This is a genomic window from Pseudomonas frederiksbergensis (assembly GCF_001874645.1).
GTDB classification, from domain to species: Bacteria; Pseudomonadota; Gammaproteobacteria; order Pseudomonadales; family Pseudomonadaceae; genus Aquipseudomonas; species Aquipseudomonas frederiksbergensis_B.
Window position 1 is genome coordinate 227466 of the sequence record NZ_CP017887.1, and the last position, 57671, is coordinate 285136.

At 58.3% G+C, this 57671-nt stretch carries 41 protein-coding genes and 8 pseudogenes (1 of these 49 only partly in view); 9 read left to right on the forward strand and 40 right to left on the reverse strand.

The genetic code is table 11. The features are described from left to right. Positions 1-140: 140 nt before the first annotated feature. Positions 141-221 (reverse strand): annotated as a pseudogene (locus tag BLL42_RS30675) (hypothetical protein); the annotation flags it as partial. A gap of 22 nt (positions 222-243) precedes the next feature. On the opposite strand from BLL42_RS30675, the pseudogene BLL42_RS30680 reads away from it, so the two are divergent. Next, a pseudogene (locus BLL42_RS30680) lies at positions 244-435 on the forward strand (carboxymuconolactone decarboxylase family protein); the annotation flags it as partial. A 94-nt stretch (positions 436-529) separates the two neighbouring features. On the opposite strand, the gene BLL42_RS28565 reads toward BLL42_RS30680, so the two are convergent. The 36 genes and pseudogenes from BLL42_RS28565 to BLL42_RS28750 form a co-directional block, all read right to left on the reverse strand. Next, the gene (locus BLL42_RS28565; RefSeq protein WP_071556051.1) at positions 530-1960 is read right to left on the reverse strand and encodes a short-chain fatty acid transporter; all 1431 of its coding nucleotides are present in this window, start codon (positions 1958-1960) and stop codon (positions 530-532) included. A gap of 103 nt (positions 1961-2063) precedes the next feature. Further along, positions 2064-3332 carry an OprD family porin gene (locus tag BLL42_RS28570; protein WP_071556052.1) on the reverse strand — a complete coding sequence of 423 codons (1269 nt, stop codon included), beginning with the start codon at positions 3330-3332 and terminating at the stop codon, positions 2064-2066. Positions 3333-3402: 70 nt separating this feature from the next. Continuing rightward, positions 3403-3660: pseudogene (locus tag BLL42_RS28575) on the reverse strand (branched-chain amino acid ABC transporter permease); the annotation flags it as partial. 896 nt (positions 3661-4556) lie between these two features. Next, the gene (locus BLL42_RS28580; protein WP_071556053.1) at positions 4557-5537 is read right to left on the reverse strand and encodes a serine/threonine-protein kinase; all 981 of its coding nucleotides are present in this window, start codon (positions 5535-5537) and stop codon (positions 4557-4559) included. Then, positions 5534-6262 carry a PP2C family protein-serine/threonine phosphatase gene (locus tag BLL42_RS28585; protein WP_071556054.1) on the reverse strand — a complete coding sequence of 243 codons (729 nt, stop codon included), beginning with the start codon at positions 6260-6262 and terminating at the stop codon, positions 5534-5536. The genes BLL42_RS28580 and BLL42_RS28585 overlap by 4 nt, the downstream gene beginning before the upstream one ends. Continuing rightward, on the reverse strand, positions 6262-9801 hold the full coding sequence (gene tssM, locus BLL42_RS28590) for a type VI secretion system membrane subunit TssM (protein ID WP_071556055.1): 3540 nt from the start codon (positions 9799-9801) through the stop codon (positions 6262-6264). Before tssM ends, BLL42_RS28585 begins: the two co-directional genes overlap by 1 nt. 13 nt (positions 9802-9814) lie before the next feature. Further along, the gene (gene icmH, locus BLL42_RS28595; RefSeq protein WP_071556056.1) at positions 9815-10690 is read right to left on the reverse strand and encodes a type IVB secretion system protein IcmH/DotU; all 876 of its coding nucleotides are present in this window, start codon (positions 10688-10690) and stop codon (positions 9815-9817) included. 5 nt (positions 10691-10695) lie between these two features. Continuing rightward, complete coding sequence (gene tssK / locus BLL42_RS28600) at positions 10696-12027, reverse strand: type VI secretion system baseplate subunit TssK (protein WP_071556057.1); 1332 nt, start codon at positions 12025-12027, stop codon at positions 10696-10698. Positions 12028-12029: 2 nt separating this feature from the next. Beyond that, positions 12030-12530, reverse strand: a complete 501-nt coding sequence (gene tssJ / locus BLL42_RS28605) for a type VI secretion system lipoprotein TssJ (RefSeq protein WP_071556058.1) — start codon at positions 12528-12530, stop codon at positions 12030-12032. 5 nt (positions 12531-12535) lie between these two features. Then, positions 12536-13732, reverse strand: a pseudogene (gene tagH / locus BLL42_RS28610) (type VI secretion system-associated FHA domain protein TagH). A gap of 17 nt (positions 13733-13749) precedes the next feature. Continuing rightward, positions 13750-13890 (reverse strand): type VI secretion protein, encoded by a 141-nt coding sequence (locus tag BLL42_RS28615; RefSeq protein WP_071556059.1) that lies wholly within the window; start codon positions 13888-13890, stop codon positions 13750-13752. A gap of 93 nt (positions 13891-13983) precedes the next feature. Beyond that, positions 13984-15591 carry a sigma-54 interaction domain-containing protein gene (locus BLL42_RS28620; RefSeq protein ID WP_071556060.1) on the reverse strand — a complete coding sequence of 536 codons (1608 nt, stop codon included), beginning with the start codon at positions 15589-15591 and terminating at the stop codon, positions 13984-13986. 10 nt (positions 15592-15601) lie between these two features. After that, entirely contained in the window at positions 15602-18250 is a 2649-nt protein-coding gene (gene tssH, locus BLL42_RS28625; protein WP_071556061.1) for a type VI secretion system ATPase TssH, read from the reverse strand. Between the two features lie 13 nt (positions 18251-18263). Next, positions 18264-19271: a type VI secretion system baseplate subunit TssG gene (gene tssG, locus BLL42_RS28630; RefSeq protein WP_071556062.1), complete on the reverse strand. Its 1008-nt coding sequence runs from the start codon at positions 19269-19271 to the stop codon at positions 18264-18266. Continuing rightward, the gene (tssF, locus tag BLL42_RS28635) at positions 19235-21022 is read right to left on the reverse strand and encodes a type VI secretion system baseplate subunit TssF (protein WP_071556156.1); all 1788 of its coding nucleotides are present in this window, start codon (positions 21020-21022) and stop codon (positions 19235-19237) included. Before tssF ends, tssG begins: the two co-directional genes overlap by 37 nt. A 13-nt stretch (positions 21023-21035) precedes the next feature. Further along, the gene (gene tssE, locus BLL42_RS28640) at positions 21036-21449 is read right to left on the reverse strand and encodes a type VI secretion system baseplate subunit TssE (RefSeq protein ID WP_071556063.1); all 414 of its coding nucleotides are present in this window, start codon (positions 21447-21449) and stop codon (positions 21036-21038) included. Between the two features lie 13 nt (positions 21450-21462). Then, positions 21463-22938, reverse strand: coding sequence for a type VI secretion system contractile sheath large subunit (gene tssC / locus BLL42_RS28645; protein ID WP_071556064.1), 1476 nt, complete (start codon positions 22936-22938; stop codon positions 21463-21465). 25 nt (positions 22939-22963) lie between these two features. Then, the gene (tssB, locus tag BLL42_RS28650; RefSeq protein ID WP_003229587.1) at positions 22964-23467 is read right to left on the reverse strand and encodes a type VI secretion system contractile sheath small subunit; all 504 of its coding nucleotides are present in this window, start codon (positions 23465-23467) and stop codon (positions 22964-22966) included. A gap of 32 nt (positions 23468-23499) precedes the next feature. Then, the gene (gene tssA / locus BLL42_RS28655) at positions 23500-25056 is read right to left on the reverse strand and encodes a type VI secretion system protein TssA (RefSeq protein WP_071556065.1); all 1557 of its coding nucleotides are present in this window, start codon (positions 25054-25056) and stop codon (positions 23500-23502) included. Between the two features lie 244 nt (positions 25057-25300). Then, a pseudogene (locus tag BLL42_RS28660) lies at positions 25301-25450 on the reverse strand (IS5/IS1182 family transposase); the annotation flags it as partial. 542 nt (positions 25451-25992) lie between these two features. Beyond that, entirely contained in the window at positions 25993-28314 is a 2322-nt protein-coding gene (locus tag BLL42_RS28665) for a lipase family protein (RefSeq protein ID WP_071556066.1), read from the reverse strand. Then, positions 28311-29105: a hypothetical protein gene (locus BLL42_RS28670; protein WP_071556067.1), complete on the reverse strand. Its 795-nt coding sequence runs from the start codon at positions 29103-29105 to the stop codon at positions 28311-28313. Before BLL42_RS28670 ends, BLL42_RS28665 begins: the two co-directional genes overlap by 4 nt. After that, on the reverse strand, positions 29102-29950 hold the full coding sequence (locus tag BLL42_RS28675) for a DUF4123 domain-containing protein (RefSeq protein WP_071556068.1): 849 nt from the start codon (positions 29948-29950) through the stop codon (positions 29102-29104). Before BLL42_RS28675 ends, BLL42_RS28670 begins: the two co-directional genes overlap by 4 nt. Further along, positions 29947-31974 carry a type VI secretion system Vgr family protein gene (locus BLL42_RS28680; RefSeq protein ID WP_071556157.1) on the reverse strand — a complete coding sequence of 676 codons (2028 nt, stop codon included), beginning with the start codon at positions 31972-31974 and terminating at the stop codon, positions 29947-29949. The genes BLL42_RS28675 and BLL42_RS28680 overlap by 4 nt, the downstream gene beginning before the upstream one ends. Positions 31975-32137: 163 nt before the next feature. After that, positions 32138-32656: an Hcp family type VI secretion system effector gene (locus BLL42_RS28685; protein WP_071556069.1), complete on the reverse strand. Its 519-nt coding sequence runs from the start codon at positions 32654-32656 to the stop codon at positions 32138-32140. 694 nt (positions 32657-33350) lie between these two features. Continuing rightward, positions 33351-34879 (reverse strand): IS3 family transposase gene (locus BLL42_RS29385; RefSeq protein WP_129587038.1). Its coding sequence is split into 2 segments (ribosomal slippage): positions 33351-34420 and positions 34420-34879, totalling 1530 coding nucleotides; the frame shifts between segments, so codons are not numbered across the junction. Between the two features lie 870 nt (positions 34880-35749). Continuing rightward, a complete protein-coding gene (locus BLL42_RS28705; RefSeq protein WP_330220790.1) occupies positions 35750-35971 on the reverse strand; it encodes a helix-turn-helix domain-containing protein in 222 nt (73 codons plus the stop codon). Between the two features lie 388 nt (positions 35972-36359). After that, complete coding sequence (locus tag BLL42_RS28710) at positions 36360-37091, reverse strand: hypothetical protein (RefSeq protein WP_071556071.1); 732 nt, start codon at positions 37089-37091, stop codon at positions 36360-36362. Between the two features lie 180 nt (positions 37092-37271). Then, on the reverse strand, positions 37272-37430 hold the full coding sequence (locus BLL42_RS30145; RefSeq protein WP_161492372.1) for a hypothetical protein: 159 nt from the start codon (positions 37428-37430) through the stop codon (positions 37272-37274). A 115-nt stretch (positions 37431-37545) separates the two neighbouring features. After that, positions 37546-37683, reverse strand: a pseudogene (locus BLL42_RS30685) (inovirus Gp2 family protein); the annotation flags it as partial. Positions 37684-38576: 893 nt separating this feature from the next. Next, positions 38577-39278, reverse strand: coding sequence for an inovirus Gp2 family protein (locus BLL42_RS28730; RefSeq protein ID WP_071556158.1), 702 nt, complete (start codon positions 39276-39278; stop codon positions 38577-38579). Positions 39279-39738: 460 nt separating this feature from the next. Then, positions 39739-39969 (reverse strand): helix-turn-helix transcriptional regulator, encoded by a 231-nt coding sequence (locus BLL42_RS28735; protein WP_071556074.1) that lies wholly within the window; start codon positions 39967-39969, stop codon positions 39739-39741. Positions 39970-40022: 53 nt separating this feature from the next. Continuing rightward, positions 40023-40592 carry a hypothetical protein gene (locus BLL42_RS30250; protein WP_167368579.1) on the reverse strand — a complete coding sequence of 190 codons (570 nt, stop codon included), beginning with the start codon at positions 40590-40592 and terminating at the stop codon, positions 40023-40025. A 90-nt stretch (positions 40593-40682) separates the two neighbouring features. Next, a pseudogene (locus BLL42_RS28740) lies at positions 40683-40975 on the reverse strand (IS3 family transposase); the annotation flags it as partial. Positions 40976-41081: 106 nt separating this feature from the next. After that, a complete protein-coding gene (gene copM, locus BLL42_RS28745; protein ID WP_071556075.1) occupies positions 41082-41540 on the reverse strand; it encodes a CopM family metallochaperone in 459 nt (152 codons plus the stop codon). A gap of 10 nt (positions 41541-41550) precedes the next feature. Further along, positions 41551-42939: a YncE family protein gene (locus tag BLL42_RS28750; RefSeq protein WP_071556076.1), complete on the reverse strand. Its 1389-nt coding sequence runs from the start codon at positions 42937-42939 to the stop codon at positions 41551-41553. A 523-nt stretch (positions 42940-43462) separates the two neighbouring features. Here BLL42_RS28750 and BLL42_RS30150 point away from each other — a divergent pair. Then, entirely contained in the window at positions 43463-43630 is a 168-nt protein-coding gene (locus BLL42_RS30150) for a hypothetical protein (protein ID WP_161492373.1), read from the forward strand. Here BLL42_RS30150 and BLL42_RS28755 read toward each other — a convergent pair. Together BLL42_RS28755 and BLL42_RS28760 are read right to left on the reverse strand one after the other, a co-directional pair. Beyond that, a complete protein-coding gene (locus BLL42_RS28755; RefSeq protein WP_071556077.1) occupies positions 43623-44057 on the reverse strand; it encodes a universal stress protein in 435 nt (144 codons plus the stop codon). The genes BLL42_RS30150 and BLL42_RS28755 overlap by 8 nt on opposite strands. Positions 44058-44282: 225 nt before the next feature. Next, the gene (locus tag BLL42_RS28760) at positions 44283-46973 is read right to left on the reverse strand and encodes an HAD-IC family P-type ATPase (RefSeq protein ID WP_071556078.1); all 2691 of its coding nucleotides are present in this window, start codon (positions 46971-46973) and stop codon (positions 44283-44285) included. A gap of 264 nt (positions 46974-47237) precedes the next feature. On the opposite strand from BLL42_RS28760, the gene nhaA reads away from it, so the two are divergent. From nhaA to BLL42_RS28780, 4 genes and pseudogenes are all read left to right on the forward strand, one after another. Beyond that, complete coding sequence (gene nhaA, locus BLL42_RS28765) at positions 47238-48407, forward strand: Na+/H+ antiporter NhaA (protein ID WP_071556079.1); 1170 nt, start codon at positions 47238-47240, stop codon at positions 48405-48407. A 407-nt stretch (positions 48408-48814) separates the two neighbouring features. Then, entirely contained in the window at positions 48815-49831 is a 1017-nt protein-coding gene (locus tag BLL42_RS28770) for an efflux RND transporter periplasmic adaptor subunit (RefSeq protein ID WP_161492374.1), read from the forward strand. Then, a complete protein-coding gene (locus BLL42_RS28775) occupies positions 49828-52896 on the forward strand; it encodes an efflux RND transporter permease subunit (protein WP_071556081.1) in 3069 nt (1022 codons plus the stop codon). The genes BLL42_RS28770 and BLL42_RS28775 overlap by 4 nt, the downstream gene beginning before the upstream one ends. Positions 52897-53253: 357 nt before the next feature. Next, positions 53254-53862, forward strand: a pseudogene (locus tag BLL42_RS28780) (ammonium transporter); the annotation flags it as partial. 1 nt (position 53863) lies between these two features. Here the strand turns inward: BLL42_RS28780 and BLL42_RS28785 are convergent. After that, a complete protein-coding gene (locus BLL42_RS28785; protein WP_071556083.1) occupies positions 53864-55576 on the reverse strand; it encodes a cation:proton antiporter in 1713 nt (570 codons plus the stop codon). A 427-nt stretch (positions 55577-56003) separates the two neighbouring features. On the opposite strand from BLL42_RS28785, the gene BLL42_RS29395 reads away from it, so the two are divergent. The 3 genes from BLL42_RS29395 to BLL42_RS28795 form a co-directional block, all read left to right on the forward strand. Next, positions 56004-56528, forward strand: coding sequence for a response regulator (locus BLL42_RS29395; RefSeq protein ID WP_081427390.1), 525 nt, complete (start codon positions 56004-56006; stop codon positions 56526-56528). Continuing rightward, positions 56503-57129 (forward strand): HDOD domain-containing protein, encoded by a 627-nt coding sequence (locus BLL42_RS29400; protein ID WP_161492375.1) that lies wholly within the window; start codon positions 56503-56505, stop codon positions 57127-57129. The genes BLL42_RS29395 and BLL42_RS29400 overlap by 26 nt, the downstream gene beginning before the upstream one ends. A gap of 106 nt (positions 57130-57235) precedes the next feature. Continuing rightward, positions 57236-57671: the 5' portion of a PAS domain-containing hybrid sensor histidine kinase/response regulator gene (locus BLL42_RS28795; protein WP_071556084.1), read on the forward strand. Its footprint extends 4112 nt past the window's final position; the window shows 436 of its 4548 coding nt (coding positions 1-436); the start codon lies at positions 57236-57238; its stop codon lies off the right edge, out of view.

Below are 57671 nucleotides of genomic sequence, written 5' to 3' on the forward strand. Positions count from 1 at the left end.
GTCGGTGGCGGGTTCGTTGGGCTCTGGAGCGCATTGCTCGCCCGTCAGCGCACGCCTGATGCGCGTATCGTCCTGCTGGAAGCTCACACGTGCGGCACCTCGGTCAGCGCATCGGCCACCTAGCCATGGATGTCGTGGAGGTATAGTAGGTCGTTGAGGCAATGGTCGGCCTCGCTAACCATCAGCACCACCTTGGCCCGGTGACCCGGCGGGGTCAGTTCCGAAACTGCTCAGCCGCTCATCGAGGCCCGCCTGCAAACCCTGAGCGTCTGGGACGACACCGCCTACTTCACGCCTCGTGAGCACGCTGCCCTGGCCTGGACCGAGAGGCTGACCCGACTGCCCGAGCGGCATGCGCCGGAACACCAGTACCGTGCCCTGCTCGAACACTTCAGCGAAGCGGAGGTGCTAACCATCGCCACCATCAACGCCTGAAACCGTTTCGGCGGCGGCTTTGCGATGATCCCAAACTAAGTCATCCGGCTAATGAAAAACGCCCTACACTGCAGAGCGTTTGTGTTTACAGCACTCAGCCAGCCGGTGTCGGCATCACTGGAGGCGTGTACTGCAAGGTGGTACCGAGGAACCACAGCAGGAACAGCACCAACGGCGCGTGCACTAGCAACTGGACGAAGGAGAAGCCGATCAGGTCGCGCGCCTTCAGGCCTAGCACGCCCAGCAGCGGTAGCATGTAGAACGGGTTGATCAGGTTCGGTAGCGCCTCGGCGGCGTTGTAGATCTGCACCGCCCAACCCAGGTGATACTGCAGGTCATTGGCCACCAGCATCACATACGGCGCTTCGATGATCCACTTGCCGCCGCCTGACGGAATGAAAAAGCCCAGTACCGCCGAGTACACGCCCATCAATATGGCATAGGTATCGTGGGTGGCGATCTGTACGAAGAAGGTCGAAATATGATGTGCCAGCGTCTGCGCATCGACGCCCTGAACCTGGGTCAGAACCGCCGCAATCGAGCCGTACAACGGGAACTGGATCAGCACCCCGGTGGTGGTCGGCACGGCGCGGGCTACCGCGTCGAGGAAGCTGCGCGGACGCCAGTGCAGCAAGGCACCGGCCATGATGAATAGAAGGTTATAGGTGTTCAGCCCGGAAATCGCGGTGATCGCAGGTTTTGTAGAGAACTCGTTGTACAGCCAGCCAGCCGCCAAGGCCACCAGCAACAAGATCAGGATCGGACTGTACTCCAGCCACTCGCCCGGACGGGTACGCTTGGGCGGTGGCGGTGCCGAGAAGCTTGGATCGACGCCACAATCTTCGGCGCTACGGGCGCTGCCAGGTCCAGGTGCGCTGGCATAGGCCACTACCAGGGAAACCACCACAAGCGCCGCCAGCATCACCCCCGACTGCCAGAGAAAAATGGTTTCAGTGAACGGGATCACGCCGGTGATCGCCAGGATCGACGGCGGCAGACTGGCCGGGTTGGCCTGCAACTGCGCGGCCGAAGACGACAGGCCCAGGGCCCAGACGGCGCCCAGCCCCAGGTAGGCGGCAGCACCGGCGGCACGGTAGTCCATGCGCAGGTCGGTGCGACGCGCCAGGGCACGTACCAGCAAGCCGCCGAACACCAGTGACAAGCCCCAGTTGAGCAACGACGCCACCATCGAGATCAGCGCCACCCAACACACCGCCGAGCGGCCGTTTTTCGGGATTCGCGCCAGGCGGTCGATCAGTTTGACCGCCGGTGGCGAGCTGGCCACCACATAACCGCCGATGACCACGAAGGCCATCTGCATGGTGAACGGGATCAGGCTCCAGAAACCGTCGCCAAAGGCCTTGGCGGTATCGGTGGGTTTGGCGCCCATGGCCAGGGCGGCGACGGAGACCAGGATCACCGCCAGGGCAGCAAACACCCAGGAGTCGGGGAACCAGCGTTCAGCCCAGTTTGAGCAACGCAGGGCAAAGCGAGCGGAGCGGCTGTCTTGGATATCAGCGGTCACGGGGTTTTCCTTTTATTGGTTTTATCGGAGCGCCTACAGGCCCACCGCCGGCAATGCCGACACCCACCAGCCAAAGACTCTGGCGGTGTCCGGCTAAGCCCTGTTACCAGAGCGGCAGGCTGTAGCTGAGGATCAGACGGTTTTCATCGATATCGCTGGCGAAGCTGGTGCGGTAGGTCGCGTTACGCCATTTGATCCCAAGGTTTTTCAGAGAGCCACTCTGAATCACATAGCCGATGTCGGTGTCGCGCTCCCACTCCTTACCGTCACCGGGTGCGGCGCCCAGATTGACTTGGTCGCCTTTAACGTAACGGGTCATGAAGGTCAGGCCGGGAATACCGATACCCGCAAAGTTGAAGTCATAACGCGCTTGCCAGGAACGCTCGTCCTGGTTGGCGAAATCATTGATCTGCAGCAGGTTGACCAGGTAAGGGTCGGCGCCGTTGACGTTGGCAAAACCGGTGTCGCCGCTCATTTTCTGATAGGTGACGCCAAACGCATGGGCCCCCAGCGAGTAGGTGAACATGGCCCCCAGCATGCGGTTGTCGACGTTGCTGTTGCCGTCATCGGTCGAACTGGACCAGCGCAGGTCGGACTTCAACGACTGTCCTTCGGTCACCGGCAAGGTATGGGTCAACGTCAGGTAGTGCTGTTTGTACAGATCGTCCAGGTGCGCGTAGTGATAACCGGTGCTCAGCGCACTGCTCCACTTGTAATCGCCCCCGATGAAATCGAACTGGTCAGTGGTAGCATTGGTCCCGGTGACGATGTTGCGCCGCGGGCCTTTCATCACCGTCATGTCTTCACGGTTTGAGGAGTTGCGCTGGTTGACCTGGGTCAGGCGGCCAACGTTGAAGGTGAGGTTATCGAGCTCCATCGAATTCAACTGCCCGCCCTGGAACGTCTGCGGCAATAGGCGTGATTCGTTAGGTTGCAAGACCGGTAGCTTGGGTATCAGAGTGCCCAGCTTGAGGATCGACTTGGAGACCCGCAGCTTGCCGGTCAGGCCCAACTCACTGTAGTCATCCGGCGCACGCTTGGAATTCGGGCCTTGGGGCAGCAGGCCGGTGACCCCAGACCGATCCGGGCTTGAATCGAGCTTGATACCCAGCAGCCCCAAGGCATCGATACCGACGCCCAATGGCCCAGCGGTATAACCCGACTCCATACGCAGGATGAAACCCTGCGCCCACTCCTCCCCTTTGCTTTGCGGGGCTCCCGACTGGCGAAAGTCGCGGTTCATGTAGAAGTTGCGCGTTTCCACACTGGCCTTGCTGTCTTCCACAAACGCGGCCGACGCCGGGGTGCAGATCCCAATAACCCCTGCAATACCAGACAGTTGAACAATACGAGCAGAACGGATGACGTGCATAAGGCTCTCTTTTTTATTGTTGTAAAGCACACCCACGCGAACACATGGGTTCCAGACAAAGAATCAGGTCCTAGAAATTGCGGCGACTGAGTTTGAGTACCCAGCCGACAATGCCGACGCAAAACAGCAATACGCAGATGACGAAGATCATGCCCAGAATCACGTGCCCCCATTCCCCCAGTGGGCCGTTGGACAGATAGCTTTGCAGCGTCACCACCACCGTGGCGCCCACCAAGGGCCCCAGTACAGTGCCAACGCCGCCAAGCAGGGTCATCAAAATCACCTCGCCGGACATATGCCAGTGCGCATCGGTCAACGACGCCAGTTGGACATGGTCAGGTTGTTGCTCAAGTCGAACACCCCAAACAGCTTCATGGTTATTCTCTTTTTTTTGGTATCTCCGGAGCACTTAGGTTTGCCTGAGTCCCCCGTAGCACGCCCTGAAGAAAGAGGAAGTTTCCTGACCTTAATAGAGCAGGCAAAAAACTCCCGACCGTATGCGTCTACGCTGCAAACAGCACCATATCCAAAACACTGCTTAATCAAAGTGAAAAACTCTGAATAACGCTTTCAGCCTTCAGACGGCTTTGATCCATCCTTGATCAGGTGCACAACAAACATCGCCAATGTTGTGACTCCTGGGTCGGTACGCTTGTCACGTCAATGCCCAGCCCAGCGTTGAGTACTACCCGCCGTAAACCAGGCATTCGCCACTGGATCAATACGCGTAAGCCCAGCGTGGGTGACACAGTCACTCGACCTTCTGTAACTCAGCAGCAGACCGCTTGCCTGCTAACAGTGGTTTGGGGGACGAGTCACTATGGGAGCTCACGCGCAGATGGCGCTCAGTAAAAACGGCTAAAGTGGACATACCTAAGCGGCCGGTACAATCTGCCCCAGTGACTCAGCCACGTGGGGTCGGTTGGTTGGTAGCTCGCGAATGTATTGGTGATGAACTGATCGAAATTCATCTGGCCGGTTTGTTTGAATGCCGCTATAGCGGCATTTCGAAGGATCTAGTGGTCTACCGGAGATGTTTTTTCAGCGCCCCCAAAAGGCGAACGACTTCTTTGATTACGGTCTCGGTGTTGTGAGCATCGGTACGCGGCTCTGTCCCCCCCCATGGACGCCCCCCTGAAAGACAGGACACCGTTTCCCCCTTAACATAATGGATAAGCAACCGACGCCCGCAAGGCCTCAGTCACTGAAAGGTACTTCGATGAACTAACCGATCCATTGGCGCCAGGAGGACGGAGCCGCCATGGCATCACGAAGTTGGCGCGCGGTGATGTCGCGTGCGCGAGGATCAAAACTCAACGCTGCTCGCAGGGCTGGCCAGCAGTGTCTTGGCAAGCATCGGGGCGCTCGCAATTGACGATCCAGATGCAACTGCTGAGCTTGCGTCGATGGCATGCGGCGAAACGGGTGCGTGCCGGCGGCCAGTTCATAGAGCAGGCACGCCACCGCGTAGATATCCGCACGGGCGGTCAACGGTTGACCTTCGAACAACTCAGGCGCGGCATAGCCTGGGGTCCAGGCATCGAAGCGGTTGCGACTCAGGTGCGGCAGGCCGTGCAAGACACCCTCCTCGGCCTGGCCCAAGCCGAAATCAAATAACCGTACCCCCTCCTCGCTCAGCATCACGTTGCTTGGTTTAAGATCGCCGTGCAGCACACCGCGAGCATGGGAGTGCGCTAACGCGTCGAGCAATGGCAGTGCTATGCCGCACAACTCCTTCCAGGGCAACCCCAGTGGCCGCTCACAGAGCAGTTTGTCCAGGGTCATTCCATGCATGAGCTCCATGGTAATGAAAGCCCTCTGGCAGCGTGTATCCACCTCAAAGCTATGCAGACGCAACACGTTTTCGTGGCGCAGTCGCTGGGTCAAGGCAAATTCGCTATAGAGCAAGGCACTGGCGTCCGGCGATTCGGCAAACTCGTCACTGAGCACTTTCAGCGCTATATAAGGTGCAGGATCGCCGTACTGCTCGTGTAACAAGTCCCACGCACGATAAACCGTGCCCATACCTCCTGCACCGAGTACGCGCTCGACGCGATAACGGCCGACCAAGACATCAGGCAACGGCCCCATACTGATCCGTTCCGGTGCAAGTGCCGCAACACCCGGTTGCGGCTTGGCGAACGCAAAGTAAGTCAGGTCGCTGGCAGCGTCGACACTCTTCAGCCCGTCATCAAGCTCGTTCATTGGCGGACAACAATGGCCGTCAGGTTGTCCCGCGCCGCACCGCGCAAAGCGCCCTCGAACAGCCGTTCGAGGGCGCGCGCGGGGGCCGGCAAGCTCAAGGCACGGCCCATCTCGTCGCTCCCCACCTCCTGATACAAGCCATCGCTGCACAGTAAAAACGTATCGCCTGGATAAACCTTGAGTTCAAGCACCTCAAGCGTCAATTGCTCGGCCGCCCCGACCGCACGGGTCAAGGCATGCGCGGCGGGATGGGCACGGGCGTCTTCGACGCTCATCTGTTGCTCGTCGATGAGTTGCTGTTGCAGCGAGTGGTCCTTGGACAGTTGATACAACCGCTCGCCGCGCCACAGGTAGCAACGGCTATCCCCCGCCCAAATGCAGGCCGCACGATCACCTTCGACCAACAGCACCACCACGGTGCTGCCCATAATGTTGTCCGACCGTGCAGCGGTGACCGTCAACTCCCGACCCATGCGTCGATTGAGCCAATGCAGACACTGGCGCACCTCTTTGAGGCGCCCCTCAAAACTGTCCTGCATCGACATCTGCGCGAAGCTTGCAACGATCAACTGGCTGGCGACATCCCCTCGATGATGGCCTCCCATACCATCCGCGACCACCCACAAGCCTTGCTGTGGACGATCCAGGAAAGCATCTTCGTTGCGCGCCCGAACCTTGCCGGCATCGGTGCGCGCAGCGCTGCGCCAGGAACTGGCAACCAGCATCAGAGCTGCACCGGCATACGGAAGGTGCGCAGCACGCCCATGTCGAACGGGTTCGGCGTGCGCTGGCTGGTCAGCAAGTAGTTGGCGCGCAGGCCACCGACGTCCGCCTTCAGCACCAGCACGTCACGACCGCTGAGGTACTCGGTCTGCATCAGGTCGAACAGACGGAACAGCGACCACGGGCCGGAGTTCTTCTCGATGCCGATCGGGCGGCCGGCCATCTTGTCCATCACCAGGCTGGTGCGCCCGTCTTCAGCGTCGGTTGGCCATTTGAACGACACCGGCACAATCGGGCCGTGACGGTATTCGATGGTCTTGTCGCCGAATTTGAACTCGGAACGGCTGACGGCCGGGTCGAGGGTGTACGGCTCCAGTTTGAACTGCACTTGCGGCTCGGCCGGGTTGATCGAGAAGAAGCTTTGGCGGATCACTTGTGCCGCGGCCATCTGGTCGAGGTAGACCTTGGAGATCGGCATGCTGTGACCGTCAATGCTGCGCAGACGGTAGTTGCCCGGATCGCCACTCACAAACGGACGCATGTAGGTATCGAAGAACCGATCGGCAATGCCCTGCGCCTTGAAGAATTCGCGGAAGTCACTGATCGCCACGTCGCTGGTGCTGTGGGCGCTGAACGGGTAGCGCTTGTTGATCGCCTTGCCGTAGAAGCTGTACAGCTCGTTTTGATAACGCTGGTTCAGGTACTGGTAGGAATCGTTGAGCACCAGACGCCAGGTGTCTTCAGCCAGCACGTTGAACCACACGCTGACCGGGCGCGGCAGACGATTCGAAGCATTACGCAGGTTGCTCAGCGCATCACGCTGGCCGCTCATGCGGGTCTTGGCCATTTCGAACGCGGCCTGCTCTGGCGCACTGGCGCGCGCAAGGCTCGACAGCTGCATTTGCAGGTCGTTGAGCGCCGTCAGCGCCGGGGTCAAATCAGCGGCCGGGCCGTTGTTGTCATCCAGCAAACGGTGCAGCGGTTCGAAGCGGCGTTGCAGGGATTTCTTCGCGGTGTCCGGCAGGTTTTTGATCGCGGCCATGTCCGAGGCTTTGTCCGCGGCGGCAGACGCCAGTTTGCCCAGCTTGCCCAACTTGCCTTTCTGCTCGCCCAGTGCGGCAGCGGCATCAGCCGCTTGATCGACCGCCTCGGCTTCTGCCGGGAACCGGGTGTTCTCGCGCACTTCCACCAGCAGTTGCAGCACCGGCGAGTTGGCCGAGGTCAGGCCCGCCAGTTGCTCGGCGCCCTCACTGAAATCGCTGATCGGAGGCAGTGCAACCTGGCCCACGGCTTCGCTCCAGAAGTTGGCGTAGTCGCGGAAATACAGTTGCTCCAGCTCGACCATCAGGCGACGCAAGTCCATGCCGCTGATGCCCGAACCTTCGCCCAATACCCAGTTGTCACGCAGGATGTCGGTGACCAGCGCACTGCCCTGCACCGAGAAATACTGCTGATAACCCTGCTGGGTGTAGAAGCCCGGAATCACGTAATCGGTGCCGACAAACAGCGCACCTTGCGGGCCCAGGTGTTGGCTCAAGCGGTATTCCGGCAGATCGCGGGCCTGCTCGCGCAGCATCCGGTAAACCACGTTGGCCAGCGACTCGCTGCGCAACACCTGACGCGCCTGAGCCACCAGTTGATCGTTCAGCGGGTAGATAAACGGGAGCTTGAGCAAACGCTCGAAGTGCGTGTTCAAGCCGTTTTGCACCGCGGTGTTGCCGGCGTAACGCAGGGACCAGTCAGTCGCGACCCAGTCCTTGAGCCACACCGCATCGCGGCGATCTTTCATGTTCAGCATCAGGTACGCACGCAAGCTGTTGAGCAGGCGTTCGCGGTCCTTCATGTTGGCGCGGATCTGCCCTTCCAGCAGGGTCGCAACCTTCGGCAGCAATTGCTTTTCGAGCTCGCGCTCGTAAGCCGCCTTGACCACCGGGTTGACGTCTTCGCCCTGATACAGACCGCCACGCTCGTGGTAACCCACGTCGCCCTTTTTCGGGAACGCCTGGGTCGCCGCGTAGCTGGTGTCGAGGGTCTTCAGTACCGCCATCGAATCATCACGGGCGGTCAGGGCCGAGCGCTGTTGCGTCCAGGTTTGCGCCAGGTTGCGCAGGTTTTCCAGGCGCTCATAGTTGGCCGAGAAACCGCTCGCCCACAGCAGGCCGAACAGGCCCAACGCCGCCAATGCACCCACATACAACGCACGCTGGCCCCAATGGATGCGGCTGCGTTCACGCTTGTCCAGACCGGCCAGATCGGCCTCGGGGAAAATCACCCGGCTGAGCAAGTGGTGAATGAACCGCGAACGGCCGCTGCGCAGGGTCGGTAATACGCCGGAATTGATCCCCAGATTGGCGCCGATGCCGGCGGTGGTCTGGTCCATTTCCTGGGTCAGGTGCGGTGCGCTGGTCAGGTAGAAACCGCGCAACTGGCTGACACGTTGATAACGGTTGCCGGTGAACGCCATGTCGACGAACAGGCACAGGCGCTCGCCGATCTGCCCCAGTTGATGCGGGAAATCGAGGATGCGGCCACGGCGCTGGGTGTCGCGCTCCTGGTGCATGCGCATGATCACCTGGCTGTTGAGGCGACGCAGCAGCTCTTCGAACTCGGCGCGCAGCACGGTGACGTCGGTACCGCTCTGCTCTTTGCGGAAGCTGGTGCCGAGCACCTGATCGCTTTCTTCGCGGGTCAGTTGATCGAAGAACTCATCGAAACCGAGCAGCTTGTCCGCCTTGCTCAGCACCAGATAAACCGGCACGTCGACATGCAGTTTCTGATGCACGTCTTGCAGGCGCGCACGCACTTGGCGAGCCAGCGGATCAAGGTCTTGCTCGGCATCGCCCAGCAGCATTTCCACGGGGATGGTCACCAGCACGCCGTTCAACGGACGGTTGCGACGACGCTTGCGCAGCAGGTCGAGCAAGGTGCTCCAGGCGCTGCCGTCAACTTCGGCATCCGCTTGGGTGAGGTAGCGCCCGGCGGTGTCGATCAACACACCGTGGTCGGCGAAGTACCAGTCGCAATGACGGGTGCCAAGGGTGTCGCGGGTCAGTTTGCGGTCGATCTTGTTGATCGGAAACTCGAGGCCCGAGAAGTCCAGCAGACTGGTCTTGCCGCTGCCCTGCGGGCCGATCAGCAAGTACCACGGCAAATCGCTGCGCCAGCGTTCGCTGCGGCCGCGATAGAGGCTCGAGGTCTTCAGGGTTTTCAGGGCGTCCTTGAAACGCTCCTTCAACTCCTTCTGCGCTTCGTCGATCAACTCTTCACGACGGATACGGTCCTGACCGTCTTCGGTGTCTTTGACGGCTTTTTTACGCACACCGGCGCGCCAGCTGACGAAGACCATGGTCAGGCCCCAGATCAGGAACAGCACACTGATGGTCAGCAGGCGGGAGGTCGAACCTTCCCAGAACTTGTAGTCATCGACGGCCAACAGCGGCCCGACAAACCAGACCAGCAGTGCGACGAACAGCACCAGCAGCAAGGTCCAGACCCAGGTCTGGCGCACGAACGCGCCGACTTTCTTGAAAAACTTTTTCATCACACGTCCCTGTTTACGGCTGCGACAGCGGCTGGGCCGCGGCGGAATCCAGCGGCTGATAAGGTTGCAGAACGGTGTCGCGCTGCTCGCCCAAGACCCAGGCGAACCCCGAATACATCACCACCAGGCAGACCACGGTGAACAGCACCACCATCCACGCCGGCACGATGCGCACCAGGCTGCGACGTTGATCGTTCAAGCCCTCCCAATGCGGCGACAGTTCGCGTGGCACGTCGCCGCGCAGCTGACGAATCTGCCGATACAAGGCGTCGCGGATGCCTTCGAGTTCGAGCATGCCGCGTGCCTGTACGCGGTACTTGCCTTCGAAACCGAGGGACAGGCACAGGTACATCAGCTCCAGCATCGGCAGGTGCTTGACCGGGTTTTTCGACAGACGATCCAGCAGCTGGAAGAACTTCTCGCCACCGAAGGTTTCGTTGTGGAAGCTGCTGAGCAGGCTCATCTGCGACCACTCGCTTTCGTTGCCCCACGGCGTGGTCACGACGGCTTCGTCGACCACGGTGCAGAGCACGTAACGCGCGGCCATCACCTGGCTGCTTTCGGCGCCGTTGTGCAGCGCGCGCACTTCAAACAGTTTCAGCCCGGCGGTCAGGCGCTCGTTGAGCGCGTACAGGTCTTCGCGGCTGTCGCTGTGCTTTAGGCGCACCACCTCCGACAACAGGTCGGAACCGGCGGCCACCAGCGAATTGAGGCTGATGTTGAAGGCCTCTGCCGGGCGCAGGCGCGCGGCGTAGATCATCCGCTCTTCCAGTTGTTCGAAACGTGGCGGCGCGGCGAAGTCGGTCAGCGGACTTTGCGCCGGGCCATGGCCCTGGCGGTCGAGCAAGACGGTCTTATCGTCCTGATGGTGTTCCATGTCCTTGATCATGTCGGTCAGTTCCTGATGGCCCAGAATTTCAGTTCAAGCTCGGCGAATTCGCCGGACACGTGGAACGCGAAGCCGCCGGAGCGCTCCAGTTGTGCCAGGTCTTCGGAACTGAGTTCGAGGATGAAATAGGTTTTGTTGGAGTGGAACGCGATCTGCCGTGGGGCCACCGGCAACGGTTTGACCTTGATGCCCGGCAGGTGCAGGTTGACCAGTTGGCGGATGCGCTCCACCGGGCCGACCTTGAGGTGCGCCGGCAAGCGGTGGCGCAGTTCTTCAGAATCGCAGTTGGCGCTGGCCGCGAGCACGAACGACGCCGAGCCCAACAGTTTGTGGTCGTGCAACGGCGAGACGATGATCCCGTACTGACGCGCTTGCAGCACCAGCTCGATGGCGTGCTGTTCAAGCACCATCGACAGCACCTGACGGATCGCTTCCATCAGTTTGCGGAAGCTCGCGCCCTGGTCGCTGTGCTGGTAACGGCTGTCCAGACGCGGGCGTTTGCTGTCGCTGGAGAAGGTCGCCAGATCACCGAGCATGGTCAGCAGCGCGCGGTACAACTCTTCCGGATGAACCTGTTCCAGACCGAGGTAATGACGCAGCAGCAACTCGGTGCGGTTGATCAGTTGCAGCATCATGAAGTCGCCGACTTCCGCGCCACCGACCTTGCCGTTGGAGCGGATGCGCTCGGCGATGGTGTCGCCCCGGTGACCGAGCATGCTGATCACTTCCTTCAGGCACGACAGCAAATAGCTGGAGGAATGCGCCTGAATGTAGGTCGGCACGAAATCCGGATCGAGGCTGATCACGCCATCGGGCGTGGTATCCAGCACATCGCAGATTTTCAGCTTCACGTAGGCCTGATCGCTCTGCTGCTCGCCGAGCAACAGTTTGAAGTCCGGGCGGCCGCAGCTGACCTGGCTGGCGGAATCGTCGCCAGCGTTGGAGTCGGCCACTTCGGCTTCGTACGCGGTGTAGCGCGCCAGCACGTCGGATTGCTCCGGGCGGCGCGACTCGATGTGGTTACCGGTGACCAGCGGCAACGCCAGGTAAATCGGCGTGTTGCCGGTGTTCGGCGGCACGTCCAGCGCCAGCGGTTCGGTGTTGCCACCGAGTTCGAACAGGCTGCCGTCCGGCAGAATCCCCGAGGCCTGGCTGATCACCAGTTTGCCCATGTTGAGGAACTGCAAATCGATGTCGAGATTGAGGAAACCCCAGGTGTAACTGCCCAGCAACTGCGTGCGGGTTTTCATCTGGTGGTCGTAGTAGCGATCGTTGTGCTGGAAGTGCTGCGGACGCAGCAGCATGCCTTCCTGCCAAATGACTTTATGGGAATTCATGATCAGTCATCCGCCTTGGCGAGCTTTTCGTTGCTGTTGCGAATACCGGCCTGGTCGAGGGTCAGGTCAGCCTCGGTGACTTCCAGCGGGGTGACTTGCACCGTGTAGCGCCATTTGGTTTCCGGTAGGTCGCGATAAGCGGCGAGGATCCCCACATAGCGGCTGCCCTCCTCCACGCTGAGTTTCAGCTCGACGGTTTCGCCCGGGCGCAGTTCGAGTTCTTCGCTGGCCACCAGGTCCGGGGCCAGGGATTCCTTGGCGCGCTCGTACAGGCTGAAGAAGTCGGCGCTCTCGAACGTCACCGGGTGCTTGAGCTCGAACAGACGCACGACGATGGGCGACGGACGCCCGTTGAGGTCCGGGTTCAGCTGATCGCTGCCGGTGAGCTTCAGGTTGACCTTGGTCACTTTGGAATACGGCGACAGCGACGAGCAGCCGGCCAGCAGCACCAGCACCGCGAACGCAGTCAGCATCTTGAAAAAAGCGGTCGAGCAGCGAGACATGCGCATCATCCTTGGTGGTCGGTGTGAAGGGTGGAAATCAGGCGGATCTGTTCTTCGTAGGCCTGAGCGAAGTCGCGGGCCAGCAGGCGTTCGCTCCAGTCATCGTCCTGACGCAAGGCCTGGTGATAACGACCGTACGCTCTCCAGCGGCTGCCGGAGGTGGCCAGCAACGGCTTGTTGTCGCGCTCGAAACGCAGGGTCAACTGCTGCGGCGAGAAGTGCTCCAACGTGCCGCGAACGGCGGCGCGGCTGGCGGTCAGCAAGGCCACCTGATGCGCCTGCAAATCGCGGAACGCGCGGGAGATCGACTGCTCGGCCGGCAATTGGCCAGGCTTGTTCGGTTGCAGCAGAATGCCCAGCGCTTCGCCGGCATCGACGGCGAATTTCAGCGGGTTCTTGTTCGTGCCTTGCACGGTGGTCTGGGCCAGACGCAGTTCGTTTTTCAGTTCGCTGCGGGTGCGCAGGCTCTGCTGCAAACCGCCGACGCTTTGCTTGAGCAGGCGTGCCGCGTTCAGCGCCAGGGCTTCGCGGGCGTCGTGGTCGAGGCCTTTGAGGTCCACGCCCAGCGCTGCACCGAAGTGCTCCCAGAAACCTTCGCTTTGGCGCTCGGGCGCTTTTGCGATAGGGGTTGGCGCAGGTTCGGCGGGGGCGTTGATCAGCTCCGGCACCATCAGGCTTTCCATGTCTATGCGTGCATAGTCGGCGCGCTGACGGGTGTCCTCGATGGTGGTGCTTGGGCTGATCAGCTCTTCGATTTCCGAGTACACGCGCTCTTGCTGATCAAGGGCGTTCAGCGGGTCGAGATCAAGGAACGCGTCATCCGGGATGATGCTGCCCGCCGCTTGTGGGCGACCGACTTCGACGTCGAAGGTCGCCGGGGCGCGCACCAGCCGCGCGCGGATCTCGAAATCACCCAGCACGTAGACACTGCCGTGTTCGATGCGCATCGGTTCGCCCTTGCGCAGGCGTGCGCCGCTCCCGCCATCCTGGACACCGTTGCTGCTGGTGTCGGTCAGGAAGAACGTCCCTTCGCGAAAGCTGATGTCCACATGGTGATTGGACAGATGACGCTTGCGGTCCGGGATGATCCAGTCGCAATCCTCGCCTCGGCCGATGACGCCGCCGGCCTGCTTGAAGGTCTTCTAACACAAGTCCGTGGGCACGAACTGCTTGGTGTTGAGCATTTCGAAAACCAGTTCCATGGTGATACTCCTTGCGGTCACTTGCCGCGATTGACCGCCTGCGGATCACCCAATGGGCGATAGGTGTTGTCGTTGAATTTGTAATTGCCGCTGCAGCCGCCGAGGCCGCATAGAACGGCGAGGGTCAGCAGGACGGCTTGCCAGTGACGAACAGACATCAGAGGGTCTCCAGGGGTGGACAAAGCACACAGCGCCAGCCCGTTCGGGCGGCGCTATCAGAAGCGAATGAGGTGAAATCGACGGTCTGTTGCCTAGCCATCGAAGTCACCCAGATTGATGTTCAGGCGCCCGAGGCGGTACAGCAGCGTGCGGCGCGGCAGGCCGAGTTCGCGGGCGGCGAGGGTCTGGTTGCCGTCGTTTTTGCGCAGGCAATCGAGCAGCAGACTGCGTTCGACCTGCTCCAGGCACTCGCGCAGGTCCAAGCTGCTGTCTTCCAGCATGGCTTCCAGGCGCTCGCGCAAGTTTGGGCGATTGTCTGGCGGCAAGACCGCTTTGTGTTCGCACAGGTTCAAGCTGCTGTCGGCCGGCATCGCAGCCAAGCGCAGGGAGAAATGCTCGGCCAGCAACTCGCCGCCCTCGCACAGCAACACCGCGCGTTCGACCAGACCTTTGAGTTCGCGTACGTTGCCGGGGAAGGCGTAACCGGACAGGTGATTCAGCGCCGCATCGGACCAACGCACCGCATCACGCTGTAAAAACGAGCAAGCCTTTTCGGCGAAGTGCCGCGCCAGGTCGAGGATGTCGCCTTCGCGCTGACGCAGGGCCGGCAACTCAATCGGGAACTGCGCGAGGCGGTAGTACAAGTCCTCACGGAACTTGCCTTCGCCGACGAGCATCGATAAATCACAGTGGGTCGCTGCGATGATGCGCACGTCAATTTTGTAGGTGTCATTGGAACCCAGCGGGCGGATCTCGCCTTCCTGCAACACGCGCAGCAACTTGGCTTGCAGCGACAACGGCATGTCGCCGATTTCATCGAGCAACAAGGTGCCGCCATTGGCCGCATCGAACAGCCCGGCGCGGTCGCGATCAGCGCCGGTGAAGGCGCCTTTGCGGTAGCCGAACAGCTCGCTTTCCAGCAGGTTCTCGGGGAACGCCGCGCAGTTCTGCACGATGAACGCCTGGGAACGGCGCGGCCCGCAATCGTGAATCGCTCGGGCGACCACTTCCTTGCCGGTGCCGGTCTCACCGCGCAACAGCACGGTGTAGGGGCTGTGCAGGACTTTGCTGATCAGCGAATAGGTCTGGCGCATGGCCGAGCTTTTACCGATCAAACCGTAACCGCTGGCACTCGGCACACTGACCGGTGCGGGCCGTGTTACGCCGCTCGGCTGACGCAACCGTTGCAGCAAGTGCAGTTGGCCGAGCACGAACGAACCCAGCTGACCGAGGGAATCGGCAAAGCCTTGCAGGTCGATATGCCGACGACTCGCACACAGCAGCAAGCCTTCAACCGACTTCTGCTGATTGACCAACGGCACGCACAGCAGCGACTGCCAAGGCGTGGCCTGCGGTGGGAGGAAACTGGTTTCGTGCAGGCTGCCGCTCAGTTCGCTGAGGCTGACCACGCGGTTCTGGCACAGGGCGAATTGCAGCAGTTGTTCACCGTTGTAATCCGCCGGCAAGCTCGCCGCCTCCCGGGGTTGCAGGATGCCATTCAGGCACTCGGCGTTCATGCCCAGGCAGATGTGGGTCGCGTCCAGCAAGTACAACTGCGTCAACTCACAACCGCTGAGCTCGGCCAGACCGCGCACGAAGTCACCCAGCAGCGCAGCCCCGTCCGCCGCGCGCGACAGGCTGGCGAACTGCGCCAGCAAGGCTTCGGCATAGACCAGCGGTTGCGGCACTTGAGTGAACATCACACCCACCTCAGGCGAACTCGCAGATCACGCTGGCGTCACCGTCGAGCGTGGCATGCACACGCTTGAGGCTTTCACCGGTGGCCATTGCGTCGAGCAAGCGGTCCGCCACCAGCGGCAGTACGTGCAGATCGAGCAAATGGTCAATCAGGCGCGCGCCGCTGTCGCTTTGGGTGCAGCGCTCGGCCAGGTGATCGACGAGGTTCTGGCAGTAAGTGAAATCCAGCTGACGACGGTTCAGGCGCTCGCCCAGACGGCCGAGTTTGATTTCGATCAACTCGCGCAGCACCGGGCCGCCGACCGGGTAGTAAGGCACCACACGCATGCGTGCCAGCAGCGCTGGTTTGAAGTGTTTGCTGAGGACCGGGCGAATGGTTTCTTCGAGCACTTCGGCGGTCGGCCGCGCGCCGTTTTCGCAAAGCGCGCTGATGCGGTCGCTGCCCAGGTTCGAGGTCATCAGGATCAGCGTATTGCGGAAATCGATCTCGCGTCCTTCGCCGTCGTTGACCACGCCTTTGTCGAAGATTTGGTAGAACAGGTTGAGCACGTCCGGATCAGCCTTTTCCACTTCATCAAGCAGCACGACGGAGTACGGCTTCTGACGCACGGCTTCGGTGAGCATGCCGCCTTCGCCGTAACCGACGTAGCCCGGCGGCGCACCGATCAGGCGCGAGACGGTGTGCTTCTCCTGGAACTCGGACATGTTGATGGTGGTGATGAAACGATCACCGCCATAGAGCAAATCAGCCAGGGCCAGCGCGGTTTCGGTTTTGCCGACACCACTCGGGCCGACCAGCAGGAACACGCCCACGGGCGCATCCGGTTTGTTGAGGCCGGCAGCGGTTGCGCGCATCGAGCGGTCCAGTGCGTGAACGGCTTGCTCCTGACCACGGATGCGCGTGCGCAGGTCGGTGGCGAAGCTCGCGACTTTGGCGTTGTGTTCGCGGGCCAGTTGCGCCAAGGGCACGCCGGTCCAGGCGCTGATGACTTCGGCCACCAGACGCGGGCAGACTTCGAAGCTCACCAGACGTTCTTTGACTTGCAGTGCAGTCAGGGTTTTGTGCGTGTCGTTGAGCGCGGCTTCGAGGGCTGCGACGCTTTGTGCTTCGTCGACCGGCAGGGTTTCGATTACGGTGCCTTCTGCGTCTTCTTCAACCGTGACGGTCGGTTCGACAGCGGCAGCTTCGCGAGCCTTGGCCAGTTGCTGGCGCAGATCCAGCAGGCGCTCGGCCAGTTCCTTCTGTTCGGTCCACAGTGCTTCCAGTGCGGCCCTTTCGTCTTCAGCTTCGTCCAGTCGCGCTTCCAGTGCGTCCAGCGCTTCGTGATCAATCAGTAAACCGGCTTCGGCGTCGCGGCGCAGGGCCTGACGTTGACGACCGCCTTCAGCCAGTTCGCCACGCAGGCGCTCAAGGCTTTCCGGGGCGGCAGCGAGGCTGATGCGAACGCGGGCGCAGGCGGTGTCGAGGACGTCGACGGCTTTGTCCGGCAGTTGGCGACCGGCGAGGTAACGGGCGGACAGTTCGGCAGCAGAGACCACGGCGTCATCGCGCAGGTAGATGCCGTGGCTCTTCTCGTAGACCTGAGCCAGACCACGGAGGATGGTCACCGCTTCGCTGACGGTCGATTCATGCAGTTGCACCGGTTGGAAGCGACGGGCCAGTGCCGGGTCTTTCTCGAAGTATTTTTTATACTCGGCCCAAGTGGTGGCAGCGATGGTGCGCAGTTCGCCACGGGCCAGCGCCGGTTTCAGCAGGTTGGCCGCGTCGGAACCACCGGCATTGCCGCCCGCGCCTATCAGAGTGTGGGCTTCATCGATGAACAGGATGATCGGTTTCGGCGAGGCTTTGACTTCGTCGATCACGCCTTTGAGGCGCCGTTCGAATTCACCTTTGACACTGGCGCCGGCCTGCAACAGGCCCATGTCCAGCGACAGCAACTCGACGCCTTTGAGCACCTGCGGCACTTCACCGGCGGCGATGCGCGAGGCCAGGCCTTCGACGATGGCGGTTTTACCCACGCCGGCTTCGCCGACCACAATCGGGTTGTTCTTGCGGCGCCGGGCGAGGATGTCGACCATCTGCCGGATCGCGCCGTCGCGGCACAGTACCGGGTCGAGTTTGCCGTCGCGGGCCTGTTGGGTCAGGTTGTGGGTGAAGCGCTGCAGCAGCGATTCGCCCTGCACGGCGGGCTTGCCAGTAGCCGGTTGTTCTTTCTGCGACAGGGCAAATTCTTTCAGGCGCTCGATGTTCAGCTTGGCCAGCAACGACTGGTAGCGGCTGCCGGCGTAGCGCATCGGGTTACGCAGCAGCGCGAGGATCAACGCGGCTTGCTCGACCTGGCTCTGGCCCAGTTCAAGGTTGGCCACCAGCAACGCGTCTTGCAGCCACTGCACCAGTTCCGGGGCGAACACCGGATTGCGCGAGGCGCTGTGCTCGACCCGTGATTGCAGCGCGGCGCTCAGCTCGCCGGCATCCACTTCGGCGTCTTGCAGCGCGCGTGCGAGCAGGCCTTGCGGGCGCTCCAGCAGGCCCAGCAGCAAGTCTTCGACGAGGATCTTGCTGCCGCCACGGGCGACGCAGCGCTCGGCAGAACTTTCCAGATCACGACGGGTTTCGGCGTCCAGCGCCTGGATAAGTTGTTGCAGGTCTACGTTGATCATTGGTCATCTGTCCTTAATGAATTTTGCTGCCCAGGGTCACCACGCCGTCCGCTTTTTCGCGGCCCAGCCAACTGGTCCATCCGAGGCGACAGGCGTTCTGCTCACCGATGCGCAGTTCGCGGATTTCTTCCTGGCGCAACACCAGGCGAATGTCGTAGTCGAGCGGGTCACGCAGGGTGAAGCGCACCAGCGCGCACAACGGCTGGTAGCCGAAACCGATCGGCAGGAATTCGTGAAAGCGTTGCCAGTCGAGCTCGCGGATGTGAATGCGGAATTTGCCGCTGCGGTCGCGCACGTGTTCGCCCAGCACCAGGTCTTCGCCGAGCAGGCTGTTGGCGCGGCCCAGACGATTGCGCTGCTCGTCGAGAATCTCCACGCGGCGCTCGATGCACTGCTCGATGGTCAGTTCGGCGTGCTTGAAGTAGTAACGCAACACCGCTTCGATCAGCGCCGCCGAGTGCGCCCGCAAGCTGAGCAAACCGAGGTACGGCAGCAGGCGTTTCCAGTTCAGTTCCTGGGCCCGGCGGATCTCCTCGCCACCGAGGCCGATCAGGGCAAACAGCTGCGCCGAGAACGGGTCGAGCGCACCACTCTGAAAGCTTGCGCGGTAGCGGTATTTGCGCCAGATCGGCAGCATCAGCCGTTGCAGGCGATGGTGAAACAGATCGAGGAAGTTGCGGGTCGGGTTGCCGTCCTCGCTGTCGCCCAACGCCTGTTCGCCGTAGAACGCCGGCAGCGGCGAACCGGAACCGACCAGGCCGATCAGGTTGAAACGCATGCGCGCGCGCATCTGCCCGTGCTCTTCGAAAAACTCCACACGATCGACGTCGCTGCGCGGAAAGCCCAGGCTCGGGTTGGCCTGGAACTCCACGTGGTCGTACAGATCGTCTTCGCTCAGGTGCGGGTGTGCCTCGCGCAGCCGGTCAACCACCAGCAGCACGGCCTGAAACAGCGAGTACTCGCGTATTCCTCGGGTCAGTCCGCTTAAAGAAGCGGCTGAAGGCCCATACGTGGTGTCCATTGGTACACCTCTCCCTGTGTGCTTTTTACCCGCAGTTCGTGGTACGAATTGAGACTGGCGTAAAGCGCGAAAAACTCGTTAAGAACCGAGGCGAAAACGAACAGGTCGCCCTCGCCGATATACCCTTCCGGGTCAATGGTCAGCTCGGTGCGCAACCCGCGAACCGGCAACCCTCGGTGCAGTCGGTCGACGTGTTGGTGCTTGATCGACTTGAGCCCACCAAGCAGACGCTTGCTGACTTTTTCAGCGTGTTGGTCGTAGTAGCGCGGCAGGTCGTAGGTTTCCAGAATCACCTTCAACGCATTGACGTCGGCCAGTGACAGATAGTTAAGCGACATGTTGCTGATCAGCTTCCACAGGAAGTCACGGTTCAGCGGCGGTGCAAAACTCGAAGTGGCCGGGGTGATGTTGCGAAAACTCAAGAACTCCGGCGTCTCTTCGCAGGCCATGCAGATGTCACCGAGCTTGAGCTTGCGCGGCAGGTTCTGGTTGGTGCACATCAGCTCGATCGATAGGGTTTCGTGGGCTTCGGTGTGGCGGATGCCGAAACTCAGGTAGGTGTCGAGACCGTCGTGCAACAGCGAAGAACGCTGGCGAATGCTGTAGTGCGGACGGCTATTGGGCACGTCGAAACTCGGGTCGTGCTCGAAGGACTCGAATGGCACGTACTCTTGGTAACCGAGGCCGCCGGGCTTCCAGCCAGTGACGGTTTCCACCGAGAACACACCGCAGTTTTCCAGATCATATTCCGCCGGCAGCAGCAGGTATTCGTCCTGCTTGCCGTCGAGGCGGATCGGCAAGGCGTCGTGCTTGAACAGGTTGACGATAGGCGTGCAGTAGAGCTTCACGTTATCCAGGGTCGGACGCATCCGCATGATGCCGCTCTTGCGAATGTCGAAGCGCAATTCGAGGCCGCGCATTTGCTTGAGCGTGTCTTCCGGCAGGGCTTTGAGCAGGTCCAGACCGTTGATATCAACGAAGAGGAATTTGTCCTGGAAGGCGAAGTATTCCTGCAAGTATCGATAGCCACGGAAGGTGTTCAGCGGATACGGGATCAACGCTTCTTCTTCAGCAAAACCCACCGGCCGCACGCGGTCGCCGGGCATCTTGAACGCCATCGGCGTGCCGTTCGCGCCGGGGATTGGTTTGCCGGCGCCGTCCAGCGGGATCAGCTCGATGCCTTCCAGATTGCGCAGCAGGCTCAGGTACAGCATCTGGCTGATGTAACGCTCGCCGGCGAAGTGCAGGCGCAAGCGGCTCAATTCCAGCTCACCGAGGTGGCCGTCGGCACTCATCTCCAGTCGCAGGCTCAGCAGCGAGCCGTCCCCTTTCACCGAGTAGGTCAGCGCGGCCAGATCCAGCGCCTGGACTTCGGTCGGGTAGCACGTGCGGAAACGGCAACGCACGTCTTCAATCGGCACGCTTTCAATCGGTGTATCACGATCGACCTTCAGCGCCGGGCCGGAACGCTTGAGCGGATCGAACTGCAAAATGCTGAACGCCGGCAATGGCCGCATGTAGTTGGGCCACAGCAGGTGCATCAGGGAATGGCTGAGCTCCGGCAGTTCGTCGTCGAGCTTTTGGCGCAGCCGACCGGTCAGGAACGCAAACCCCTCCAGCAACCGCTCCACGTCCGGATCCCGGCCGGCCTGGCCGAGGAAAGGCGCCAATGCCGGGCTACGCTCGGCGAATCGACGACCTAACTGGCGAAGTGCGGTGAGTTCGCTTTGGTAGTAGTGGTTAAAGGACACGCGCAATACCTGTTTATCGTTGGCTGACGTTGACTTGACCGCTGCCGTCTAGGCACGCGGCGAAACTGACCTGGCGCTTGAAACCCTCAACTTCCAGCAGGCCTTCGATACTGAAGGACAGGCGAAGCTGATCGTGATCACGCGGCAGGGAAATGACACGCACAGCGCTCAGGCGTGGCTCGTAGGCTTCGATGAACTTTTCGATGGCCAGACGGGCCTGACTCAGGGAGTCGTGCAGGCTCATACGCATGTCATTGAGATCGGGTAGCCCGTAGTCGGACAGCGTTTGCACGCTGCCCGCACGGGTGCTGAGCATCTTGGCCAGATGGGCAGCCACGGACGCCATGGCGGAGACCTCACGGCTCCAGCCGACGCGTTTGTCCGCGTCGCCACCCAGGCGTTCGAAAAGGCTGCCGTATGCAGTCATGAGTTAGCTCCGCTTACTCTTTGTCCAGCTTGCCAACCAGCGACAGGGTGAAATCGGCACCCATGTACTTGAAGTGCGGGCGCACGTTCAGGCTCACGCGGTACCAGCCCGGCTCGCCTTCAACGTCGCTGACGGTCACTTGCGCAGCGCGCAGTGGACGACGGCCACGGACTTCTGCGCTCGGGTTTTCCTGGTCGGCCACGTACTGGCGGATCCACTTGTTGAGTTCCAGTTCGAGGTCGGTACGTTCTTTCCACGAACCGAGTTGCTCGCGCTGCAGCACTTTCAAGTAGTGAGCCAGGCGGTTGACGATCATCATGTACGGCAGTTGGGTGCCGAGCTTGTAGTTCAGCTCTGCCGCCTTGCCTTCTGCGCTGATGCCGAAGAACTTTGGCTTCTGCACTGAGCTTGCGGAGAAGAACGCCGCGTTGTCGGAGCCTTTACGCATGGTCAGGGAGATGAAGCCTTCCTCGGCCAGTTCGTATTCACGACGGTCGCTAACCAGAACCTCGGTAGGGATCTTGGTTTCGATTTCGCCCATGCTTTCGAAGTGGTGCAACGGCAGGTCTTCCACTGCGCCACCGCTTTGCGGGCCGATGATGTTCGGGCACCAGCGGAATTTGGCGAAGCTGTCAGTCAGCTTGGTGCCGAACGCGTAGGCGGTGTTGCCCCACAGGTAGTGCTCGTGGCTGTTGGCGACGGTTTCTTTGTACACGAACGATTTAACCGGGTTTTCTTCCGGGTCGTACGGGTTACGCAGCAAGAAACGCGGTACGGTCAGGCCAACGTAGCGGGAGTCTTCCGACTCGCGGAAGCTCTGCCATTTGGCGAATTGCGGGCCTTCAAAGTGATCTTTCAGATCCTTCAGGTCCGGCAGGCCGGTGAAGCTTTCTAAGCCGAAGAATTTCGGGCCGGCGGCGGCAATAAACGGCGCGTGGGACATGCACGCAACGCTGGCCACGTACTGCATCAGCTTTACGTCTGGCGAGTTTGGCGACATGAAGTAGTTGGCGATGATCGCGCCCACAGGCTGACCACCGAACTGGCCGTATTCAGCGGTGTAAATGTGCTTGTACAAACCCGACTGCATGACTTCCGGCGAATCTTCGAAATCGTCCAGCAGGTCGTCTTTGGAGACGTTGAGGATTTCGATCTTGATGTTTTCGCGGAAGTTGGTGCGGTCGACCAGCAGCTGCAGACCACGCCACGAGGATTCTAGGGCCTGGAAGTCCGGGTGATGGAGGATTTCGTCCATCTGACGGCTGAGCTTGGCATCGATCTCGGCGATCATGCGGTCAACCATGGCCTTTTTAACCGGCTCACCCTTGTTCTGCGGCTTGAGCAGTTCTTCGATGAACGCCGACACCCCCCGTTTGGCGATGTCGTAGGCTTCGTCGTCCGGGGTCAGGCGGGTTTCGGCGATGATGCTGTCGAGAATGCTGTATTCGCCGCTCTCTTTGCTCTTTTGCTGTGCTGCGCTAGTGCTCATTGTGTTGGCTTCCTTGGCTAGAGTCTCAGGCGTCCGGGGCTGCGGCGTTCAGGCCCAGCTCACCGAGGACGCGACCGCGGGATTCGTCGTCGGCGAGCACGCCTTCGATGGCTTTACGGAACGCAGGTGCGTTACCCAGCGGGCCTTTGAGGGCCACCAGCGCATCGCGCAGTTCCATCAGTTTTTTCAGCTCAGGCACTTGCTCGACCAGGCTGGCCGGGTTGAAGTCCTTCATCGAATTGACGCGCAGTTGCACAGCCAGCTCGTCGGCCTCGCCATCTTCCTGTAGACGGTTCGGCACGCTCAGCGTCAGACCCAGTTCTTGCTTGGCCAACACTTCGTCGAAGGTCATCTTGTCGATGCTGATCGGCTTGCGATCTTCGATTTTGCGATCGTCCTTGCGGTGGGTGTAGTCACCGATTGCCAGCAGCTTCAGCGGCAGTTCAATCTCTTCCTGAGCACCGCCGGTGGCGGGTTTGAAGGTGACGTTGATACGTTCCTTGGGGGCTACCGAGCCTTCTTTGGCCATGGCTTTTCTCCTTGCGGTTGTGGCCCTGGGGCCTATTCGAGTACCACTTCGAGGTCGAGGTGGCACAGCCTGCGATAAATCTCTTCCTTGCGTTCACGTACGGAATGGTTCTGCGGTAACAACTCGCAACAGCTATGCAGTAAATGCAGCACTTCCAGCACAAGATCGGGCTCCCAGACGTTCAGGCCTGAGTCCTGTAATGTTTGGTCGAGTGTTTCTAATTGGGTCTTGGCAAGTTCGTACTTTTTGGCCATGAAGCACAGTCGAGCCAAAGCGAACTGCCAGAAGAAACGTACGCGTCCGCCCTGTGCGGCTTGCAAGCCCTGCTTGAGAACCTGCACGGCGGCCTTAAGGCCGTCCTTGCGCAGAATCGGCATGACCTCTTTCAGCGCCAGCTCCCAGGCCGACTGAGTGTCGGCGACTTCGACCTTACGCGGCGCACTGGCGCTTTGCAGGTGCGGCATGACGTTGGCGCTGATCCAGGCGCGGGTGGCCGGATCGGCGAACGGCGCGCCGTCATGGAAACGCAATTCGATGATGCCAGGCAGACGCTGAACCAAAAGCGCGAAGTGGATTTCCACTTCGCGCATTGCCATTTCGGCGTCCAGCCCTTGAAGGCACTCCCAGACCATTCTCTGGCCATCGAACCAGAACGGTGCCTTCGCCAGACTCGCCTCCAGCTCCACCAGCAGATCGGCGTATTGGGCTTGGTTGTAACGGTCCTGATAGACCTTGAGCTTGTCTGCCGGCAAGCCGCGCAGCACGGTGATTTGTTCGGCATTGCGCTCGGGGACGGCGTCGATGGGTAACCACAGCAACGTGCGGTTGAGGCGCAAGGCGCGCAGATCGGTGGCTTTCTGTTTGAGCCACCAGGCACACAACGGTCGCGCGCTCTCTTGTTGAGCGCGCAGGGCCTTGTGGGCTTCCTTTTCGTTGTCGATAGGGGCGTCAGCGCTGAATAATTGCGTGGCGGCTTGTTTGATCTGCGCCATGGCCGCACCCACCACACCGGGTTCTGCCTGGTTGTCGGCAGCGCGCTGCACCATGCTGCTCAAGCGCCGGCAAAGCGGCAACAGCATTGGCGCATCACTACCTAGATGTTCGGTAAGTGCCGCATCGAGCCCTTCCAGATGTCCCACCAAACGCCGAAACAACGGCAACTGCTCCTTGATCGCGATGTGCTCGCTCAGTATGTGCTCAAGACGAGGCACCAACCAGCCGATGGCAGCAGCCCGGGTACGCAGCTTTGCCGGGTGAATTTGTGCCCAATGCTGCTCGCACAGATGCTGCAGAAGAGCACAGCCAGCCAGAAGACCCGGAAAGGATTCACGCTGATACAACGCCCAGGTCAACCAGGCCGCAACCCGCAAATCCTTGGATTGGGTTCGCAGCAGGTTTTCGCTGTTTTCACTGATTTTCAGCCAGTCGATCTGACCGCTTTCATGCATGGACGAGGCTTTCGCCAGCTCACTTTCCAGCGCTTCGAACTCGCTCGAAAATCGAACGTCCTCACCTGCAAACTGCTGCGGGCAAATAGCAGACGTCGCGAGCTCAAGGTAGTAAGTCGATAGCTGGCATGAATAGGACACTTACGGACCCTTGACTAACATTGGTATGTTGAGGAAAGCCATTAACAGTCCTGATAATGACCTCATCCCGAGATGACCTGCCCCCACACTCATTCCATCCTTAAGGAAGGTCTGAAGTAAGCAGCAGTTTTTAACGGCCATTGCTTGAGGTTCAAAAAATTCAGACTCTATCGAAAATTAGATTGCCCCCCCGCCAACCTAAATTCACGGCTAACTTGCACATTTTTAGATCTTATTTCCCACATCACAGGCGTATCTCGCCTGCATTCAACAGCCGTTTTCGCATCATCCACAGGTTCGACAAGGCAAACCGTGCGGTCTGCCGAGCAGTGTTTTTAACCAAACCACGGAAACGCTATTTCGTATAACCAAACTGACGCTTGATCCCCCGGAATCAATGCTCAACCTTGAACACGCGAAAAATACGTCGAGTTGTTATCAAGCGGGTGCTCATGAGTAGGTCTCCAATGGTGCGTGGCTTTCAGCAGGCACACAGTTCAGTACCAGTCAATTAGGCCATACACCTCCAGCACCCGCTGTGAATTTGAATGAATTACGCTGAGCCGGGCGATGAAAAACGATGATTTACCAAAACAATAAGTCTGGTGCGATTTTCTTCATGTCATACAGCGAGTAATCACTGTCCTGTGCGGCCAGCAACCGGCCCCCTCCCGAAAGCGCTCAAGCTTAAGACTTGCAGCATAAATAGATGCAGGATTTTCCTGTAAATCGCGCAGGAAATGCCTGCAAATCGCGATTATTACGCTAGCGCGTTGTTCGTACTTTTCATTATCGTGATTGCAACTGCCGAATTCCCCTATCAAGACAGCAAGAGCCTTGCGTCACAAAGAGCGCAGTAGTCCGCGGCATCATGTTGTTTGCTGGCGCCGACGATGGACAGTAGTTGGGCGATGATCGCCTGCGGAGCGGTAAGTGCTAGGCCATCGAATCGATATCCAACAGATATGGGGCTCCCACAGTGTGCCCTCCCGTAATTACTGCTATCGCCCGATCATCATCGTCGGCTGCTGGCGGGGCCATTGCCAGCTGTTCCTGCCTTCTGTTCTCCGCGTGAGCTTTCCAACGAGGCAAATCGTCCTCAATCAGTTCGGGCAATCCTGCGAACAAACCATACACATCAGCCTCACTGATACGGTCACCCCGTAATGTGCCCAGTCGCGTCCGCGTGGTTTCTATGTTGTCGTATTCTTGTTGGAGAGCGGCCTTTTCCGCTGCTTTCGTATCTTTATATCTGTCAGAGCTTGCAGTCAGGCGGCTCTCTAAGGTGAGCAATTGCCGCTTGGCATTCTTTAATGCCTCATCTACCTGATTAAACTCATCACCAGTAACCAGCGAACAATTAGAATCCAGAGCTTCCTGCCAGCGGCGTAGGCTGGCCCAGCAGTTTGGAATGTAGCTGACGACCATTTTGTGGTCGGCATTATCAAATACTTGTCGCAAGAATGTGCCGCGCTCCGGCAGGCCGTCAGTTGCCTTCAGCGCTACGGCACAGCCGTGGTCGTTGATGGTGCTGCAACCTGGCTTCCAGAGGATCGAGGACTTCACACCTGTATTAAAGTAGACCGGCATAAAGTGTCGTAGCGTACCGTGGTGAGTGTAGGGCTCGCCGAGGATGTTTATCATGCCCAACACAAACCATGACACCCCAACAGCCGGGTTCAGTACCGTAACGACACCCTGTGCGATGTACTCCCACTGGGTGGATGTATTCATCCATGTCGATGGGACGCTTGGCACCGGGTCGTTGTGGTTGACTATGCGGTGGTGCATCAGGGGCTTAGCCCCCTCGACGAATACTTTGTCACCTGCTCGTGGGGCACCGTAGGTGTAAAGCACAATGTCTGCTGCATACCGTTTATCACGTCGTAGCATTTCAGACACTATCAGGGCTATCGCGCCGCCCAGACTGTGCCCGGTGATGACCAGTTTTTGTCCGCTGTAAAATTTTTCTAGGTAACGGATTGCAAAATCAAAGGCCACCTTGGCCGCACCATAAAATCCGTTATGCACTTTGCCAACCCCTTGTTTGAAGGGCACTTGGGTCGCATCCATGTCGCGCAGGGCATCCGCCCCACCGGCGGTGCCCCGGATCGAGATCAACATCAGCGTATCGTGGTGGGTAATGAAGGCTTGGGTATCGGTGCCATCGTCAGCTGCGCTGTCATCAAAACAGTGAATACTGGCCGGGTTTTCCTGTTTTTTACCCAGGCTTGGGCTATTCACTTCCGAGTACAGTTCTGGGTCGAAGGGCACCACTTCCAGGCGTTTGGAGTACGGCACCTCCTCATACAAGGGGTAATAGGCTTTCCCCCCGGCCTGCGCCGCATCCACCTGCCAAAGCTCGTCAAATTTTGGCAGAGCGTCACCAAACCAATTACCAATGCTCGGCTGCAAGGGAAAGCTCACGCTGTCGGTTTCTACCGGGTGTGAGATGGGTTGCTGGCCAAAGTCGCTGTAACTCAGGGTCGACATCAGCGCCAGTTGGTAGAGGTTGAGCGCGCAGAAATCATTGCTCGGTGAGAGCATTGGGCGCAAGGCGCGCAGCGGACGCACCTCCAGCACGGTGCGTCGGCTCGGCATCAGGGCAATGCCCCGTGGTGGGCGTGCAGGCGGTGCAAACCCCAACGCCGCCATGGCCAAGTCGTTTGGCGTGACGATTTGGTTCTTCCCGCCATCCAGAAAACCGGTCTGCTGGACCTTGGAGCTTATTACCTGGGACTCTTGCCGAAACAACGAGAAAACATGGGAATTTGGGGCGTGGTTTCTTTTAACCAGCGGCGGCAAGTGCGCGTCGAACTCCACCAGCTCACGTACCTCAACCTGATAGTAGTTGTCGTCTTTGCCCCTGGCTGGATTGGAGTGGGTCCGTACTCCTGATTTATGTCGAAAGCGAGTTCTCTCGGCCCGTACTTGCAGTTCGGTGATTGGCAGGGGGTAATGCTTTCGTTCTTTTAAACGCACATATGTCTTGTCTTGCCCTTCGTAAGGCTGATTTAGTTTCAACACTACCGGGCCACAATAATGATTGTCCACCTTGCCGGAGCCGGTGGCGTCCAGCTTGCCGGTGTAGACAACGTCTTCGTAGTCGGTGACCACATACGCCAAGCCTGCATAGGGCTTGCCGTCCCCCAATTCATCCACCAATTGAAAACTGGTCGAGTGCCCGCGCAGTGGGCAGGTATGGATACGACCGTCAAAGGACGGCTTGTCACTGTCTTTCAGGGGAGCAAGGCTCATGGGGTCACCTCCTTGTTTTCGGTGCAGCCTGGGTAAATGCTGCAGTTGCGACCATCGGGCATTTTGAAGGTGCTGAAGTCTTTGTAATTACCGAAGCAGAATGCGTCCTGGTCTTCAAAATTTTCGCCCATACAACGTTTCCAACCTCCAGGCACCTTGACCCAGGTATCGCCCATGTAGGGTTCTTCTTCATCAGCCAGCTTGATCTTCAGCTTCACGGTTTTGCCCGGTAGCTGATCGAGGGTGTACGCGGCAAACGGACGACCTTTGGTGACATTGCCCTGAGCGTCGGTGTTTTTGCAGTAGAGAATTTTGGTGATGTAACGCTGAGGGCCAATCGTGCGGAAAAACCACTGACACTGCCCGGAAAACTGACTTTCGCCAGCAGCATTGAAGGTGCCCTTGTCGTGAGAATCGAGATAATCCCGCACCGCGATAAATCCGGAGTCACCACTGAAATCACTTCGATCCTTACCGTAACTCGCGTTGATGTCGAGTTGAATGCTGTCCAGCACCAAGTCGCAACCTTTGCGGGTGCGGCGTATTTCGATCTGCGCATCAGGTTTGTATTCAGTTCGCCATTCGCGGTTGAACTGCGGTTTCAGGTTGTCGCGCTTGCCCAGGTTGCAGGATTGGCCCCAAACGGGCACGTAGGTCACCGTCGCCACATAGGCAAAGCCCGGTGGCAGGTCGGCGGTAAAAATAAAAGTGTTGGACTTTCCAACGGCTGAGCAGCCAACAGCCAGGGCCAGGCAACTGCCGAGAATGAAACGGTGAATGACGCGGTTCATACGGGGGCATCTCCCTGCCAATACAGTGTTTCCTGATAAACCCGGTCAAAGTGCATCGCCGGGGTTTCGTTTGGCTGGGGTAGCCAGGTTTTTGGTGGGGCGTAGTCCGGCGCGAGCAAACTTTGTGTCAGCAAAAAATGAATGCTGTCGGGTTCCTGCCAGCCCCAGGTGTGCGCTAGGTCGAGCTGGCCGCGTAGCCAGGTATCAATGCCTTGCTGTTGGGCCAGATCGAGCAACTTATCGGTGTGTTCGCGGACCAGGTAACGGCGCGTATTGTCGAACTGTATGCTCTTGAATGTGGCTTCTGGCGTAGGGGTATGGCACCAGGCGGGGGCTGCTGGCGACGGGTACTGACCGGGCGCGGGATTGTCAGTGATCGTCCATTGCTCAACCTGCCAATAACATACGCTGGCCATTGATCCGAGATACTCCGGAACCTGCTCAGGTTGCAGGTAGGCCAGCGCACGTGCGAACACGCGGTTATCGTGGAAACGATAGACGGCTTGATGGGGGCGTTCGCCCGTCACTAGGCGTTCGCGCCAATGGGTGCTCAACACATCAAGGTCGGCGTTTTCTGCGCTAGCCAGCCAACCCCAGTTGCGCTCTGGCGAAGCTATCAAGCTCCGGAGCGTCGGGAGATCAAACGAATCGAGTTCAAACAGGTACGGCCCATTTTTCGCCAACGGCTCAGCGGGTGTACCGATGTACAGGTTACGGTAGCGCTGAGCCCCCAACTCGCTGACCAACGCATTGCGATCATCTAGCTGCCCGAGAGAGTCCAGCACCAGATAAAAGCGCCGCCCTGTCGCGGACTGGTCGTGTAGCCACTGCTCCAACGTGCTCATGCGTTATCTCCAATACTGCACAGGCCATCGCGACAAGCCTCGCAGAGCGGGCAGTAGTCAGTCGCTTTTTGCTGAGCCTCTAAAACGAGGGATAGCGGACTCAGGATGATGGCGGGCAGCTCACTAGCCAGCGCCTCTGTTGCTTGTAGTGGCGCCATACCGGGCACGGGCGCACCACCCAACACAATGGGTACACTGCTGAAGATGCCCCCGGCACTGATCACGATGTGCTGACCACCGGCCTGCAATGTCAGGCTCATGCCCGCATCGAGCACCACATTGCTGGCGGTGACATGCACCTGAGGCCCGGCCTGAATCACCAACGTCCCATCCGCCGTGGTACTGCTGTTGCCAGTGATGGAGATCAGCTCGTTTCCACCAATCACGGTGTTACGTTGACCGTCGGTGGTGTGGGTTTCATCGCCCTTGATCAGGCTGGTGCTGTTGCGCCCGACCTGCTCAGCGCGGTCGTTGTCGATCTCGCTGGTGCTGTTGTTGCGGATCAGTTGTTCGAAGTCACGCTCGGCGCGCAGGTAGATTTTTTCCTGACCGGCGCGGTCCTCGATCATCAGCTCGTTAAAACCACCTGAACTGGGCGAGCTGTGGCTGCGCAACACGGTTTTGGTCTTGTTCGCCGGCAACGGGTACGGCACCGGCCTCAATGTGTTGGGCACACAGCCGGTAATTAACGGATGGTCGGGATTACCTTCCAGGTAGGTCACCACCACTTCCATACCGATGCGCGGAATGGTCACCGCACCAAAGTTTTCTCCGGCCCAACTGGAGGATACTCGTAGCCAGCAACTGCTCTTGTCGCTGCCCAGTTCGGCGCGATCCCAGTGAAACTCGACCTTCACCCGCCCGTACTCATCGCAAAAGATTTCTTCTCCTGCTGGCCCCGTCACACGCGCCGTTTGACTAACGAGTACTGCCGGGCGCGTGACCAACGGTGGACGGTAAAACACGTCCCAAGGAATGGCGCTGAAACTATTGCGGTACCCTTGGGTAAAGCCGTCTTCAGGTTTTACCTCGCTGGTGATCGCCTCCTCCAGCACCTGCGGCTGCTTGCCTTCGTGCTCCACATTCAGCAATAACCACAGGGCGTTACACGACGGACGCGGGTGCTCGCTCAGCGTGAAAAAATGCCCGCTGCGCAGGTTCGGCTGATCACTTTTGCCCTCGGCCAGTTGGTAGTCGGCACGGTGCCGCTCCAGGGCCTGCCGGGCCAGCTGCCGACCGCGCCGCTCATTGTCGATCAGCAGCGGCGAACGGTAATCCTCCAGCACAGGACTGAACTCGGCGCTGAACTGACTCTCCAGCAACAGGCTGGGTCGAGTGAAGTCGTAATCGCGGCGGGTGACCTGGCTGGTACGCGTACTGAAACGCTGACTGAAACGCCGGACCACCGGATGATCGGCCACCTGACCACTGCCCTGCTGGTACGGCGTGGTCCCGAGGGTGGGGAAAAAGGTCTGATCGTCGGTGAAGGCCAGATAATGCCCGTCTGGGTTGTGCTGATGGTGCCAGGCGATACCCTCCTCACTGCACAGCCGCTGGACGAACTGGAAATCGCTTTCCCCGTATTGGGTGCAGTACTCGCGCGCGGGGCTGCTGCTGACATGAAAGGTATAGGCATCGGCCAGGATGCCGTGGCCTTTGAGGACCTGAGCGATGATTTGGGGAACGGTCAGTTGCTGGAAAATCCGTTGCTGGTGACTGAACTGCAAGTAATGCAGGGCCGGGACCAGGGTCAGGTGGTAACGGGTCAAGCGTGGACCGGCATCGCCCACCCACACGTCTTCGATACGCCCATGCAGGCCTTCGCCATCGAGACCAAAACGCAGAAACGCCGGCTGACTGAGCAGACTCTCCAGATCGATATCGGGGCGCTCGCTGACCAGCTCAATGTGGATCGCATAAAGACTGCTGATGACTTCCGCGCCACGAAAGGCCAGCACTTTAAAGTCATGGCGCACCGTAGGAATCAGCAGATCGAACTGCGCGGTATTGGCCGGGGCGAACATAAGCGTGTCCTTGGGCGAGAGAAAGAAACCGTTGAAAATGAACGCCAGGCCCTGAGCCACTGATAAGCGGCACAGGACATCACCACGCATGGCTGAACGGCTCAGTCATGCACAGCACCCGACGCTGTCACGACGGGCGCGGGCCGAGGCGGATCGCTCAGGTTTAGCCGGCGACCGGGGTGCGCCAGTCATCGGAACCGGAAGTGCCGCAGACTTCGTGGGTCCAAGTGATCTTGCGGTAGGTGAAGTGCACGTCTTCCAGATGGGTGAAGTGGGCGTTTGCCGGGTCCTGGCAGTTGTGCATGTAGTCCTTGATGTCGACGATGATCGCGTCTTCAAGTTTGGTGGTGTAGTAGTGCTCTTGGGTGCCAGCAGCCGAAGTGCGGTACCACTGAATAGTGATTTCGCTCAAACGCTCGCCGGAAGTCAGGGCAGCCAGCAGAAGCGGCGAGGCTTTGTCGAAGACCTTGGTGATGACCACTGGTTTGTGCACGCGTTGACCGGTCGGCTGGCCGGACTGCGGGTCACGCGGGATGATCACTTCGTGGCTGAAACCCTGGACCATCACCTGGTCTTCGTGACCTTCCTGGTAGGTGTTGCCCACCGAATCGGCGGTAAAGGCGCCAGCAGTAATCAAGCCTTGTTTGGTGCCGGTGATGGACATGTAGGCAGGTGTAGCCATGGTGACACTCCTTGCTGAAAAAGAGGACTTGACAGGCCGAATTGCCTGCCAAGGCCTGACTTAACAGATCAAGGTTCGTGCCACTCTTAAAATATCGTTTAATAACAATGAGATGGAGTTATTTTCACGATCAAACTCATTTTTAAACTGCGCAACTTCTTGCGCAGATCACCTACAAAGTGCGCAACTTCTTGCGCAGCACTGCGCAAGAAGTTGCGCACTATGGCGATAGGCCTTCTTTAAAAAGTTGTGGCAACAATCAAGGCGTTGTGAGGGTCTTTCCTCGATTTATTGGATAAAAACCTGCCTGAAATGCATGAAAAAACGCCCTCGTAAAATCACGATATGGACTCCTCCTAGTTCGGCCAGGGGGCGTAAATTAAGCAACGTGCGCTGGATGCAGCCCTGCAACTCGCGGCCTGAAATGCCCCAACCATCACGCCCGTTGAGCACCGAGCTCAACGGGCGTTTCTGTCTCCGCAAGGCAACCTCGATGATCGCGACTCCCCTCAACAGCTTTCGTACGCTGGCAGCCCGCTTACAGTATTTCCAAACAGTTTCCGGTCTGCTGATCGATTGAAGCCGACGTTTTGGCCTCGCCAAAGCCATAATTTGATTTCCCCAAGACCTAGTCCCACTTCCGGCTTCGTATAAAGCGGCGTTTTTCAAGGTAGTTGTCGCGTCAACCGTTTTTCTATGCCGCTTTTCTAACGGCCTGCTGTTCCCGATCCGGGTTCAGCAGCACCGTTCCTATCGGCTCCCAGTTGCGTGTTTGTCCAGACCACCGCTCAGGAGTTTTCTGACGTGCCTGCTCATACAGCTCGCGTCGTCGTGTCAGGATCTGATGATCTTGCCCGAGATGGCGCTCTGACGGTGTGACGAAGCGGATCCGGCTGTGCCTGTGTTCGTTGTTATACCAGCGCATAAAATCCCTCACCCAACCCCGCGCTACGTCCAAGCTGGCGAAGCCTTCAAGGGGCCATTGCGGGCAATACTTGAGCGTTCTAAACAGTGACCTCACACGCGGTCGGCCACGAGATGGTGTGATGCCCAGCTCGTACATCTTGCTTAACAGCGTCAGCGATTTCATCGGTGCTCCGTTATCAGAGTGCAACACCAACGGCTTACGCAGGCACTTCTCGCTGATCACGCTGCGTTGCAGCAGAGCAGCTGCTTTCTCTCCGCTCTCTTCTTCATAAACTTCCCAACCCACTGCCTTGCGGCTGTGAATATCCAAGATCAAATACAGGTAGTAATACTTGCTGCGTATGGGCGCCGGAAGGTAGGTGATGTCCCACGACCACACCTGGTTGGGCTCCCGAGCCGCATGTGTTGTTGGCATTACAACCCGCTGAGGTCGTCGACTGCGGCCTCTATGGTGCTGTTGGCCGGCTGCTCGCAAGACGCGATAAAACGTCGCTTCCGACGCCAGATACCGCGCCTCGTCTGCCAAACGTGGAACGATCTGGCTCGGAGGCAAATGCGCGTACGTCGGGCTGTTGCACAGCGCCACGATGGCGTGTCGCTCGATTTCGCTCAGAGCATTACGCGGTTTTGGCCGCACGGTGGTGCTGCGCGCATCGGCTTGCAGCTCCGGCGGTTGGGTCCAGCGCTGCAAGGTTCTGAGCGATAGTCCGACTTCTTGGCAGGCCCGTATTTTTCGCGCTCCCGCTACGATCGCTTCGATCAACCAACCGACCAATAACTGCCGTTCCGGCAAAGAAGTCAGTTGTCCTCGTCGTCGGTCCCCCAGTAATCGTTGAGCTTTTTTCGCAGCACTAACAACGCTGCGGTTTCGGCCAAGGCAGCATCTTTACGGCGCAGTTCACGCTCCAGTTCCAGGATGCGTTTCTTGTCTTTGCGCGTCTGTTCATGATCAGCCATCTTTTGCGCCTGCACCGCTTCTTGACCGCTGATGCAGGCCTGACGCCAGGCATTAAGCTGTTCAGGGTACAGGCCGTTTCGACGGCAATATTCGCCCAACTCAAGCTGCGTCAGACTAGCCGTTTCAAGGACGGCAGCAAACCGGGCTTCAGCAGACCATTTATCAGAAAGCAGTAGGTCGTCTGGCACTTTACTTCCTTGGTTGGCCAACTTGCGCCAGAGGTACATCGATACATCACTGACTCCTTCCCGGCGACAAACCTCAGCCACGGTCAGGCTCAGCGGGGGAAGCAACATCTTCAGCAATGCGGCTTTACGTTCGGGTGAATAGTACGTCACAACCTGTCTCTTTCCGCCCTCGGTGTGCTTTTGGGGGTAAATCCAGAGAGGCGACAACTATCCTGACACCGGGGGAAAGACAACGAGCTGCTCAGGGTCATACCGGAAAGTAAAACAGTAGTTCGCTCTCACCAAAGGACCGTCATCCCGCGCACAGGCAAGCTGAGGGTGCGAGCGAGTTTTCTTTGATATTCGCGGGAGGTGGCAGCATTGCCGAGATGGGTTGGGCATTTAAAAATCTCGATACTTAACTTGAAAATCAGAATATCGACCCCATTTGAATTTTCGAGCGTCGAAGGTAAGTAACCGTTTCAGCGCCCTATCAACAACACAAACTTTTGAATGCAAGGAAATCTAATGTTTACAGATATCAAGCCTGGACCTAAGCCAGCACGAGAAGATGGAAAAGATGACAGAAGACGTCATGTAAACCCAGAAAACAAACCAAAGCACCCAACGCTGCCGACCCATAAACCTACCAAGTAAATGGTACCTCGGGTCACATACATGCAATGGACGACCAGCAAGGCTGCGCCAGTTCTCTTTTAATATCTGAATTGGAGCAGGTTCGATCCATTGCTTGACGACGCGTCAAGTCGATCTGCGCCCATTGGAGAACGAGCCGCTCATTAATCAGATAAGTTTTCAGACGCTGAATACGCAGGCAAGCGCAATCAAACACGCCGCGAACGTTTGCTCGCCGAGGTGGATCAGGTCGTACCCTGAACTGGCCTGTATGGCTAATCGAGCCGTTCTACCCCAAGACAGGCAGCGGTAGTACCCCCCGACACTGCCGCCCTCTCGACAACCTCAACTTAACGCCCTCTCAACGACGACCGAGTCGCCCCGCCAAACTTTCAACTCAACTGATCAGCAACTCTCGGTCCGCCGCTTCCAAGGCGCAAAGCAAATCGTAGATACGCCGCGACTGACCCGCAGGACGCGAGCTAGCCTCTGCCAGCAACTACCAAAGATCGATGCCAACTCAACCAGCCGCTCAATACCGGGCATTACGATCCCACGTTCGATAGGGGATACCGCTTCGTTGCCAACGCCCAGACGCTCGGCTTCCACCTCTGGGTAAACCCACATTGCACACGCTGGCGGGCTATCTCTTGACTGTGATGTTGGAGGATAGTGACTTCGTGCTGGACGCGATATTCAATCGACTGACCACGCAACGGGATGTACCGATCCCCACCGAGCTGAAATCGAAAGGCTCAGTGCAACTGGCATAACACGTCTGCATGGATGCAAGGTCTCGGAGCCCACCAGGAGCAAGGCGGCGCATCGGTGAGCTCCGGCGGAGCGCTCTAGGGGATCGACTCGCACCTCACCAACACCACAATGGGCGTTCTGTTCGGCAATACACGGTAACAGGTGGACGCCCCATATCGTTCGGCCACCGGCATGAGGCCTTCATAGCCAGGTCCTACCCAGCAAATATTGCGGGCCGTATCGACCTAGAACTACGAGCAAATCATTCTGATTGCTTCGACTGCTTCCGGCGCTCGGCTGGATTAAAAGCGAATGCATCAGGTTTGATGGACAGCATGCCAGGCCGGTTCTTAAACCACTTATTGAGCGCCTCGACCTGGCCAGGGGTTAGAGCGAGGTCTCGATGCAATGAACGCTTCAGATCGGAGATAAAGTCAGAGCTCTCTTTAGCCAGGAAGTAATTGATCCAGTAGTTGCAGGCGTAGATAGCCTGAAGGTTCTTGATTGAAACCTCAGGGCGAACAGTTTGTACCTTGGCCATCAAGTTGTTCAGATATCGATAGTCACCGTCTGCCAAGACTGCCCCCCGTAGCTTCTCCGCGAGAGTCACCAATCGCTCAAATTTCATGTCGCGGAAATCACCCAGCTTTTCAACCCGCAGCAGGAGATAGCACTCAGCCATACGGCGCTGTATTTCTTCTTTGTTGGTAGCACCCCGACTAACCTCGCCGATTACACTTGCTGCTGCAGTCGCTTGCCCACCTGGTCCGCCCCGAGTCAACTCAGGCTCATCACCTTCGAAAGCGGCAGCCGTAAGATCTGGGATCTTCTCCTTCGGATTGACCGAGTTATTTTTTGCACAGACGGGGCCTGCCTGCACCTCACGACCTTCGTCGTCGACAAGGATGCGTACCTTTCCTGAGCGGAGTCTGTTGCCGCAAAAGTTACATTCGTCGTTGGTGGAGAAGTCCACACGTAAGCTGATGTATGCCATTGATTCCTCGCTGCCGGATTCCGGTTCTCTATCACTAGAGGCTTTCTGCCGGCGAGATTAACCGCGCTCCGATAAAATACAAAGAGTCAATTCGTACCACCTCCTAGCCCCTTCTGGTCGCTGATGAGACTTGCCGCTGGCATGGGTTTGGCTAGCGAAATCATGCTGCACACATAACCCCTAGAGGCTCAGGTAAGGGCGACAGGTGATGCAATTCGGCGCCAGTTTGCGCATGTGTTCGGGCATTTTCGACTTCATAAACCAAGGGCCGGTCCTGCTGTTCGCCACCTCGACGTCCAGCACCAGATTGACGTGATTGAACGACGTGGCCAGTGGCACTACGAAGCTCCATCTTAAGGAATGGTTGAAGCGCTCGACCTTGCCCTTTGTCTGCACGAGAAAAGGCTCGTGAGAATCAGCCAAGCGCTGCCTGAGTGCTCTGCTAGATAAACCATTATCCTCTGCGGGTATCGAATCTGTGCTGACGATCCCCATAGGACTTCGTAGCGGCCTTGCACAAATAGCTGGCCCGCCGGAATAACTCCGGCAACTGATCCACCTTGCCGCTGGGAACGTCCCGGCATATCCGATACCTGTACTGATCTCAGACTGATAGCCTGCGCAAAGTGCCTTTGCGCATGCACTTCGCCCCCATGGGCTTGAGCCGCAGATGCTGAGTGTCTTTACCCAGATAGCGCATCGCGTGATGGACCTTTGGCCGAATATCTGTCACTACCGTAGCGTCCCTTGTCATCATTGCAGCTGTGGCAATACCCCTGACCTCGGGTAATCTGCTCCCATAGCCGACCAATCTGCCGGGCCTTAGCGAAATCACTGCGTACATCGGCTCCGTTGAAGAAGAAGGCAGCATGGATGTGATAGCCCCTCTCCTCAACCTGCTCGACGCTGCAGATGTATTCGGTCAGATGGTCAAAGATAGAATTGCGCTCAATTTCTCTGGCCAGCCTATCCTGATCAGTAAATGCCTACTCGACACGCAACCGAGCTTGCACCACAGAGAGGTAACACAGGTCGACTCGGACCACCACGGTATGTAGTTACGGTTAAGCACACGGTCAGTGTACTCAGCGATTTTGGCCTGTTTATCCTTGGCATGGTAACGACGATCTACCTTCCCACGTAGATACCCTTTTGCGCCTGTCAGCTGGCGGATACGATCAGTCATTGAGCAGGGATTGATCACCCTGTCGCTGCTGCCATTGTTTGAATGGATGGGAATGGGTGCCTTCGCCGTCGTGCCGCTGGCTTCCCCGGTATGGAATAGGTTGGTTACTACGATCACGTGACAGCTCGCAAAGTGCGAGGACTAATAATGGCTCACTCCGGAAGCATTCATCACCTCAATGACGATCGCGGAAAACGTCGAGGCTGCCAGCCCATTCCTGCGCCTGAGCCAACGACCGAATGAAGTAATCAAGCACTACTACCGAAGATCCTCTCGCCAAACACGCCCAAACTGCGCACTCATCCCCGGCTAGTATCGAAGCCTCGCAGGTGAGCTCCATAGGACTTTGTAGCTGCCTTACAGAGGTAGCTAGCGCGATAAAATAATGCAGGTAACTCGTCCTCATCATCAGGACGGACATGCCGGTCTATTCGGTATTCAGGATTCTCCGGGATATGGACCAGCCCCCTTACCTGATCCAATGACAGACCCAGAGCACTCGCCCACGCCTCCTCCATGCGACTGATATTGTTGGTCCTCTCAGAACGTAGGCGCCCCACCGTGTAGTGGGCATCCCGGTTGAGCAGAATGAGCAGATGGTAGTGCGGCATCCCTCCCCCACCGACCTCTCTAGCCCAGACGTAGCGAACCTTGCAGTCACGGGCGTAGTGATTGCACTCACGTGCCTTGTCTAGGTTGTGCTCGATCTTGGCGTTGAAGGAGGCAATGAACCTGCTGACGACCTGATTCGTATAGGCATGGTCAGGGAGATCGATATCTTGGGGTAACCTGAGATCCACCCTGAAAGCCAGCACCCTTGAATACTGAGCTAGCGCCTGGTCTATCGTTCGTTTTAGCCGGGAAAGGTACTCCATGACGAAAGGCCCCTTGTCGCCCATCACGGGCCGACCTTCAAAGGTGTCGTTGTAGTGCAGGTGGAGGTTGGGGTTGCCGGAATGACGAAGCGGGTAATGGCGGGGGTTGCTAGGATTTCTATTCATGGTTATGACGCCTCTGTTGATGAGTTTCATAACCTGAGTCTGCTGTATATTTTTTTACCGTTACTTCGTACCTGCCTCCTGCTCTCTTCAGGATGCGCTAGTCGATGCTGTAATGAATCTGCCCATGAATCCTACGGGTAATACGTATTAGTAAAAGCATACTACCCGCACCGCAAATAACGCTCTCGGACACACCGGGATTGAGGGCAGCTTTTTCCAAGCTGCACCGTGAATTTCTTCAGGGCGTCTACTCCGGAGATAAACCATCGATGTACGGCACTGGCGCAGCGAGAAACCTAGCATCCTCTCTCCCGATGGGCCGAGCTATGAGGAGCAGCATTACCGAGCCTGCCGAGTAATCGACTGATTCGGATCTTGCGGGAGATAGCTGAGAATGCGGAGTTTCCTCAAGCGGCATAAACGCCATGACCAGCTACCAAGCGGTCATGGCGCAGATAATTTATTTGCAGGCCATACTTAAGTGGCTAATTCGGGACGCAGTGCCCTCAAGCAGGTTGCGCGCCTCGATTCTGGCTAAGATCCAATCGTGGACCTCTCCCTCTACCCAGCCCACGCAACGCTCCCCCAGCGAGACCGGTTTTGGGAAAGTACCTTCGGCGATGTACTTGTAGATGGTGGACCGGGCCAGACCGGTCGAGTCGATAACGTCTTTCAGGCGGATGATCCTCATGAACGGGGCTCCTCTGTTCGTTCAGAGGATGGGGAGAGTCGGTAAAAAATGACTTATGGCTTCCCAGCCCTGCGCTTGGGCGGCGTGAGCAACCCGAAGTCATAGCGATTTTGCAAGTAAACTTCAGACTCCACCGTCAGCGGCCGAAGTTTGACCACGCCGGACCGCTCCTCCTTCAGCCAGACAAACGCCTTTGCGTCGATGAGGGCTGGACTCACCACCAAAGTAATGACCTTGTAGCCAAGATCGTCGGCCACGGGGAGCACGCTCATTTGAACCGCCCCCAGCGACAGAAAACTGGCTTGACTAAATCGGCTACGAAACTCATGCGCGATCTCATGGGTCAGCCTGTAGAAGTGCTCGATGATCTCCACCCATTCGGGCACCCAACAATCCGGCTCGGCTGTACCACCCTTTCCGACCCCCTTCGGTTCAGGCTGGCGAAAATCACGCCTGATCATTTCGTAGAGCTCGTCGTCCCACAGATAGGCCCCCGGCAAAAGAGCGGACCAGTGCCGGGACAGTAAAAATGAGGCATACCGATACAGCATGCTCTGGAGTACAGGGTAAACACGCGCTCGCTGCCCCATCAGGAAACGAATGACGCTCAGCGGCGTCACCAAATCTGAATCCCCATCCCTGCGGGCATACGAAGCGACATCAAAGCTGAGGATGTCGGTGTGGGTAAAACGCTTATCCTCCAGGTTCCAAGCCTGATGGCACCACGACCGCGCAGTGACTGGGGAGCCCAAAGCCTTGATGGTGGGGGCGATGCAGCGCCCGTTTTCGAGATAGTCCCGACAGCCTTTTCCCTTTGGGCCAGCGAGCACTTCGGCTTAGAGAGCACGTAGCCACCTGACAGGTCGAGGCATCGATCGTACTCTTCATGCCAGTTCTTCAGAGAGTTCTTCGTCGGGTAGCCCAAATGACGAATAGTTGCCCCGGTGTGCTTCCCCAGTTTGATGTAGAGCTTGACTGCTCGGATGCGGTCTTCGTATGAATACATGAACTACCTCCAAGTAGTCCAAGATTTCTACCGCCCCCCCTTTACGATCTCTGCAGGAGCCGCCCTGAACTCGCCAGTAGGCTCCCCCCAGGCCCACTCCGAAGAGTCAATTTTCACTCCCTCGCGTGCCCGTCAGAGGGGGAAACTCCTGGTCCTGGTGAGAGCCGCCTTGGAGCGCCTCCACTCTGGCGCGCATTGCCGCAATTTCAGTTTGCTGCGCAGCAATTATTTCCTCTGCCAACTGCCGGGTCAGTGGATCCTTCCCATGCTCCAACACCAATTTAGCCATGTCTATGGCGCCCTGATGATGAGGAATCATCATCATCAGAAAATCGACATCCCAGTTTCCGCTATAAACATGAGCATGCATATCCGTCATCATCTTGCCCATGCTTGCATCCATCGCCGAGACAAATGGATGAGTGCCAAGCTCTGGCTTCTCTGCAGTTTGGACATGATGCTCATGCTCATGCTGCGCCATTGGGTCAGCAGCATGAACCAAGGAAAAAAGCATCAGCCCTGCCATCAGGCTGAAAGGAGCGGTCACGCGCATTGAATTGCTCATAGCACACTCATTAACCAGAATGACTGGGTGTACCCGGACGCACATAAATCAGGTTGATACTTTTCTTGTTGCGCAAGTTACCCGAAGGTAATGCCAAGTTACCAACCGGAATCTGCTTGATGAACTTTGGCTGAAGTGGCTCGCTCACATCGAAGACGCTCACCACCCCCTGGCCAGCAGAAGGAGTACCGGGAAGTTCATCCTGCTCGTGACAAACGAACAGCAGGTTATTCTCTGGATTGGTCCAGATGCCGTGACTGTCGCGGCCGTGCGAGAAAAAAGTATTCACAAGCTTTCTCTGACCTACTGGGACCGCACGGTCGATTATCGCAATCTGACTGGACGCAATACCATCAGGCCCCTTGTCATCGATACGTGCATAGGTCACATAAACAACCTTGCCATTAGCGTTCTCGACGAACTCTATGTGGTTCGGACGCGCATTACCACCAATAGAGACATGATCCAGCAGATCCTGCTTGCCCAAGACCGAGCGACTGGAGACGGCATCAGCCAGCTTGTGTGAGAACCACATTTCCTTGCCATCCGGCGCCAGCTTCTGGAAAGGTGTGAAGCCGAACGGATCCTGCTTCGATATATCGATGGTATTGATCTTGACGGGGCGGCTAAAACCGTCGCCTCCTATATTCGTCTGATAAACTTCGATCTGCGATGTTTTCTGGGAAATCAGGAAAGCCAGAGCACCGTCTCTAGAAAACCACACCTGCGACGGCCCCGGCATGGTCGGAAGATACATTCTCAGGGCGCTATCCGCCGCCCCCTCAGAGACTTTTTTGGCTTTGTCGGTATCAAGGATCGCCACGCGGCCTTCGCCACGCAGGGCTACCCAGAGCTCCTTACCATTACGGCTGAACGTCGGTTCATGGGGCTCCCGCCCCACCAGCACTCCACTTGTGATGATTTGATCAGTGGTTTTTTCCGTCGCGCGCGGATTGGGTTGATTGCCAATAACCGCCATGCGCTGGGCATCAATCAAATAGACATTGCTCGTCCCACGACCAGTAGTCGCAATGAGTTTCTGGTCAGGGGAAGGTGCAGCACCATGGATATTAATCGCCCCATGGTAAAGGGGCTTACTGGTCATGGCGTTATGGACTGGAATAACGCCACCGGTGACAAACTGAAACGGCGGCCTAGGATCTTCGTCAAAGCTGGTCAGGTTCACAGTACCTTTTACGGTCAAGGTCACAGGATCAATAACGGTCAGCGTATTTGACTCCTCATTCGTAACATAAACCAAGTCGCCTGGCTTAGCAGAATTTGCCGGAATGTCAGCAGCAGCGGCTGTAGTCGCAAACAACAACGCCCCTCCGACCGTTAGCAGAGTGCGTTGGAACGCCGAGATAAATCTCTGTTTTTTCATTGCTGGTATAAACATGAGTGAGCCTCTATCTTTAGTAATGTACACCAAGCATTCAGCGGCGTACACATTTTAAACAATTAAGTGCTAAACGCACAGTACCTTTAACATAGACGTCAACCGACACCTAGTCAAATAGACGGACTCAAGGCTGATCTGTACACCGAGTGCTAGCATGACATGATTAGGCATTTCCGAGTAAATTCAGCACCAGCAGATTTTGAAAGCCTCAGTAAATTAAAACTGCCTACTGTAAAGCACCACTGTCACACAACTACTACCATTCTTGAGCCACACCGAAGTCCTGCCAAGCAACCCCGACCAGGCATTAAAATCATCAGATCTGTAACTGGAAATCAGCCTCGGTAGCGATGCACTGCCGACCCCCAAAGCAGTATCTGCACACTGCATGAAGTCGACGCGCGGGAAAGTCGAGTGACTGAAAAGCAAATTTTCGGCCACTGTCAGCCGCCAACATGCTGAGACCAGAAAAACACCGAGTGCCTAATCCAACTAGCGAACGATATCCTCGACATTGAAAATGTCCGAGCTCGACGAAGTCGTCGTGCACCTGAGCACGGCCTGGCCTGCAACAGGTGCCGAGATGAAGAACCCAGAAGACCCATACTCAGCATCAATGATCTTCCGAAAAACTTCACTCGTCGCTTTTTCTGAAGTTTACCTAGGCGGCAACCGCAGCATTATTTGACCAGTGTCACCGGCACATCACTGAGTTTGACCACAGCACTGGCCACCGAGCCCAGTAATAAACCCAAGGTTAGACCTGCACCATGGCTGCCAATAACGATGCTCTGACAGTTAAGTTCCTTGGCACAAGCAACGATGCTCGCCCCTGGCGCACCGATGCGAGTGTGGGTGGTAACGCTAATGCCCGCCTGCTGCAATTGCTTGACTGCCGTAGCCAAGGCCGCTGCGCTGTGGCTTTCGTAGTGCTCATGCAAATCTTCTGCGGTCATGCCCTGGCTAATGCGGCTGGGCAGAAGCGGGTGGACATAGAGCAAATTCACGGTGCAAGCATCGCCGAGCAAGCTGCCCTGCTGAATTTGCTTGATCACGTAGGCCAAAGCTCGATCGGCATTGGCGGAACCATCGCTGGCTAACAGTACTGTTGGCATGTTCATACTCCTTGAAAATTTATCTAACGGTGTACCACTGCAGGCCTACGGGCCTGTCAAGCATGAAGCTGTCCTATATTGAAAGAGAGCCGGATTTGACTATTTTCGCTGTTCTCTCTCGTTTAATAACTCGCTATCCGCCTTGAAAGACCCACAAAACTGAATCAATCCGAGCTTCCCCACGCTACAAACGGTCAATCCCAACAACCTCCTGCCGGCAGCCTCCTAGGCGCAGACTTGCAAACGGCGCAACAAATATTTCTCCAACTCTACCAGCGCACACAGGCCGATGGCCGCCCCCAGACACCAGACCCAGGCCAACAGCGGTAGCGCGTCTGTCGCAAACAAGCCTTGCAGCGGCGTCCAGTAAGTCAGTGCCAGTTGTAAAGCGCAGAGCAACAGCACCATCGCCCAGACCATCGGGTTATCGCACCAGCCAAAACGCGCCGTGCCATGCAGGCTGCGACTGCTGAACAAGTAACCAATTTCGCAGGCCATCAGGGCATTCACGGCCAAACTTCGGCTGCTCTCCAAGCTCCAACCCAGGTACTGGCTGTAAAGAAACAGGCCGAGACTTGCAGCCATCATCATTACCGATATCCAGACAATCCGCCACAGCAGCACAGCGCTCAGCAACGGCAGGTGCGGGTCTCGTGGCGACCGGCGCATCAGCCCCTCATCTGCTGGTTCGAAAGCCAGGGCCAGAGCTAGGGTGACGGCGGTAATCATGTTGACCCAGAGAATCTGCAACGGCGTGATTGGCAGAGTCAAACCAAAGAGAATCGCCACCAGCAAGACCAGTGCTTGCCCACCATTAGTAGGCAGAATAAATAGAATAGTCTTCTTCAGCGTGTCATAGACCGCTCGGCCCTCCTCTATCGCATGGGTGATGGTGGCGAAGTTGTCGTCGGCCAGCACCATCTGCGACGCTTCCTTGGCCACCTCTGTACCCTTGATGCCCATTGCGATACCGATGTCGGCACGCTTAAGCGCCGGCGCATCATTGACGCCATCTCCCGTCATCGCCACCCGCTCACCGAGCGCCTGCAAGCGCTCAACCAAACGCAATTTGTGGCTTGGGCTGGCACGCGCAAACACATCGGTACTGGCCAGGCGGGCATCCAGTTCCACATCGTTCAGTTCGTCCAACTCGACGCCAGTCAAGGGCGCCTCACTGTTGAGCCCCAAGCTGCGGGCGATGCTGGCTGCCGTGGCGGCGTGATCGCCTGTAATCATCTTCACCCGGATGCCGGCGCTGTGGCAGTCGGCGATAGCGCGAATAACCTCTTCGCGCGGCGGATCGAGCATGCCGACCAAGCCGAGCAGAACAAAATCCCCCTCGATGTCGGCATAGCTCAGTTCATGCTGCACCTGCGGCAGGGTACGCAGGGCCAGGCCGATCATGCGCAAGCCCTGGCTCGCACCCTGCTCCAAGCGGGCACGCCAGTGTTTGAGATCGAGGGGCTCGTCTTGACCATCGCGCCACTGACGGTTGCACAGCGCCAGCAGGCGCTCCGGTGCCCCGACCACATAGATCAAGCCATGAGCATTGCGATCATTATGCAGGCTGGCCAGGTAACGGCGCTCGGAACTGAATGGAATGCTATCGACCTGTGGCAGGTGCTGATTTTCCTGCGCGATCTGCAAGCCCAACTTGCCGGCCAGCGTCAGCAATGCTGCCTCGGTGGGATCACCACTGATCTGCCATTGCTGCTCATTGAAGGAAAGGCTGGCGTTATTGACCAACAAGCCCGCGCGAACCAACTCACGCAAATCATCGGCACTATCCAGACTGCGCAGTTGGCCGTCATCGCAACTAATACTACCGTGGGGGGCATAACCGACACCGTCGACCTGATAGTGATGAGCGGCGGTAAAGACCTGCTGCACGGTCATTTCGTTGCGGGTCAGGGTGCCGGTCTTATCCGAGCAAATCACCGTCACCGCGCCCAAGCTTTCCACCGCTGGCAAGCGGCGGATGATCGCTCGTCGCCGCGCCATGCGCTGCAGACCCAGCGCCAGAATAATCGTCAATACCGCCGGCAAACCTTCAGGGATCGCCGCTACAGCCAAGCCCACCGAGGCCATCAACATTTCACTGACACTGTAGCCACGCAACCACACACCCACGGCGAACGTCAGGCCCGCCAGACTGACAATCAGCAACGTCAGATAGCGGGCAAAACGGCTCATATCGGCCAGCAACGGGGTTTGCAGGGCCGTGACGGCGCTAAGCAAATGACTGATGCGCCCCAACTCGGTGTGCCCGCCAGAGGCCACCACCACACCGCTGCCGCTCCCCGCGCTAACCAAGGTGCCGGAATAGGCCATACAACTGCGATCGCCCAAACTGGCGAGTGCTTCCACCGGCTCGATCTGCTTGTCCGCTGGCAACGACTCGCCGGTCAGTGCCGCCTCTTCGATGCGCAGATCGCGCACCTCCAGAAGGCGCAGGTCGGCGGGCACCCGCTCGCCCGCATCCAGCAGCACCACATCGCCCGGCACCAACTGCTCGGCCGCCAGGCTGATTACCTCGCCATCACGGCGTACGCGGCTGTCCACGGTGAGCATCGACTGGATCGCGCGCATCGCCTGCTCGGCCTTGCCTTCCTGGATAAAACTGATAACGACATTAATCAGCACCACGGCAAAAATCACCGCACTGTCGAGCCACTGACCCAGCGCCAGGGTCATCAACATCGCGGCCAGCAGCACATAGATCAATAGGTTATGAAACTGCAGAAGAAAGCGCCGCCAAGGGGTCAACCCAGCGCGCTGCGGTAGCTGATTAAGGCCATACTCCCGCAGGCGAGCCGCCGCTTGTTCGCTATCCAGTCCGGCACTACTGCTGCGCAGTTGCTGCAGGCTGTGCTCGGCCGCTAGGGCATGCCAGTCACGAGAATCCGACTCGCTCATAATCAACGCCTTGGAAATAGAAAACTGAATCTAACATAGCATCCGCAAGTCACTTATTGGCCTAGATCAGGTTCGCTAGCAACAACAGGATTCAGGCTGCATACCCAGATAAGCGCAACAGCGCCAGCCCTGTAGACCGGAAGGGTGCATTGTTTGCCGTCGACCTGCAGCAGGTGCAACAAAAATCAATACTGTTTTTTGTTCTCTACAGGGACGTTGCACGGTAGGGTGAAGGTCTGGCTCTACTAATAAGTGGTCTTCATTATGCGCGATACTCTTACCCGTTTTTTGCAGTTGGAATCGGCCAGCGGCCTAATGCTAATTGGCGCCGCCGTGCTGGCCATGAGCATCAATAACTCGCCACTGAGCTTTCTCTACAACGGCCTGCTAAATGCGCCTGTGGCCGTGCAAGTCGGCGCCCTGCAAATCGCCAAGCCCTTGCTGCTGTGGATCAACGATGGCCTGATGGCGCTGTTCTTCCTGCTGATCGGCCTGGAGGTCAAACGCGAGGTGCTCGAAGGGCAATTGCGCCAGCCCGCTCAGTTGGTCCTGCCCGGCACAGCAGCCATCGGCGGCATGCTGATCCCCGCCTTGGTCTACTGGTGGCTGAACCATGACAACCCGGCGGCGGCCGGCGGCTGGGCCATTCCCATGGCCACCGACATTGCATTCGCCCTCGGCGTGCTGGCCCTGCTCGGCAAGCGCGTCCCGGTGTCGCTGAAACTGTTCCTGATGACCCTGGCAATCATCGACGACCTTGGCGCAATCATTGTCATTGCCCTGTTCTACTCCAGCGAACTGTCCAACCTGTCACTGATTCTCGCCGCTATTTTCCTCAGCACCTTGATCCTGATGAACCGCTTTGGTGTCAGCAGGCTCAGTCCGTATCTGGTGATTGGCGCCCTGCTGTGGGTTTGCGTACTTAAGAGCGGCGTACATGCGACCCTGGCTGGCGTGACCTTGGCCCTGATCATTCCACTGCGCCCGCGGGACGGAAACGCTTCGCCCTTGCTGACCCTTGAGCACGCCCTGCAACCTTGGGTGGCCTTTGCCATTTTACCGCTGTTCGCCTTTGCCAACGCAGGCGTGCCATTGGGCGGTCTGAGCGTGGAGAGCTTTATGCATCCGGTCCCGTTGGGCATTACTGCTGGCCTGCTGCTGGGCAAGACTATTGGGGTGTTCGGCTTTACCTGGCTGACCATCCAGTCTGGCTGGGCCAAACTGCCACAAGATACCAACTGGGGGCAGGTGCTTGGGCTGTCGATCCTGTGCGGCATTGGCTTCACTATGAGCCTGTTTGTTGGCTCCCTGGCGTTTATCCCGGAGGTCAGTGAATACGCTGGCATGGACCGCGTAGGCATCCTCACCGGCTCGCTCTTGGCCGCCGTGATCGGCTACGCCGTCTGCTACCTGAGCAGCCGCCCGGCGCGCTAAAGAGCAGACGAAAAAGCCGACCTGCGGGGCGGCTTTTAATGCGTTAGAGCGCTATCGCCTTGAATTAAATAGAAACAGATACGACAGAAATTTGTTGCTCCTTCGGAACTTAAATACCGGCCGTTTCAACGACGCTAGGGGCGGTTGCAGGATCTGAGTGCAACACCGTTATTGAGTTGAACCTGATGACATAAAACAGCACTCTACTTACCTGGGTATCAATGCGGCCAGTTTTGGGGAATTTGGCTTGGGTATTGTTCACTCCGGCAGATCCCGTGATCGAACATGCACAGTCTAAAAAAAATCGCACGATTAGTTGGGACAAAGGGTAAATGCCTAGACAGAGTAACTCGCTAAGAGCAGCGGCACACATCCCACTTCACTGGCTGCCTTTGCTGGTACTAGCCATGATCACGGGATGCAATGACGATATCCCGCCACCGATAACTGAGCCCCCAGCACGACCGGCAATTATCGTTACCGTGGGAAGCGATACAGCGGGCAGCAAATTGCGCTTCCCTGGTGTTGTACGCGCTGCGCGGCGAGCCGAACTGTCATTCGATGTAGCCGGCAAGCTGGTCGAGTTCAAGACCGAAACAGGTGCCAGAGTCGCACAGGGGCATGTCATTGCCCGGCTTGACGACACCCTCTTTGCCTCCCGTGTGCGAGCCGCAGAGGCAGAATTTAAACGCGCCCAAACAGACTACCAGCGCCACTTTCAACTCTGGGAGCGGCAACAACTGGCGCGCACGCTAGTCGATGATCGACAAGCGACCCTAGAGGTCATGCGCAGCCGTTTAGCCACAGCGCGCGAGGAACTGGCCAATACAAGCCTGCGAGCCCCCTTCGACGGCATCCTAGTACGCCGCCACATAGAGACCTTCGGCAATGTCCAGGCCAAGCAGCCGATCGCCGAACTGCAGAACCTGGAACAGTTGGAGATCGTCATTCACGTGCCTGAACGACTGCTGCGTAGCCAGCCGCGGCAAACTCGCGCACTGGCAGTGTTCGAAGGGCACGAGCAGCCCGTACAACTGAATCTCAACGGCTACTCTGCCGAGGCCCACCCGCAAACGCAGACGTACGAGGTGATCCTGAGCCTCGAACCTGGCACAGCCTCCTTCCCGATCCTGCCCGGCATGTCCGCCAGCGTGCAGCCGTTCGTGCAGACACACGAAGATGGGTTGCCAGCAGTACCTCTGAGTGCAATCAGTGCTGGTGCCGACGGCGCCCCCCATGTCTGGATAGTGGCCGAGGATGGCCGGGTGACCCGCCGCGCCGTGGTCACCGGGGATGTGAGCGGCGAAATGATCGCAGTACCATCCGGACTGAACGTCGGTGAGCGAATCGTCAGTGTTGGCATTGCCTCACTCCGCGAGGGCATGCGAGTTCGACCGCTGGAGAACGCGGAGCACGACGAATGAACCTCGCCGACTTCACGTTACGGCGGGCCACCAGTGCCTGGCTCGTTGTCGCACTGGTGCTTTGCGGGGGTTATTGGGCTTACCAGCAGCTTGGCCGTTTCGAGGACCCTGAGTTCATTATTCGCCAGGCTGCCATCCTAACCAGTTATCCTGGGGCCAGCCCCTCCGAGGTCGCGGATGAGATAACCGACCGCATCGAGGGTGCCGCCCAGCAACTGCCCGAAATAGAGAAAATCACCTCGGTTTCACGCGCCGGCGAGTCGCTGGTCAAGGTCGAAGTGCGCCTGTCCAATGCTGGAAGCCAGGCAGACCTGGAGCAGGTCTGGGGCAAACTGCGCGGCAAGATGGACGAGGTGGCTCCCAGCCTGCCTCCGGGGGCATCCCGACCATTGGTCAAAGGAGACTTCGGCGATGTCTTCGCGCTTTTCTACGCCGTGCATGGCAAGGACTACAGCGCACGCCAACTGAATGATTACGCCGATCGCATGCGCCGCGAACTGGTGCTGGTTCCCGGCGTGGCAAAGGTGGCCCTGCTGGGAGAACCCCGCGAGGCCATTTTCGTTGAGGTCGTGCGCGAGCGCGCAGCTCGCCTGGGCGTGGAACTGGAGCAGATCCACGCGTCCCTGGCGCTGCATAACCAGGTGCTCCCGGCGGGCAATGTGCGGGCGGGCGCCATGCGCTTGGAGGTCCGCCCGCTCGCCAACAGCACATCACTGGATAGCCTGCGGGCGCTGATCGTCGCCGGCGACAGTAGCCGGGGCCTGGTGCGCCTATCGGACATTGCCGACGTGCGCCGCAACTATCTTGAACCGCCCACGGTCCTGATGCGCCGCAACGGCGAGCCGGCGATCGGCATTGGCATCACCAACGTCACCGGCGGAAACGTCGTGCAACTCGGTGAAGCCGTGCAGCAACGCCTGCAGGAGCTCGAAGGCATTCACCCGATAGGCATACAACTGGAAAACATCTCGCTCCAATCCGATTCGGTGCGAGTCGCCGTACAGGGTTTCGTGATCAACCTGATCGCCGCGGTGGCCATAGTGGTGGTGGTCCTGCTGCTGTTTTTGGGGCTACGCAGTGGCTTGATCATTGGCGTGGTGCTCGTGCTAACGGTCGCAGGAACACTGATGGCCATGTATGCGCACGGTATCGCGATGCAACGCATCTCCCTGGGCGCCCTGATCATCGCCCTGGGCATGCTGGTAGACAATGCGATTGTGGTCACTGATAGCATCCTGGTGCGTCTGCAGCGGGGTGAGCAACCGGTCAACGCGGCACGCGCGGTGGTCAAGGCCACAGCCTGGCCACTGCTTGGCGGCACGACCGTAGGGATATTGGCGTTCAGCGCCATCGGCCTGTCGCCGACCGACATGGGCGAGTATGCCGGCTCCCTCTTCTGGGTGATCCTTTACTCCATGCTGCTATCATGGCTGTTCGCGCTCACCCTGACACCCCTGTTCTGCGTGCATTTCCTCAAGCAGGAACGCCAGCCCGATAGCCCTGCGCCTGGACGCCTATTGCGCGGCTACCTTTCCCTGCTGCATCTGGCGCTGCGTCACCGCAGCCGCTCCGTAGCGCTGCTGGTGACATTACTCGCAGCCGGTGTTATCGCCTTCAGCCAAGTACCACCAGGCTTCATGCCCGATTCGGCACGCCCCCAGTTCGTTGTCGATATCTACCTGCCGCAGGGCACCGATATACGTCGCACTGCCGAGCGTGTTGCCGTCGCCGCACAGCGGGTAAGCGCAGAGCAGGATGTCAGTGCCATTACCAGTTTCATCGGTCAAGGCGGGCTGCGTTTCATGTTGACCTACAGTCCGGAGGACCCGAATCCGGCTTATGGTCAACTGCTGGTCGATGTAACGGACTACCACCAGATCGCCGACTTGATCGCCCGCCTGCAGCCGGCGCTTAGCGATCTATTGCCGGAGGCAGACATCAAGGTCTGGAAGTTCATGCTTGGTCGCGGTGGCGGCAAGAAAATCGAGGCCACATTTCGCGGGCCTGATGCAATTGTGCTGCGCCAGTTAGCAGAACAAGCGAAGGCCATTATGGCCGAGGATCCACAAGCGCTGGCGATTCAAGATGACTGGCGCCAGCCGGTACCCGTGGTGAGCCCACGTTACGACATGGCCGCAGCGCAGCGTGCAGGAGTCACCCCTGCCGAGCTCAATGCCGCACTCAATCGCACACTCAGTGGCACGACTGTCGGCGTATTTCGTGAACGCGAGAAACTGCTGCCCATCATTGCCCGCGCGCCTGAAGCAGAGCGCGGGGGCGTGGAAGATCTGCGAACCGTCTTGGTCTTCGCCCCTACCGCCGCACGCTTTGTGCCCATTGAACAATTCATTGAACGCCTCGATACGCGCTGGCAGGACGCCCTGATCCGCCGCGAGAACCGCTTCCCGATGATCAAGGCACAGTGCGACCCGCCGGCTGGTGAGCTCTCTGCGCCCCTCTTCGAGCGTTTGCGCCCCAAAATTGAACAAATCCCCCTGCCGGCGGGCTATCAATTGGAATGGCATGGCGAATACAAAGCCGCCAAGGAGGCCAATGCAGGGCTTGCGCTCGCCGCACCCTTCGGCTTCCTGGCGATGGTTGTGGCGGTGATCCTGATGTTCAACGCCCTACGACAAACCGCAGTGATTTGGCTGACCGTGCCCCTGGCCGTGCTGGGTGTGGCCATCGGGCTGCTGTTATTCCAGGCACCCTTCGAATTCATGGCCATCTTGGGCTTCCTCAGCCTTACCGGCATGCTGATCAAAAACGCCATCGTCCTGGTCGACCAGATTGACGCCGAGATAGCGGCCGGCCGCGCGGGGTATGCTGCGCTGCTGGAAGCCGCCACCAGTCGTGTCCGTCCGGTCTTGCTGGGCGCGCTGACGACGGTGCTCGGCGTTGCTCCCCTGCTGGCCGACCCATTCTTCCACAGCATGGCCGTCACGGTGATGTTTGGCCTAGTGTTTGCCACTGGGCTTACGCTGCTGGTTGTACCGTTGCTCTACGCAATACTGCTACGCATCCCCAACCCGGTTTCGCAGCAATTAGAGCCCGGATATGACTGAAAAAACTTCCTTATTTCAGCAAAACACGCAGATTTCACCGGCTGAGCTTGCAAATGAAGCAGATGCCCCTCTCCCCACTGCGACGACAGATCCGGGCATACCCGACAACGAGCCAAAGTCAAGGCATTGATTGAAGATGACCGGGGCCTTACCCCGCAACAGGAAAATGCCTGCATGGTGGTGAAAGTGATCGACACCGTGCTGGCACCCAACCCGCGATCCTGCGGCTCCCGTTCACGCAACGGGCCTACCACACTAAGGTTCACTATCAATCGGTTACGCGCACTCAACCATAACCTTTGCCTGACTGAGCCTAACGGCCCGTCGGCGCCAGTGACGCTCAGGTAGATGTTCTTGAACGGTAACTTTGGCCTGCAAGCCTGGTTGTTCGCGCGCTTTGACGCCAGCTTCCATGATTTTGCCGGCTCCGTCGTGGTGCGCGCCATGGGTGGCTGGTTGGCGCTGACGGCGGTGAACTCGCTGATGGCCATGGTGGGCGGTACAGTGGCGGCGCTGATCGTCGGGCGCAATGCCCCCAGCTTTCTGCATAACGGTCCGCTGGCGGGGTTGACAGCAATCTGTGCGGGCTCCGATCTGATGCACCCCGTAGGCGCACTGGTGACAGGTGCCATCGCGGGGCGCTGTTTTGTCTGGTGCTTTACTGCCTCCCAGAGCAAAGAGCGCATCGACGATGTGCTCGGGGTGTGGCCGTTGCATGGTCTGTGCGGCGTGCGGGGTGGCGTTGCCTGTGGCATCTTCGGCCAGAGTGCCTTGGGTGGACTGGGCGGAGTCAGCCTGATCAGCCAACTGATCGGCACTGCGCTAGGGGTAACTGTGGCGCTGGCCGGTGTTTCCCCAGTGTATGACGTGATCAAGGCGTTGCATGGTTTGCGCCTGAATCAGGAAGAAGAGTATTACGGCGCGGACTTGTCGGCGCACAATATCGGTGCCGTGAGCCAGGACTGATCTACGTCTCTTCATCATCTGCGCCGGGGTAAAAGCCGTGTAGCAGCCGATAGCTGTCATGCCGCACATGATCGACCCGCTCTTGCACCTGCTGGGCGGGGACACCCAGCAAAATCAGTGCATGAGAGGCAAGCATCAGGCTCGATTCCAGCACCTCGGGAACCACCTCACTGGCACCGGCGGCCTTCAGTTCGGCTAACTGACTGTCATCGCGAGTGCGCACCAGAATCGGCACGCTTTGGCTATGTCGGCGTGCCTCCTTAAGTATTTGCAAGGCGATGTTGGGCTGGTCGACCGCGATGACCAGCAGCCTGGAGCGTTCCAGCCCCATGGCGACCAACAGTTCACCCCGGCGTGCATCTCCGTAATGCACACAACGTTCAACCACGGCGGCTTCCTGAACGCGCACCGGATCGCTGTCCAATACGATGTAGGATTGCTGTTCATGGTTGAGAAATCGGCCGATCGACTGACCGACGCGACCGTAGCCACAAATCACCACATGTTTGTGCAAGCCGGCATTGAGTGCGCTGACTTCCTCGATTTTCGCTTCTTCGTTGGGTTTGCGATGCATGCTAGCGGCGATTCGGGGCGCGGCGCGCAGCAGTAACGGCGTGAGCAGCATCGAGCAAAACGTTGCTGCCAGTAACAAGCCATCGAGGCCGGCGGGCATCATTTGATGTTGCTGCATCTGCGCCATCAGCGCGAAGCAGAATTCACCGCCCTGGGCCAAAGCCAGACCGCTACGCCAGGCCGTTTCACTGTCGCTACCGCGCCATTTGACCAGTAAGGCGACCACAATGCCCTTGATCAACAGCAACCCCAGCGTCAGACCGACAATCAACAGACTGTGGCTGGCAAACAGCTGCAGGTCGATCAGCATGCCGATGCTGACGAAAAACACCCCGAGCAGGATGTCGCGGAACGGACGGATGTCCGCTTCGATCTGATGCCGGTAATGGCTCTCCCCCAGGAGCATACCGGCCAGAAACGCCCCCAGGGCTGGGGACAGGCCGAGCATGTGAGTCAGGGATGCCGTCAACAGCACGATAACCAGCGCCAGCAATACGAACAGTTCCGCGGAGCGGGCCGCTGCCACTTCATGAAACAGTCGCGGCAGCAGCCAGCGACTGGCCAGCAGCAAGCCGACGAACAACACTACGGTTTTGCCCAGGGTCAGAGGCAGCGCCCAATACCAGGGCTGATCGCTGCTGCCGGCGAACACCGGCACCAGGGTCAGCAACAACACTGCCACGACATCCTGGAACAACAGCACCGCTATCGCATTTTTCCCGTGGCTGCTGAAAATTTCCCCGAGGCTGCTCAGTTCCTTGCTGACAATCGCGGTGGATGACAGCGCCAGGCCGGCGCCTAACAACAGTGCCGGCGTGGCAGGCATACCGAGCACCATCAGCAAGCCGCCCAACAGTACGCCACTGGCCAGCACCTGCAGGCTACCAAGACCGAACACCACTTGGCGCAGAGCGAGCACTTTCGACAGGGAAAACTCCAGTCCCAGGGAGAACAACAGGAACACCACGCCCAACTCGGCGAGGTCCGGCAACTCTTCGCTCTCATTCACCCAATTGAGTGCAGTCGGCCCGATCAACAGCCCGACACACAGGTAACCCAGCACCGGCGGCAAGCGCAAGCGCTGGAACAAGGCAATGACAACCAGAGAGGAGGCGAAGATGATCAACAAATTGGCAAACACTGAAAACTCCGGTGATAGGCGCTGGCTACTCAAGCGTAGAAGCAAATAAATCGAGAGTATCGCGTAAATTGCATTCAGGGCGGCTGATATGCGTCAGAGTTTTTCCTCACCCATTGCCGTTCGAGCACCAGGGCAGAGGGTTCAATGGCTCGACCGCTTTTCGGGGCGGGCCTAGGTGACAGCCGGTGCAATCACGCAAGGTGGGGGCGCCGTTCGCTTACCTTGCTTGTATAGTTCGCTGGTGAGGAATAGATTCGATCCTTCAAGGATCCTATCAAGCCACAGACCAAAGGGAAATTGTCGTGACTTACTTAAAACCACTCAGTTACACCCTCATCCTCTGATCTCAACGACGTCTATTGTTGTTGCTAATAGTCAACTGCTACTACATTACGAAGATGGGTATCAGCCCAGTGAGGATGACCGAATGCGAGTGATGATTCTAGATGATGACCCTTGGATATCAGATCTTTTAAAGCAACTCGTTTTGAGCATTCGCCCGGTTGCGCAAGTAGATTGCTTTGGTGACGTTGCTAGCGCTTTAGACGCATGGCAACAGAGTACCTATCAGTTGGTTATGGCCGACTGGAATCTACCGGATGCTCCCGGTGTCAGCCTGTTGCAGAGAATTCGCGAAAAAGATCAAGGCACTCCGCTCATAATGATCACCGGCCGCGCTGATCGAGAGAGTGTGCTGGCGGTCAGGTCGCTGCGGATCAGCGCGTTTCTCGCCAAGCCTTTTCAGGTTTCGCGCGTCGTGGAGTGCCTGGACGCGCTCCTTCCTCTTGATGAGCCCCCTCGAGCAACCCCTGTCAATACCGATGATCTGATCAGCTACCTCAGTGGTTTGTCTGCAGGTGAACTGGACTTGCCTTTACTCGCCTCGGTGAAGGAAAAGCTTCAATTGGGCTATGGGGGGGGCATTAATGGATTTGAGAAAGCTCGCCAATGATTGGCAGTACGACCCGGCGCTATGCGCCCATTTGATCGCTGCCGCCAACAGTGCCGCTTATCTCGGCCCCGGCCAGCCATGCACGAATTTGAACGGTGCCCTTACACGGCTGGGGGGGCTTACCAGCGTGAATCTGGCGATCAGTCAGGCCTTGCGACAAACCAATACTCAACCTGACGCTTTGCTGATGACATTCGTCCACGGTCATCTGGATGTTGCTGAGCGTTTGGCTGAAAGGGTTGTTCTCCTGGCTCAACAATGTGGCCTAGATCCCGCTCCGCTGCAAAGTGCTGCCCTGTTACACCGCATGGGCGAACTCTGTGTGCTTTACCTGACCCAGATATGGGAGAACCAGGGCAATACCGCGGATGAAGAAATGCTCACGTACGCTGTCCGTGATTTTGCGGCGCCTTTTGCGGTTCGCTTGAAAGCGCACTGGGGGCTGCCTATGGTTCTACGTGAGTTGATAGGTGCTGCCTATGCCTTGCCTCCCATGCAAGTACGTCGAGAGCAAGTGGTTATGCGCCTTGCCGCAGCCATGAACAATGGCGAACCTGAAGCAGACATTGAAAGACTTCAACGATTAGCGGGCCTGACCTGAGCGTATTCGGGACTTGCAGGTGGGACATCTCGCCTCCCCCTCCCCCTCCCCCCAACAGGGCTTAAACTTTAATATTGAAGGCTTGAAGGTCTTCTGAAATGGGACCATGCGGGTGAGAACACATAAGTTTTTTGCATTGAACTGGGGAGTAGCAATCACTCTGGTGGTGGGGGTAGGGGCAAGCATTCTGGGCGCCTGGGTCCTTGAACGCATCAACGAGCAGCAGGCTCAACAAACAGTCGCAGTGGCTACCGAGGAAGCCGCAGAGTTGGTTTTAACTCGCCTCAATCTTTACCAATACGGATTGCGAGGCGCTCGTGGAGCGGTGCTGACAGCGGGTGAACATGGCATCAGTCGTGAGGTTTTTGACCAATATAACCAAACGCGCGACCTCGCTGTCGAGTTCCCTGGCGCAAGTGCCTTGGGCTTTATCAGGCGTGTACCTGAGCAGGATGAGCGCGGGTTTCTCAAGAGCGCTCAGGCCGATGGCAAAGCTGATTTCACCATTCGTCAATTCTCACCCCATTCAGGCGAGCGTTACG

Excerpts from the sequence above, each read along its gene's own strand:
- BLL42_RS28770 (WP_161492374.1), top strand. The coding sequence starts at position 48,815 with ATGATCACGGGATGCAATGACGATATCCCGCCACCGATAACTGAGCCC.
- BLL42_RS28710 (WP_071556071.1), bottom strand. The coding sequence starts at position 37,091 with ATGGCATACATCAGCTTACGTGTGGACTTCTCCACCAACGACGAATGT.
- tssH (WP_071556061.1), bottom strand. The coding sequence starts at position 18,250 with ATGATCAACGTAGACCTGCAACAACTTATCCAGGCGCTGGACGCCGAA.
- BLL42_RS28570 (WP_071556052.1), bottom strand. The coding sequence starts at position 3,332 with ATGCACGTCATCCGTTCTGCTCGTATTGTTCAACTGTCTGGTATTGCA.
- BLL42_RS30150 (WP_161492373.1), top strand. The coding sequence starts at position 43,463 with ATGTCCGAGCTCGACGAAGTCGTCGTGCACCTGAGCACGGCCTGGCCT.
- BLL42_RS28705 (WP_330220790.1), bottom strand. The coding sequence starts at position 35,971 with ATGTGGGTTTACCCAGAGGTGGAAGCCGAGCGTCTGGGCGTTGGCAAC.
- tssC (WP_071556064.1), bottom strand. The coding sequence starts at position 22,938 with ATGAGCACTAGCGCAGCACAGCAAAAGAGCAAAGAGAGCGGCGAATAC.
- BLL42_RS28760 (WP_071556078.1), bottom strand. The coding sequence starts at position 46,973 with ATGAGCGAGTCGGATTCTCGTGACTGGCATGCCCTAGCGGCCGAGCAC.
- BLL42_RS28670 (WP_071556067.1), bottom strand. The coding sequence starts at position 29,105 with ATGAACCGCGTCATTCACCGTTTCATTCTCGGCAGTTGCCTGGCCCTG.
- BLL42_RS28675 (WP_071556068.1), bottom strand. The coding sequence starts at position 29,950 with ATGAGCACGTTGGAGCAGTGGCTACACGACCAGTCCGCGACAGGGCGG.
- BLL42_RS28735 (WP_071556074.1), bottom strand. The coding sequence starts at position 39,969 with ATGAGGATCATCCGCCTGAAAGACGTTATCGACTCGACCGGTCTGGCC.
- BLL42_RS28585 (WP_071556054.1), bottom strand. The coding sequence starts at position 6,262 with ATGCTGGTTGCCAGTTCCTGGCGCAGCGCTGCGCGCACCGATGCCGGC.
- BLL42_RS28750 (WP_071556076.1), bottom strand. The coding sequence starts at position 42,939 with ATGTTTATACCAGCAATGAAAAAACAGAGATTTATCTCGGCGTTCCAA.
- tssE (WP_071556063.1), bottom strand. The coding sequence starts at position 21,449 with ATGACTGCATACGGCAGCCTTTTCGAACGCCTGGGTGGCGACGCGGAC.
- copM (WP_071556075.1), bottom strand. The coding sequence starts at position 41,540 with ATGAGCAATTCAATGCGCGTGACCGCTCCTTTCAGCCTGATGGCAGGG.
- tssB (WP_003229587.1), bottom strand. The coding sequence starts at position 23,467 with ATGGCCAAAGAAGGCTCGGTAGCCCCCAAGGAACGTATCAACGTCACC.
- BLL42_RS28685 (WP_071556069.1), bottom strand. The coding sequence starts at position 32,656 with ATGGCTACACCTGCCTACATGTCCATCACCGGCACCAAACAAGGCTTG.
- BLL42_RS28680 (WP_071556157.1), bottom strand. The coding sequence starts at position 31,974 with ATGTTCGCCCCGGCCAATACCGCGCAGTTCGATCTGCTGATTCCTACG.
- BLL42_RS28775 (WP_071556081.1), top strand. The coding sequence starts at position 49,828 with ATGAACCTCGCCGACTTCACGTTACGGCGGGCCACCAGTGCCTGGCTC.
- BLL42_RS28580 (WP_071556053.1), bottom strand. The coding sequence starts at position 5,537 with ATGAACGAGCTTGATGACGGGCTGAAGAGTGTCGACGCTGCCAGCGAC.
- tssG (WP_071556062.1), bottom strand. The coding sequence starts at position 19,271 with ATGGACACCACGTATGGGCCTTCAGCCGCTTCTTTAAGCGGACTGACC.
- nhaA (WP_071556079.1), top strand. The coding sequence starts at position 47,238 with ATGCGCGATACTCTTACCCGTTTTTTGCAGTTGGAATCGGCCAGCGGC.
- BLL42_RS28615 (WP_071556059.1), bottom strand. The coding sequence starts at position 13,890 with ATGTCTGTTCGTCACTGGCAAGCCGTCCTGCTGACCCTCGCCGTTCTA.
- BLL42_RS28730 (WP_071556158.1), bottom strand. The coding sequence starts at position 39,278 with ATGAATAGAAATCCTAGCAACCCCCGCCATTACCCGCTTCGTCATTCC.
- BLL42_RS28665 (WP_071556066.1), bottom strand. The coding sequence starts at position 28,314 with ATGAGCCTTGCTCCCCTGAAAGACAGTGACAAGCCGTCCTTTGACGGT.
- tssJ (WP_071556058.1), bottom strand. The coding sequence starts at position 12,530 with ATGTCTCGCTGCTCGACCGCTTTTTTCAAGATGCTGACTGCGTTCGCG.
- BLL42_RS28755 (WP_071556077.1), bottom strand. The coding sequence starts at position 44,057 with ATGCCAACAGTACTGTTAGCCAGCGATGGTTCCGCCAATGCCGATCGA.
- BLL42_RS28620 (WP_071556060.1), bottom strand. The coding sequence starts at position 15,591 with ATGTTCACTCAAGTGCCGCAACCGCTGGTCTATGCCGAAGCCTTGCTG.
- icmH (WP_071556056.1), bottom strand. The coding sequence starts at position 10,690 with ATGATCAAGGACATGGAACACCATCAGGACGATAAGACCGTCTTGCTC.
- tssM (WP_071556055.1), bottom strand. The coding sequence starts at position 9,801 with ATGAAAAAGTTTTTCAAGAAAGTCGGCGCGTTCGTGCGCCAGACCTGG.
- BLL42_RS29400 (WP_161492375.1), top strand. The coding sequence starts at position 56,503 with ATGGATTTGAGAAAGCTCGCCAATGATTGGCAGTACGACCCGGCGCTA.
- tssK (WP_071556057.1), bottom strand. The coding sequence starts at position 12,027 with ATGAATTCCCATAAAGTCATTTGGCAGGAAGGCATGCTGCTGCGTCCG.
- BLL42_RS29395 (WP_081427390.1), top strand. The coding sequence starts at position 56,004 with ATGCGAGTGATGATTCTAGATGATGACCCTTGGATATCAGATCTTTTA.